Source organism: Bradyrhizobium tropiciagri (genome assembly GCF_018130505.1).
Classification (GTDB): domain Bacteria; phylum Pseudomonadota; class Alphaproteobacteria; order Rhizobiales; family Xanthobacteraceae; genus Bradyrhizobium; species Bradyrhizobium tropiciagri_B.
Genome location: NZ_JAFCKH010000003.1, coordinates 566669 through 623698 on the forward strand (window position 1 = coordinate 566669; position 57030 = coordinate 623698).

51 protein-coding genes and 1 tRNA gene (2 of these 52 only partly in view) are annotated in these 57030 nt (G+C 65.6%); 26 read left to right on the plus strand and 26 right to left on the minus strand.

Annotated features, from left to right (window positions below):
- Both JQ633_RS10295 and JQ633_RS10300 read left to right on the plus strand, forming a co-directional pair.
- Positions 1-907: the 3' portion of an alkaline phosphatase D family protein gene (locus JQ633_RS10295; protein WP_211984868.1), read on the plus strand. 668 nt of this gene lie to the left of the window's left edge; the window shows 907 of its 1575 coding nt (coding positions 669-1575); its start codon lies beyond the left edge, outside the window; its stop codon occupies positions 905-907.
- Between the two features lie 160 nt (positions 908-1067).
- Entirely contained in the window at positions 1068-1886 is an 819-nt protein-coding gene (locus JQ633_RS10300) for an aldo/keto reductase (RefSeq protein ID WP_211984869.1), read from the plus strand.
- A 175-nt stretch (positions 1887-2061) separates the two neighbouring features.
- Here the strand turns inward: JQ633_RS10300 and JQ633_RS10305 are convergent, their stop codons facing one another.
- A complete protein-coding gene (locus JQ633_RS10305; RefSeq protein ID WP_211984973.1) occupies positions 2062-2289 on the minus strand; it encodes a hypothetical protein in 228 nt (75 codons plus the stop codon).
- A gap of 286 nt (positions 2290-2575) precedes the next feature.
- On the opposite strand from JQ633_RS10305, the gene JQ633_RS10310 reads away from it, so the two are divergent.
- Positions 2576-3823 carry an amidohydrolase family protein gene (locus JQ633_RS10310; RefSeq protein ID WP_249159070.1) on the plus strand — a complete coding sequence of 416 codons (1248 nt, stop codon included), beginning with the start codon at positions 2576-2578 and terminating at the stop codon, positions 3821-3823.
- Positions 3824-4083: 260 nt separating this feature from the next.
- Here JQ633_RS10310 and JQ633_RS10315 read toward each other — a convergent pair whose 3' ends face one another.
- Entirely contained in the window at positions 4084-5322 is a 1239-nt protein-coding gene (locus JQ633_RS10315; protein WP_211984871.1) for a PLP-dependent aminotransferase family protein, read from the minus strand.
- A 59-nt stretch (positions 5323-5381) separates the two neighbouring features.
- Positions 5382-5924: a DUF3124 domain-containing protein gene (locus tag JQ633_RS10320; protein WP_211984872.1), complete on the minus strand. Its 543-nt coding sequence runs from the start codon at positions 5922-5924 to the stop codon at positions 5382-5384.
- 74 nt (positions 5925-5998) lie between these two features.
- On the opposite strand from JQ633_RS10320, the gene JQ633_RS10325 reads away from it, so the two are divergent.
- From JQ633_RS10325 to JQ633_RS10340, 4 genes are all read left to right on the plus strand, one after another.
- A complete protein-coding gene (locus JQ633_RS10325; protein WP_211984873.1) occupies positions 5999-7732 on the plus strand; it encodes a cation:proton antiporter in 1734 nt (577 codons plus the stop codon).
- 220 nt (positions 7733-7952) lie between these two features.
- Entirely contained in the window at positions 7953-9029 is a 1077-nt protein-coding gene (gene ribB, locus JQ633_RS10330; RefSeq protein ID WP_211984874.1) for a 3,4-dihydroxy-2-butanone-4-phosphate synthase, read from the plus strand.
- Between the two features lie 170 nt (positions 9030-9199).
- Positions 9200-10414: an acyl-CoA dehydrogenase gene (locus JQ633_RS10335; RefSeq protein ID WP_211984875.1), complete on the plus strand. Its 1215-nt coding sequence runs from the start codon at positions 9200-9202 to the stop codon at positions 10412-10414.
- Positions 10415-10541: 127 nt separating this feature from the next.
- A complete protein-coding gene (locus JQ633_RS10340; RefSeq protein ID WP_211984876.1) occupies positions 10542-11459 on the plus strand; it encodes an MBL fold metallo-hydrolase in 918 nt (305 codons plus the stop codon).
- Between the two features lie 123 nt (positions 11460-11582).
- Here the strand turns inward: JQ633_RS10340 and JQ633_RS10345 are convergent, their stop codons facing one another.
- Positions 11583-12437: a DUF1499 domain-containing protein gene (locus JQ633_RS10345; RefSeq protein ID WP_211984877.1), complete on the minus strand. Its 855-nt coding sequence runs from the start codon at positions 12435-12437 to the stop codon at positions 11583-11585.
- Between the two features lie 237 nt (positions 12438-12674).
- Complete coding sequence (locus JQ633_RS10350; protein ID WP_211984878.1) at positions 12675-14303, minus strand: fatty-acid--CoA ligase; 1629 nt, start codon at positions 14301-14303, stop codon at positions 12675-12677.
- 76 nt (positions 14304-14379) lie between these two features.
- Between JQ633_RS10350 and JQ633_RS10355 the strand changes: the two genes are divergently transcribed.
- Both JQ633_RS10355 and JQ633_RS10360 read left to right on the plus strand, forming a co-directional pair.
- Complete coding sequence (locus JQ633_RS10355) at positions 14380-15558, plus strand: extensin family protein (RefSeq protein ID WP_433995634.1); 1179 nt, start codon at positions 14380-14382, stop codon at positions 15556-15558.
- Positions 15559-15586: 28 nt separating this feature from the next.
- The gene (locus JQ633_RS10360; protein WP_211984879.1) at positions 15587-16648 is read left to right on the plus strand and encodes a DUF4424 family protein; all 1062 of its coding nucleotides are present in this window, start codon (positions 15587-15589) and stop codon (positions 16646-16648) included.
- 66 nt (positions 16649-16714) lie between these two features.
- On the opposite strand, the gene JQ633_RS10365 is transcribed toward JQ633_RS10360, so the two are convergent.
- Positions 16715-17392, minus strand: a complete 678-nt coding sequence (locus JQ633_RS10365) for a L,D-transpeptidase (protein WP_211984880.1) — start codon at positions 17390-17392, stop codon at positions 16715-16717.
- Between JQ633_RS10365 and JQ633_RS10370 the strand changes: the two genes are divergently transcribed.
- From JQ633_RS10370 to JQ633_RS10380, 3 genes are all read left to right on the plus strand, one after another.
- Positions 17331-17657 carry a hypothetical protein gene (locus JQ633_RS10370; protein WP_211984980.1) on the plus strand — a complete coding sequence of 109 codons (327 nt, stop codon included), beginning with the start codon at positions 17331-17333 and terminating at the stop codon, positions 17655-17657. The two genes, JQ633_RS10365 and JQ633_RS10370, sit on opposite strands and share 62 nt — an antisense overlap.
- 74 nt (positions 17658-17731) lie before the next feature.
- Positions 17732-18709, plus strand: a complete 978-nt coding sequence (locus tag JQ633_RS10375) for a magnesium transporter CorA family protein (RefSeq protein WP_211984881.1) — start codon at positions 17732-17734, stop codon at positions 18707-18709.
- Positions 18710-18850: 141 nt separating this feature from the next.
- On the plus strand, positions 18851-19072 hold the full coding sequence (locus tag JQ633_RS10380; protein WP_211984882.1) for a hypothetical protein: 222 nt from the start codon (positions 18851-18853) through the stop codon (positions 19070-19072).
- Between the two features lie 137 nt (positions 19073-19209).
- Here the strand turns inward: JQ633_RS10380 and JQ633_RS10385 are convergent, their stop codons facing one another.
- Entirely contained in the window at positions 19210-19962 is a 753-nt protein-coding gene (locus JQ633_RS10385; protein WP_211984883.1) for an SDR family NAD(P)-dependent oxidoreductase, read from the minus strand.
- 56 nt (positions 19963-20018) lie between these two features.
- Positions 20019-20660, minus strand: a complete 642-nt coding sequence (gene pdxH / locus JQ633_RS10390; RefSeq protein ID WP_211984884.1) for a pyridoxamine 5'-phosphate oxidase — start codon at positions 20658-20660, stop codon at positions 20019-20021.
- 111 nt (positions 20661-20771) lie between these two features.
- On the opposite strand from pdxH, the gene JQ633_RS10395 reads away from it, so the two are divergent.
- On the plus strand, positions 20772-21176 hold the full coding sequence (locus JQ633_RS10395) for an RT0821/Lpp0805 family surface protein (RefSeq protein WP_349631545.1): 405 nt from the start codon (positions 20772-20774) through the stop codon (positions 21174-21176).
- 136 nt (positions 21177-21312) lie between these two features.
- On the plus strand, positions 21313-22275 hold the full coding sequence (locus JQ633_RS10400; RefSeq protein WP_211984886.1) for a DnaJ C-terminal domain-containing protein: 963 nt from the start codon (positions 21313-21315) through the stop codon (positions 22273-22275).
- Between the two features lie 440 nt (positions 22276-22715).
- Here JQ633_RS10400 and JQ633_RS10405 read toward each other — a convergent pair whose 3' ends face one another.
- On the minus strand, positions 22716-23480 hold the full coding sequence (locus JQ633_RS10405) for an anti-sigma factor family protein (RefSeq protein ID WP_211984887.1): 765 nt from the start codon (positions 23478-23480) through the stop codon (positions 22716-22718).
- A 60-nt stretch (positions 23481-23540) separates the two neighbouring features.
- Positions 23541-24029 carry a sigma-70 family RNA polymerase sigma factor gene (locus JQ633_RS10410; RefSeq protein WP_211984888.1) on the minus strand — a complete coding sequence of 163 codons (489 nt, stop codon included), beginning with the start codon at positions 24027-24029 and terminating at the stop codon, positions 23541-23543.
- Between the two features lie 231 nt (positions 24030-24260).
- Between JQ633_RS10410 and JQ633_RS10415 the strand changes: the two genes are divergently transcribed.
- The 3 genes from JQ633_RS10415 (at position 24261) to JQ633_RS10425 (ending at position 27273) form a co-directional block, all read left to right on the plus strand.
- Complete coding sequence (locus JQ633_RS10415) at positions 24261-24860, plus strand: histidine phosphatase family protein (protein ID WP_211984889.1); 600 nt, start codon at positions 24261-24263, stop codon at positions 24858-24860.
- Positions 24861-24941: 81 nt separating this feature from the next.
- A complete protein-coding gene (aroC, locus tag JQ633_RS10420) occupies positions 24942-26030 on the plus strand; it encodes a chorismate synthase (protein ID WP_211984890.1) in 1089 nt (362 codons plus the stop codon).
- A gap of 49 nt (positions 26031-26079) precedes the next feature.
- On the plus strand, positions 26080-27273 hold the full coding sequence (locus JQ633_RS10425) for an adenylate/guanylate cyclase domain-containing protein (protein ID WP_211984891.1): 1194 nt from the start codon (positions 26080-26082) through the stop codon (positions 27271-27273).
- A 12-nt stretch (positions 27274-27285) separates the two neighbouring features.
- Here the strand turns inward: JQ633_RS10425 and clpS are convergent, their stop codons facing one another.
- On the minus strand, positions 27286-27591 hold the full coding sequence (gene clpS / locus JQ633_RS10430) for an ATP-dependent Clp protease adapter ClpS (RefSeq protein ID WP_211984892.1): 306 nt from the start codon (positions 27589-27591) through the stop codon (positions 27286-27288).
- Between the two features lie 215 nt (positions 27592-27806).
- Between clpS and JQ633_RS10435 the strand changes: the two genes are divergently transcribed.
- Complete coding sequence (locus JQ633_RS10435) at positions 27807-28658, plus strand: DUF1194 domain-containing protein (RefSeq protein WP_211984893.1); 852 nt, start codon at positions 27807-27809, stop codon at positions 28656-28658.
- A 6-nt stretch (positions 28659-28664) separates the two neighbouring features.
- Here JQ633_RS10435 and JQ633_RS10440 read toward each other — a convergent pair whose 3' ends face one another.
- The 10 genes from JQ633_RS10440 to JQ633_RS10485 all read right to left on the minus strand — a co-directional run bounded on the left by JQ633_RS10440 (position 28665) and on the right by JQ633_RS10485 (position 38666).
- Positions 28665-29159: a GNAT family N-acetyltransferase gene (locus tag JQ633_RS10440; RefSeq protein ID WP_211984894.1), complete on the minus strand. Its 495-nt coding sequence runs from the start codon at positions 29157-29159 to the stop codon at positions 28665-28667.
- Between the two features lie 3 nt (positions 29160-29162).
- Entirely contained in the window at positions 29163-29507 is a 345-nt protein-coding gene (locus JQ633_RS10445) for a DUF1778 domain-containing protein (RefSeq protein WP_433995635.1), read from the minus strand.
- Between the two features lie 35 nt (positions 29508-29542).
- Positions 29543-30784 (minus strand): class I SAM-dependent RNA methyltransferase, encoded by a 1242-nt coding sequence (locus JQ633_RS10450; protein ID WP_211984895.1) that lies wholly within the window; start codon positions 30782-30784, stop codon positions 29543-29545.
- Positions 30777-31535, minus strand: a complete 759-nt coding sequence (locus JQ633_RS10455) for a TlyA family RNA methyltransferase (RefSeq protein WP_211984896.1) — start codon at positions 31533-31535, stop codon at positions 30777-30779. Before JQ633_RS10455 ends, JQ633_RS10450 begins: the two co-directional genes overlap by 8 nt.
- On the minus strand, positions 31532-32101 hold the full coding sequence (locus JQ633_RS10460; protein WP_211984897.1) for a nucleoside 2-deoxyribosyltransferase: 570 nt from the start codon (positions 32099-32101) through the stop codon (positions 31532-31534). Before JQ633_RS10460 ends, JQ633_RS10455 begins: the two co-directional genes overlap by 4 nt.
- A 36-nt stretch (positions 32102-32137) precedes the next feature.
- Complete coding sequence (dxs, locus tag JQ633_RS10465) at positions 32138-34066, minus strand: 1-deoxy-D-xylulose-5-phosphate synthase (protein WP_211984898.1); 1929 nt, start codon at positions 34064-34066, stop codon at positions 32138-32140.
- Between the two features lie 554 nt (positions 34067-34620).
- Positions 34621-34872 (minus strand): exodeoxyribonuclease VII small subunit, encoded by a 252-nt coding sequence (locus tag JQ633_RS10470; RefSeq protein WP_211984899.1) that lies wholly within the window; start codon positions 34870-34872, stop codon positions 34621-34623.
- Between the two features lie 145 nt (positions 34873-35017).
- Positions 35018-35944, minus strand: coding sequence for a histone deacetylase family protein (locus JQ633_RS10475; protein ID WP_211984900.1), 927 nt, complete (start codon positions 35942-35944; stop codon positions 35018-35020).
- Positions 35945-36172: 228 nt separating this feature from the next.
- On the minus strand, positions 36173-37843 hold the full coding sequence (locus JQ633_RS10480; protein ID WP_211984901.1) for a bifunctional metallophosphatase/5'-nucleotidase: 1671 nt from the start codon (positions 37841-37843) through the stop codon (positions 36173-36175).
- A 61-nt stretch (positions 37844-37904) separates the two neighbouring features.
- Positions 37905-38666: an enoyl-CoA hydratase-related protein gene (locus JQ633_RS10485; RefSeq protein WP_211984902.1), complete on the minus strand. Its 762-nt coding sequence runs from the start codon at positions 38664-38666 to the stop codon at positions 37905-37907.
- Positions 38667-38999: 333 nt separating this feature from the next.
- Here JQ633_RS10485 and paoA point away from each other — a divergent pair, with 333 nt between their 5' ends.
- The 4 genes from paoA (at position 39000) to JQ633_RS10505 (ending at position 43167) form a co-directional block, all read left to right on the plus strand.
- Entirely contained in the window at positions 39000-39650 is a 651-nt protein-coding gene (gene paoA, locus JQ633_RS10490; protein ID WP_211984903.1) for an aldehyde dehydrogenase iron-sulfur subunit PaoA, read from the plus strand.
- A complete protein-coding gene (locus JQ633_RS10495; RefSeq protein ID WP_211984904.1) occupies positions 39647-40597 on the plus strand; it encodes an FAD binding domain-containing protein in 951 nt (316 codons plus the stop codon). The genes paoA and JQ633_RS10495 overlap by 4 nt, the downstream gene beginning before the upstream one ends.
- 14 nt (positions 40598-40611) lie before the next feature.
- Positions 40612-42819, plus strand: coding sequence for an aldehyde oxidoreductase molybdenum-binding subunit PaoC (gene paoC / locus JQ633_RS10500; protein ID WP_211984905.1), 2208 nt, complete (start codon positions 40612-40614; stop codon positions 42817-42819).
- A gap of 105 nt (positions 42820-42924) precedes the next feature.
- Positions 42925-43167, plus strand: coding sequence for a hypothetical protein (locus JQ633_RS10505; RefSeq protein ID WP_211984906.1), 243 nt, complete (start codon positions 42925-42927; stop codon positions 43165-43167).
- Positions 43168-43180: 13 nt separating this feature from the next.
- On the opposite strand, the gene JQ633_RS10510 is transcribed toward JQ633_RS10505, so the two are convergent.
- From JQ633_RS10510 to bamA, 3 genes are all read right to left on the minus strand, one after another.
- Positions 43181-43909: an alpha/beta fold hydrolase gene (locus JQ633_RS10510; RefSeq protein ID WP_211984907.1), complete on the minus strand. Its 729-nt coding sequence runs from the start codon at positions 43907-43909 to the stop codon at positions 43181-43183.
- A gap of 114 nt (positions 43910-44023) precedes the next feature.
- Positions 44024-44587, minus strand: coding sequence for a DinB family protein (locus tag JQ633_RS10515; RefSeq protein WP_211984908.1), 564 nt, complete (start codon positions 44585-44587; stop codon positions 44024-44026).
- Between the two features lie 96 nt (positions 44588-44683).
- Positions 44684-47173 carry an outer membrane protein assembly factor BamA gene (bamA, locus tag JQ633_RS10520; RefSeq protein WP_433995640.1) on the minus strand — a complete coding sequence of 830 codons (2490 nt, stop codon included), beginning with the start codon at positions 47171-47173 and terminating at the stop codon, positions 44684-44686.
- Between the two features lie 827 nt (positions 47174-48000).
- On the opposite strand from bamA, the gene JQ633_RS10525 reads away from it, so the two are divergent.
- The 3 genes from JQ633_RS10525 (at position 48001) to JQ633_RS10535 (ending at position 53926) form a co-directional block, all read left to right on the plus strand.
- Positions 48001-51666, plus strand: a complete 3666-nt coding sequence (locus JQ633_RS10525; protein WP_211984910.1) for an SdrD B-like domain-containing protein — start codon at positions 48001-48003, stop codon at positions 51664-51666.
- A gap of 241 nt (positions 51667-51907) precedes the next feature.
- Positions 51908-52618 carry a response regulator gene (locus JQ633_RS10530; RefSeq protein WP_211984911.1) on the plus strand — a complete coding sequence of 237 codons (711 nt, stop codon included), beginning with the start codon at positions 51908-51910 and terminating at the stop codon, positions 52616-52618.
- Positions 52619-53926, plus strand: coding sequence for an ATP-binding protein (locus JQ633_RS10535; protein WP_349631546.1), 1308 nt, complete (start codon positions 52619-52621; stop codon positions 53924-53926).
- A 370-nt stretch (positions 53927-54296) separates the two neighbouring features.
- Here the strand turns inward: JQ633_RS10535 and JQ633_RS10540 are convergent, their stop codons facing one another.
- Positions 54297-56075: an acyl-CoA dehydrogenase gene (locus tag JQ633_RS10540; protein ID WP_211984912.1), complete on the minus strand. Its 1779-nt coding sequence runs from the start codon at positions 56073-56075 to the stop codon at positions 54297-54299.
- Between the two features lie 230 nt (positions 56076-56305).
- Between JQ633_RS10540 and JQ633_RS10545 the strand changes: the two genes are divergently transcribed.
- Positions 56306-56380: transfer RNA gene (locus JQ633_RS10545), tRNA-Gln, on the plus strand.
- A gap of 405 nt (positions 56381-56785) precedes the next feature.
- Here the strand turns inward: JQ633_RS10545 and JQ633_RS10550 are convergent.
- Positions 56786-57030: the end of a right-handed parallel beta-helix repeat-containing protein gene (locus JQ633_RS10550; protein WP_211984913.1), read on the minus strand. Its footprint extends 592 nt past the window's final position; only the last 245 of its 837 coding nucleotides appear in the window; the start codon falls outside the window, past its right edge; the stop codon is at positions 56786-56788.

Genomic DNA, 57030 nt, shown 5'->3' on the forward strand with positions numbered 1-57030 from the left:
CGGCAACTACCGCTACAACTGGCTCGACCAGTATTTTCGCGCCTTCCATGCGGAGGTGCCGATGTTCGCGCAGTGGGACGATCACGAGGTGGCCGACGACTGGTCGCCGGTCGGCACCGCCGATGCGAGCGGCTACGATGCCGACGGCAGCTCGCGCCTGGTGGCGCGGGCACGCCGCGCCTTCCACGAATTCATGCCGATGCGGCTGATGCCGGAGCGCGACGGCCGCGTCTACCGCAAGATCGCCTATGGGCCGCTGCTCGACGTTTTCATGATCGACATGCGCTCCTACCGCGACTCCAGCTGGAACAAGCAGGGAGATCCGGACGACACGTTCATTCTCGGCCGCAGCCAGCTCGCCTGGCTGAAGCGCGAACTGGTGGCATCGGATGCGACCTGGAAGGTGATCGCGGCGGATCTGCCGATCGGCCTCGTCAGCCTCGATGCGGTGGCGCTCGGCGACGGACCGCCGGCGCGGCGCGAGCACGAGATCGCCGATCTCTTGTCGTTCATCAAGCGCGCCGGCATCCGCAACACGGTGTGGCTCACCGCCGACATGCACTACACCGCGGCGCATCACTACGATCCGAACCGCGCCGTGTTCCAGGATTTCGAGCCGTTCTGGGAATTCGTCTCCGGCCCGCTGCATGCCGGCACCTGGTCGCCGGGCGCGCTCGACAACACCTTCGGTCCCAAGGCGATGTACCAGAAGGGCTGCTCGGCGGAGCAGGGCGACAATCTCGCGCCATGCTTCGGCCTGCAATTCTTCGGCCGCGTCGACATCGACGGCAAGAGTGGCGTCATGACGGTGACGCTGAAGGATGTCGACAACCACGACCTCTGGTCGGTCGATATCGAGCCGCGGCCGGACGCGCGGCCCGGCCGGATCATGGCGCAGCATATCTGAATCCCTTATTTGTCAGGACATCTTGAGGGCGGGTGCCTTGCCTGAGGGGCCGGTTTCCGGGCACACTGTGGTGCTGGCAGTCCTGCCACTCATTCCCGACAAACGATTTGCTGGCGTGACGTCGTCGATTTTCCGGCGCCCCACGCGTCAGGAGCTATCCATGGACAATCTGCAGACACAGGGCATCAGCCTGCCCCGCCTTGGCCTCGGCACCTTCCGCATGCAGGGCGATACCTGCCGCGCGGCGGTCGAGAGCGCGCTCGCCCTCGGCTATCGCCACATCGACACCGCCGAGATGTACGGCAATGAGGAGCCGATTGGCGAGGGCATCGCCGCATCAAAGGTCGCGCGCAACGACCTGCACGTGACCACCAAGGTGTGGCACGAGAATCTGGCGCCGGATGCGATCCGCCGTGCGTTCGACGCCAGCCTGAAGAAGCTGCGGCTCGATCACGTCGATCTCTATCTGGTGCACTGGCCGTCGCGCGACATGAATCTGCCGGCGGTGTTCGAGACGCTGATGCGGCTGAAGCAGGAGGGGCGCACCCGCGCGATCGGGGTCGCCAATTTCACCACCGCTTTGCTGAAGACCGTGGTCGAGGACATCAAGGCGCCGATCGCCTGCAACCAGATCGAATACCACGCGATGCTGGACCAGACGCCGGTGCGCAAATATCTCGCGGCGAAATCGATCCCGCTGGTGGCCTATTGCCCGCTGGCGCAGGGTCGTTTCGCCACCGACGAAACGCTGGCGGCGATCGGCAGGAAGCACGATGCGACGGCGGCGCAGGTCGCGCTGCGATGGCTGCTCGAGCAGGACGGCGTTGCGGCGATCCCGAAGGCTTCACGCGGCGAGAGCCAGAAGGCCAATCTCGATGCGCTGAAGGTCAAGCTCGATGACGACGACCGCAAGGCGATCGCCGCGCTGCGCAAGGACATGCGTTGCGTCAATCCGGGCTTCGCGCCGGCGTGGGATTGATTGGCAGGTCTCGTAGGGTGGGCAAAGCGAAGCGTGCCCACCTTCACGAGCACAGCGTGGATGGTGGGCACGTCGCTACGCTCCTTTGCCCACCCTACGAAGCGTCTACTGCGACACCGCAAAGAAAATGGCTCCGTGAGGAGCCATTCCCTTGTGTCGGTCTCGCTTATTGATCTCAGTAGCGATGCGACCGCTTGATCACCACGGTGCGATCGCCATGGCCATGATGCCAGCCACGGTGCCAGCCGCGATCATGGCGCATCGAACCATACGCGCCGTAGCCGCGATCCCAGTGATGATGGTGGCCGCCACGCTTGATCACGACGGTCTCGGCGCTCGCGATCGACGGAACTGCCACCGCAAGCGCGCCGATCGCCGCAATCATCAATCCAAACTTCTTCATCTCGTCCTCCTCAATTGAGCGAGGAGAAAACAGCGCGGACAGCGAAACGTTCCTGCGGGAACGCAGGAGTTTTCTGAACAGCTGTTCAGCAAGCATGTTCGTCGCGTGTTGCGTTGCGTCACCGGCTGTCCATGCGGGCCGACATCGTCGAGGCCAACGATTTCCCCGTATCGACACGGCTTGCCTAACTACCGCACCCGACGCATCATCCCGCCATAAAAACAATGTTGGGGGCATTGCCATGGGTGGATTCTCGGGCGGATTCTCGCGCCGCGATTTTCTGACGATGACCGGATCAGCGGCCGCTGCCGCGATCGCGGGACCGGCCGGCGCCGCGATGGGGCCGAACGACAAGTTCGATCTCGTCATCAAGGGCGGCGACGTGATCGATCCGAGCCAGTCGCTGCGCGGCAAGCGCGATATCGGCATCCGTTGGGGCTTGATCGAGGCCATCGACGACGAGATCCCGGCCGCGCGCGCGGCGAAGACCATCGACGCGTCGGGCAAGCTCGTGATGCCCGGCCTCGTCGACCTGCACTGCCATGTCTATCCCTACGGCTCGGCGATCGGCATTCCCGCCGACGAACTGGTGCAATTCCAGGGCACCACCACCGTGGTCTCGGCGGGCGATGCCGGCGTCAACAACCTCGCGGCGCTGCGGCGCTACATCGTGGCGCAGTCGCGGGCGCGGATCTACGCCTTCGTCCACATCGCCAATAACGGCCTGTCGGCGTTCCCGGTGGCCGAGCTCTACAACATCGACAACGCCCAGGTCGAAGCCTGCGCGATGGCGCTGGCCGAAAACCCGGACTTCCTGATCGGCGTCAAGGTGCGGATGTCCGAGAACGTGATCTTCAAGCACGGGCTCGAGCCGCTGAAGCGCGGCATCCAGGCCTGCGAGATGTGCGGCTGGCCGGCGCGGATGATGGTGCATATCGGCGGCGTCGAGACCAGGGAGCTGATGAGCGACATCCTCGATCTGCTGCGGCCGGGCGATATCCTCACCCACGCCTATTCCGGCGCGCCGAACGCTGCGGGTGCTTTCACCAACATCGTGCAGGAGGGCCGGCTGCTGCCGGCGGCGCTCGAGGCCAAGCAGCGCGGCGTGCTGTTCGACGTCGGCCATGGCGGCGGCAGCTTCGATTTCACCGTGGCCGAAGTCGCGATCCCCGGCGGCTGCACGCCGGATACCATCTCCTCCGACATCCACGTGTTCTCCGGCAATTCACCAGGCATGCCGTTCCTGCCCAACGTGATGAGCAAGTTCCTGGCGATGGGCTCCTCGCTGGAGCAGGTGGTGGCGATGGCGACCTCGGGCCCGGCGCGGATCATCAACCGGGCGCCCAAGATCGGCACGCTGCAGCGCGGCGCGCCCGGCGACGTCGCGATCATGGACCTCGTCGAAGGCCCGGTCTCCTTCGTCGACACCCGCAACAACAAGCGCGACGGCAATCTGTTGCTGAAGCCGGTGCAGACCGTGGTCAACGGCGTGCCGTTCGGCCGGCCGTATCAATCGCCGTTCGCGGTGAGGTAGGGCGAGGCAGTCTCTCAAACCTTCTCCCCTCGTGGGACAAGGTGGCCACAGGCGGCCTACGGCCGGCCGTTCAAACAGGACGCCGATGCGCTGCATCGGCTATGCGAAGTCCGCGACGGATGAGGGGTATCTGTCCACGAACACAGAACGACGTATGCGGAGAGATACCCCTCACCCGGATTGCGTCTGGCGATGCAATCCGACCTCTCCCACAAGGGGAGAGGTGCACTGCCGCTGCGGCTACAAAGGCAACACTGTGATCAGCCGCGCTTCTCCACATTGCTGCTGCGCGCGGGCACGCCGAACTCCTTGCGGCAGACCTCGGCGAGAACAGCGACGCCCTCGCGGATCTGCTCGTGCGAGGGGCTGGCGAAGCAGAGCCGCAGCCGGCAACCTGAGTGCGCCTTGCTGGTCGACCATTCCGGCCCCGGATTGATCGAGACCCCGGCGGCCAGCGCCGCCTGATACAGCTTCATGGTGTCGACATGGTCGGGCAGCTTGACCCAGAGGAAGATGCCGCCCTTCGGCGCCTCGAACTCGGCGGCGGTGCCGAACTGCTCGTTCAGCGCCTCCATCAGCGTGTCGAGCTTGGCGCGCAGGCCCCTGGTCAGCCGCGGCACGTGGGTGGCAAAATGCGGCGCGCAATATTCCGACAGCACCATCTGCTCCAGCGCGCCGGAGCCGGCGTCGGTCTTCAGCGACAGCATCCGCGACATCATCTCCCAGGGCGCGACGATGAAGCCGACGCGCAGCGCGGGGGCGATCGATTTCGAGAACGAGCCGATATGGATCACGCCGCCATGCTGGCTCATGGCGTAGATCGCGGGCGGCCGCTCGCCGTTCCAGATCAAATCGGCGTAGCAATCGTCCTCGAAGATCGGCACGCCGTAGTCCTTCGAGAGCTTCAGCATCTCGGCGCGCCGGTTCTCGGGCAGGATCGATCCGGTCGGGTTCTGCACCGTCGGGATGGTGTAGATATATTTCGGCGTGATGCCGCGCTTCTTGTGGTCGGCGAGTGCCGCGGCCAGCGCGTCGATCCGGATGCCCTCGCCATCAAGGGGAATGCCGACCGCGTTGACGCCGAGCCGGGTCAGGCGGTTCAGCGAACCCTGATAGGTCTCCTGCTCGATCAGCACGGTGTCGCCCTTGGCGAGCAGGGTATGGTTGACGAGGTCGAGCGCCTGCAGCGAGCCGGAGACGATCATGATCTCGTCCGGCGTGCAGGCGATGCCGGCGTCGCGCTTCAGCTTTTTGGTGAGGAATTCGCGCAGCGGCAGATAGCCCTGCGGGCCGTGGGCGAGGTTGTAGGTCGCCAGATTCCGGCCCTCGCGCTTCAGCACGTTGTTGACCGCTTCCAGCAGCCCGTCGACCGGCACCTGGTCCGGATCGTTGTTGCCGCCGACGAAGCTGTATTTGGCGAGCCCGGTCCACCGCGCGGCCGGCGCGGGCAGGCCGGCCGGGAGCAGGGGTGAAAAATCGAACTGGGCTGAGGTGGACATGGCTGTTTCGCTCCCGTGTTGTTGTCATTGGGAAGGCCATTGGCGGCCCGCCCTGAAAGTCAGTTCTTGCCGAGCAGCCTGATCGGCCGGCCCTGGGTGATGAAGGCATAGTGCCCGGGGCCGACGCTGCCGACCATCAGGGCCTCGGTCACCGGTTCCGCGATTTCGCCGGCGGCGGCCCAGTCGACCACGAAATTGGCGCCGGTGCCGCCCCGGACATCGGACGTGGCGATCGAGACCTCGACGGTCGCGAACGGTTTTAGCGCGACCGGCGATTTGAGGTAGCTCTCCACCATCTTGCCTGCTGTGTCGAAATAGGCGATCCGCTTCAGGACGAGCGGCTTGGTTTCCGAGGTGTTGTGCACGCTCAGCGTCACCGAGAAATCGGCCCTCAGCTTGCCCTGGCTCATCGACACGCTGGAATAGACCGGCACGTAGAATGAGCCGGAGGTGGCGAGATTCTCCGCCGGCACCGCGGTCAGCGAATTTGCGAAATTTTGCTCAATACTTCCGGCGGCTTGCGCTAAAGCCCCGTCCATGCGCACGGTGAGCAGGCAAGCGAGAATCGCCAGAAAAAAGCCGCCTGCGCGGATGTGACACATTGCTTGATTGATCCTCACGCCCGGCCCTCTAGGTTGCGGCAACAGGAAGTCTTGGCGACAGGAAGTCTTGGCGCATGCATGAACTGATTCGCGATATTACCCTCTGTATCCTGTTTGCCTGGGGCATCGGGCTATTGGCCCATTTCTCCCGGCAGCCGCTGATCCTCGCCTACCTTATCGCCGGGTTTTTCATTGGTCCATTCGGCATGGGCTGGGTCAAGTCCCAGGAGTCGATCAGCGTCATCTCCGAACTCGGCCTGATCTTCATGCTGTTCATGATCGGGCTCGAGATCGACCTGAAGAAGATCGTCCGGGCCGGCAAGGTGATCCTGTTCGCGGGCGCCGGCCAGCTGCTCGGCGGCTGCGTGATCGGGGCGCTGTTCTTCGCCGCGATCGGGCTTTCGCTCGGCGGCGGCAAGTTCGATGCGATCTATCTCTGCGTCGCCTGCGCGCTGTCCTCGACCGTCATCATCGTCAAGGTGCTCTACGAGAAGCGCGAGCTCGACACGCTGCCGGGCCGCATCACGCTCGGCATCCTGGTGCTGCAGGACATCTTCGCGATCCTGTTCCTGGCGGTGCAGCCGAGCCTCGACAATCTGCAGATCAGCGTCGTGCTGGTGTCGATCGCCCGCGTCGCGGTGCTGGTCGCAACTGCCCTGGTGCTGAGCCGCTACGTGCTGCCGAAGCTGTTCCATCAGATCGCGCGCCGGCCGGAACTGGTGCTGCTCGGCGCGCTGGCCTGGTGCTTCCTGATCGGCGAGATCGCGGAAAGGCTGCATCTGTCGCGCGAGATGGGCTCGCTGGTCGCCGGGGTCTCGCTGTCGACCTTCCCCTATGCGCTCGACGTCACTGCGAAGGTGACGACGCTGCGGGATTTCTTCATCACCCTGTTCTTCGTCGCGCTCGGCATGACCATCCCGATTCCGGGCCTGTCGGTGATCAAGCTCGCGCTGATCATCGCGGCGTTCACGGTGGTGAGCCGGCTGCTGACCACCTTCACGCCGCTCTATCTGATGAAGCAGGGCCTGCGCGCCAGCCTGCTGCCGGCGATCAACCTCGCGCAGATCTCCGAGTTCTCGCTGGTGGTGATCCAGACCGGAACCGCCGCTAACCACATCGCGACCGAGACCGCGAGCGCGGCCTCGTTCGCCTTCGTGGTGCTGGCGGTGCTCTCGACCTTCGCGATGGGGCGCAGCGACCAGATCGTGCGCGGCCTGATCGGCCCGCTGAAGCGGATCGGCCTGCGCGACCTCGACCACGGCCAGGACGGCGGCAAGGGCGAGGGGCACGAGGAAGGCCATGGCGAGATCAGGCGCATCGTCATCCTCGGCTTCTTCCGCGCGGCGAGCGCGTTGCTCAGCCAGATCGAGCGGCAGAATGAGTCGCTGCTGGAGCAGATCAGCGTGATCGACTTCAACCCGCTGGTGTTCCGCACGCTGTCGGATCGCGGCCTGCACGTGATCTACGGCGACATCAGCAATGTCGACACCCTGGTCCATGCCGGCATCGGCAAGGCCGAGATCATCATCCTGAGCGTGCCGGATTTCCTCTTGGTCGGCGCCGACAACGAGAAGCTGGTGCGCCACGTCCGCGCCCTCAACCCGACCGCGAAGGTCGTCGCCACCGCCGACCTGTTGGCCGACGTCAACGACCTCTACGATGCCGGCGCCGACTACGTCACGGTGACCCGGCTCAGCGACGCCGGCGAGCTCTACACCGTGATCGAAGCCGCGGACGCGGGCCTGCTCGACGACAAGCGCGCCGAGATGGATGCCCGGCTCAGCGACCGCCGCGAGGTGCTGCCGTAGCGGCTTGCACAGCTGCGTAGCCCGGATGCAGCGAAGCGAAATCCGGGACCGTACACGCGGAAATATACCCGGATTACGCTGCGCTCCATCCGGGCTACGCGCCGGTGCCGGCGGCCGCTCTGGCATACCTGGCCGATGCATGGCGGGTTGCATAATGATACTGGCGCGCGGTTCGGAACCCGGCTAATCCACTGGCTGCAATCAGCGAGATATCAGGACAATGGCCGATACGATCCAGGAAGTGCTGCAAGCCTTTGCGAAGGGCGAACTCGTCGTCGTCACCGACGATGACGACCGGGAAGGCGAGGGCGATCTGATCGTCGCGGCGTCGTTCTGCACGGCGGAAAAGATGGCCTTCATCATCCGCCACACCTCCGGCATCGTCTGCGCGCCGATCACCACCGAAGACGCCCGCCGGCTGCGGCTCGACCCGATGGTGGCGCACAACGAGTCCAACCACACCACCGCCTTCACCGTCTCGATCGACTACAAGCCCGACGGCGGCACCGGCATTTCCGCCGAGGAACGCGCCTCCTGCTGCCGCGCGCTCGCCAATCCCAATGCCGGCGCGACGGACTTCGCGCGCCCCGGCCACATCTTCCCGCTGATCGCGCGCGACGGCGGCGTGCTGCTGCGCTCCGGCCATACCGAGGCCGCGGTCGATCTGTGCAAGCTCTCGGGCCTGCCCCCGGTCGGCGTCATCAGCGAGCTGATGAACGACGATGGAACCGTGATGAAGGGCGAGCAGGTGGCGAAATTCGCCGCCGCCCACAAGCTCAAGCACGTCACCATCGCGGACCTGATCTCCTACCGCCAGGCGCGCGAGAAGCTGATCGAGCGCGTTGCGACCTTCACCACCGAAAGCCCGATCGGCCCGCTGCAGGGCTATGCCTACCGCTCGCCGTTCGACGAGATCATGCACGCCGCCTTCGTCTATAACGGCATCGGCGACGGCAAGAACGTGCTGACGCGGCTGCACAAGCCCAATATCGTGAAAGACCTGTTCACCGGCCAGTCGCGCATGGAAGCCGTGCTGCGGCACTTCAAGGATGCCGGCCGCGGCGTGCTGGTCTATCTGCGCGACGGCGCCGCCGGCGTTCCGGTCGAGCCGGTCGGCGAAAACAAATCGGCGGAGGCCGATCGCAACAAGCAGTGGCGCGAGGTCGGCGTCGGCGCGCAGATCCTGCGCGATCTCGGCGTCAGCTCGATCCGAAACCTGACCTCGTCGGTGCATGACTACAAGGGCCTGTCCGGCTTCGGCATCGAGATCGTGTCGAACGAGAAGCTGGACAACTAACCATCGTCATTCCGGGATGGTGCGCAAGCACCAGACCCGGAATCTCGAGATTCCGGGTTCATCGCTGCACGACGCCCCGGAATGACAGCAGGCCCAATGCAATTGCGCTTTGCAGCATAGCGCTCTAATTTATCCGCCGAATTTTGATACACGACGCGAAAGGATGTTTCATGAGCGTGAGCCCCAAGGCAAAGGACAAGCCGGCTGCGGCCAGCTTCCAGTGGGATGATCCGTTCCTGCTCGACGACCAGCTCACCGAGGACGAGCGTCTGATCCGCGACACGGCGCGCGCCTATGCGCAGGACAAGCTCCTGCCGCGGGTGACCAAGGCGTATCTCGAGGAGAAGACCGACCGCGAGATCTTCAACGAGATGGGCGAGCTCGGCCTGATCGGCGTGACGCTGCCGGAGGACTATGGCTGCGCCAATGCGAGCTACGTGGCCTATGGCCTCGTGGCGCGCGAGATCGAGCGCGTCGACAGCGGCTACCGCTCGATGAATTCCGTGCAGTCCTCGCTGGTGATGTATCCGATCTACGCCTATGGCGACGAGAACCAGCGCAAGAAGTACCTGCCCAAGCTTGCGACCGGCGAATGGGTCGGTTGCTTCGGCCTGACCGAGCCGGACGCCGGTTCCGATCCGGGCGGCATGAAGACCCGCGCCGAGAAGGTCGCCGACGGCTACAGGCTGAACGGCGCCAAGATGTGGATCTCGAACGCGCCGATCGCCGACGTGTTCGTGGTCTGGGCCAAGTCGGCCGCGCATGACAACCAGATCCGCGGCTTCATCCTGGAGAAGGGCATGAAGGGCCTGTCGGCGCCGAAGGTCGGCGGCAAGCTCAGCTTGCGTGCCTCGATCACCGGCGAGATCGTGCTCGACAACGTGGTGGTGCCGGAAAGCGCGCTGCTGCCCAACGTCTCCGGCCTGAAGGGTCCGTTCGGCTGCCTCAACCGCGCCCGCTACGGCATCTCCTGGGGCGCGATGGGCGCCGCCGAGGACTGCATGCACCGCGCGCGGCAATATACGCTGGACCGCAAGCAGTTCGGCCGGCCGCTCGCCGCCACCCAACTGGTGCAGAAGAAGCTCGCCGACATGGACACCGAGATCGCGCTCGGCCTGCAGGCCTCGCTGCGCGTCGGCCGCCTGATGGACGAGGGTAAGATGGCGCCGGAGATGATCTCGATCGTCAAGCGCAACAATTGCGGCAAGGCGCTCGACATCGCCCGCATGGCGCGCGACATGCACGGCGGCAACGGTATCCAGATCGAGTACCACGTGATGCGCCACGCCGCGAACCTCGAGACGGTGAACACCTACGAGGGCACCCACGACGTGCACGCGCTGATCCTGGGACGTGCGATCACCGGAATCCAGGCGTTTTCGTAAGCGCCTTGCACCGGCCAGCGTAGGATGGGTGGAGCGAAGCGATACCCATCTTCTCGCCCAGCATGCGCTGCATGATGGGTTTCGCTGCGCTCTAATCATCCTACAGATTGCACTCCGGGCACTTCCCATGGCCGACAACGACGACATCCCGTTCAACCGCGACTTCCCGCTGAAGCCCGGCGTGGTCGAGGAGGTGCGCCCCGGCGTCCGCCGCGTGCTCTGCAACAATCCGAGCCCGTTCACCTTCACCGGCACGGTCAGCTACATCGTGGGGCAGGGCAAGGTCGCGATCATCGATCCCGGTCCTGATGACGAGGCGCATGCCAAGGCGCTGCTCGATGCGGTGAAGGGCGAGACCGTGACGCACATCCTGGTCACCCACACCCATCGCGACCATTCGCCGAACACGCCGCGGATCAAGGCCGCCACCGGTGCGCCGGTTTATGCCGAGGGGCCGCACCGCGCCTCGCGGCCGCGCTTCGAGAGCGAGAAGCACAATCCGGAATCCGGCGCCGACCGCGATTTCCGGCCCGATATCGAGGTCAAGCATGGCGACGTCATCGAAGGCGCCGGCTTCGCGCTGGAGGCGGTCGCCACGCCCGGCCACACCGCCAACCATCTGGCATTCGCGTGGGCCGAGCGCAGCATCAATTTCGTCGGCGACCATGTGATGGGCTGGTCGACCTCGATCGTGGCGCCGCCCGACGGCTCGATGATCGACTACATGGCCTCGCTGGAGCGGCTCGAGCAGCGGCCGGAGCAGCTGTATTTCTCGGGCCACGGCGCGGAGATTCCGGAAGGCCCGCGCTACGTCCGTTTCCTGGCGCGGCACCGCCGGGCGCGCGAGCAGTCGATCCTGCACCGGCTCGGCAAGGGCGAGGCCGACATCCCGACCATGGTGCGCGCGATCTATATCGGCCTCGATCCCAGGCTCGCCAACGCCGCCGGCTATTCGGTGCTGGCGCATCTGGAGGATCTGGTCGGACGCGGCATCGTGCTGACGGACGGCGATCCCGTGATCGGCGGGACGTATCGGCTGGCGTAACTCTATCCACCCGTCATTCCGGGGCTCGCGCAGCGAGAACCCGGAATCTATCGGGCCGCAACGTCCGTGGTGAAATGGATTCCGGGTTCGTGCTTCGCACGCCCCGGAATGACGGGGTGAGAGTTACTTCTTCACCGTCTTCGCCGGCGGTGCCTTTGGGGCGGGCGCCGGTTTCTTCACCGGCTTCTCCTTGTCGTTCTCGGCCGCGGCGTTGATGTCCTCGATCAGCTTCTTCACCCGCGCCGCGTTGCTGCCGAGATCGGTGTCGAAATAGCGCGAGGCCGAGCGGATATCGACGCGCGAGTCGTCGCCGTCGGCCGTCACCCGGATCGCGACGTCCTCGCGGAACCCCATGATCGGCGTGCGCGCCACCGCCTCGATCCGGCCGATGCGGCGCGGCGGCTGCGGCGCGCGCTCGTCGATCACGAGCCACTTGCGCCGGTGCACCAGCCGCAGCGTCAGCTCATAGGCGCGATCGACGGGAACCTCGAGCTCGACGGTTTCGATGTCGGGATAGGCCTTGCGCTGCTGCTCGGCCGAATAGAGGCCGGCATAGACGGCCGGGTTGGTGCCCGCGCCGGTGCGCAGCTGCGCGAGCGCCTCGAATTTCGGCGGGTCGATCGAGTCGGTGGTGACGTCGTAGATCCGCGGCAGCTTGCGGTACTGATAGGCGAGGTAGCCGGGGTAGGCGAGCACGGCGGCGTCGATCAGGAAGGCGAGCAGGATGCGGCCCATGCCGCGGGTGCCGTTCTGCCAGATCGCCGCGAAGGCGCCGAGGCCGATCAGGATCGAGAGCGCGGCGCAGGCCAGCGCGCCGAAGAAGGTCGCCAGCGCCGGCTTCACCTCGAGGAAACCGAAGCGGACGATCAGGATCGAGACCGCCACCGCGATGACGGAGAAGATGGCGAGATTGCGCGACCAGGTCGCAAGACCGGACACGGGTTCCTGCTGGTAGGGCGCGGAAAACCTGCGGGCCATTCGTTCGAAATCTGCCTGACGGTGCCGGGCCATCAATGCCGGGCTTCAATGGTCGTGTGAGACCATGGCCCTGCGGCAAATTCAAGGGAATTTGGGGCCGCCGCCTCTGACCCTGCCAGATATGCGTAGCCCGGATGCAGCGAAGCGAAATCCGGGGCAGGTCCTTCGCCGAGTGACCAAACCCCGGATTGCGCTTCGCTCCATCCGGGCTACGATTTCTTCATTGCGACCGAACCGTCACGCCGCCGCGTTCGGGAAGCGGTAGTCCTTGAACTGGTCGCGCAGCGCCGTCTTCAGGATCTTGCCGGTCGCGGTGTGCGGAATGCCGTCGACGAAGGCGACGTCGTCGGGCATCCACCACTTGGCGATCTTGCCGTCCATGAACTTCAGGATGTCCTCGCGCGTCGCGCTCTGGCCCTGCTTGAGCTGCACGATCAGAAGCGGACGCTCGTCCCATTTCGGGTGATGCACGCCGATCACCGCAGCCTCGGCGACCGCCGGATGGCCGACCGCGAGGTTCTCCAGGTCGATCGACGAGATCCATTCGCCGCCGGACTTGATCACGTCCTTGGAGCGGTCGGTGATCCGCATGTAGCCGTGCTCGTCCATCGTCGAGACGTCGCCGGTGTCGAAGAAGCCGGCATCGTCGAGGATGTCGGCATCGACCCGGAAATAGGCCTTGGCGATCGCCGGGCCGGAGACCTTGAGGCGGCCGAAGGTCTTGCCGTCCCACGGCAGGTCCTTGCCGGAATCATCGGTGATCTTCATCTCGACGCCGAACGGCGGGTAGCCCTGGGTCTGCAGGATGTCGAGCCGCTCCTCGCCGGTGCGGCTGTTGAACGGCGGCTTGAGGGTGGCGAGCGTGCCGAGCGGGCTCATCTCGGTCATGCCCCAGGCGTGACGGACCTGGCTGCCCATATCGAGGAAGTTCTTGATCATCGAGCGCGGCATCGCCGAGCCGCCGCAGATCACCATCTGCAACTCCGGCAGCTTCAGATTGTTGGCTGCCATGTATTGCAGCAGCATCAGCCACACGGTCGGTACGCCGGCGGTGTGGGTGACCTTTTCGGTCGAGAGCAGCTCATAGACCGAGGCACCGTCGAGCTTCGGGCCCGGCATCACCAGCTTGGTGCCCATCGAGGGCGCCGAGAAGGCGATGCCCCAGCTGTTGGCATGGAACAAGGGGACGACCGGGAGCATTGTGTCCGAGGCGGAGGTGCCCAGCGCGTCCTTCGAGTTGGCCATCAGCGCATGCAACACGTTGGAGCGGTGCGAATACAGGACACCCTTGGGATCGCCCGTCGTGCCGGACGTGTAGCACATCGCCGCCGCGGTGTTCTCGTCGAAGGTCTTCCACTCGAACTTGCCGTCGGACGCGGCGATCCAGTCCTCATAGGCGACCACGTTCTTCAGCGTGGTCTGCGGCATATGCGCCTTGTCGGTCAGGATCACGTAGCGCTCGACGCTCGGCAGCTGGTCGGCGATCTTCTCCAGCACCGGAACGAAGGTCAGGTCGGTGATGACGATGCGGTCCTGGGCGTGGTTGACGATCCAGGCGATCTGCTCTGGAAACAGCCGCGGATTGACCGTATGGCAGATCGCGCCGATCCCCATGACGCCGTACCAGACTTCGAGATGGCGCCAGGTGTTCCAGGCAATGGTGGCGATGCGGTCGCCGAGCTTGATGCCGTCGCGTTCGAGGCTCTGCGAGACCTTCAGGGCGCGGCCATGGATCTCGGCGTAAGTGGTGCGATGAATGGGGCCTTCGACCGACCGCGTCACGACTTCCTGCGTGCCGTGATATTTCGCGGCGTGCTCGATAATCTTGTGACACAGCAAAGGCCAGTCTTGCATCAAGCCAAGCATACGCAAATCCCTCCTCAATCCTCGCGCATGATCCGCCGGCATCTTTGGCGGCCGGCAGTAAAATCATGGAACTGACATGAACTGTAGCGCGGAGAAAGCAAGCCGAAAATGGCCTGATGGCGCGTTTCGCCGCGCCCGCGCGGCAATGGTTACCGCCGCCGTGGCCGCGCTTTGGCTTGGCATGCAAGCCGAGCCGGCGGAGGCCCGGCGCTCGGCCGGCTTTCCGTGGGACGATCTGTTCGGCACGCGCCCGCACCGGCCGCGCGCGGCTCCGCGCCGCGCGGCGGTGCCGTTGCCGAAGCCGCGCCCGGCCGACGCGCCCGGCTCGGAGAAGCCCGCGCCGGCCGCCGCCAGGACGCAGCCTCCCGCCGGGCCTGCCGAGGCCGCAAGGCCCGCCGAGACGGCCAAGCCGGCAGAGACAGCCAGGCCTGCAGACAAGCCGGCGGAGGTCGCCAAGCCCGCAGCGCCCCAGCTCTCGGCCTGCCGGCAGGCGCTGACCGAGGAGATCGCGATCGCGCCGAGCATCCCGGACATTCATGGCGCGGGCGGTTGCGGCGGCGAGGATCTGGTGCGGCTGGAGGCGATCGTGCTGCCGGACAAGCGCAAGGTTACGGTGAAGCCCGCGGCGATCCTCCGCTGCAAGATGGCAAGCGCGATCGCCGACTGGATCCGCACCGATGTCGCGCCGCTTGCAGAGGCGCAGGACAGCGCGATCAGCGTGCTCGACAATTTCGACTCGTTCGAGTGCCGCGGCCGCAACCGCGTCGCCGGCGCGCAGCTCTCCGAGCACGGTCGCGCCAACGCGCTCGACGTGCGCGCGTTCGGTCTTGCCAATGGCAAGTCGATCTCGCTGACCGACCGCAGCGTGCCGCGGCCCCTGCGCGAGACCGTGCTGCATTCGGTGTGCGCGCGCTTCTCCACCGTGCTCGGCCCGGGCTCGGACTGGTACCACGAGGACCACATCCATCTCGACCTGATGGAGCGCCGCAACAACTACCGGATCTGCCAGTGGAACGTGTACGACCCGATGCCGCAGACGGCCCCGCTGCTCCCGGCCCAGCGCCCCGAGGAGGCGCCGCCGCGCGAGGTCGCCGCCAAGTCCGAAAGCGGCAAGTCCGAGGGTGGCAAGGGCAAGCCGGACGCGGAAGAGCGCGATGCTGACGTGCCGCATCCCGCGGACAGTGCCAAGGCGGCGCCGCCGGCCGATACTCCCCCGTCCAGGAAGCCAAAACGGTCACGGTCCCAGGCTAGATAGAAGCCCGTCCCGTGCCCCGAGGTCTTTGATGGCTACCTTGTTCCGATCGCCGATTGCCCGCCTACTGCTTGCCGCGACGCTGGGCGCGATGGCGAAGCCCGCGCAGGCCAATGATTCGGCGGCCGCGATGGCCGCCGGCGGCCTTCAGCTCGTCAGGAGCGATCAGGTCCGGATGGTATCGGAGGTGCTGCGCATCGCGCCGAGGCTGGTCGAGGTCGACTATGTCTTCGAGAACACTGGCGCGACGGACGCGACGACGCTGGTGGCCTTTCCGTTGCCGGAGCTCAGCCAGACGGTTTGGTATTACAGCCCACTCAACATCCCGTTCGGCAAAGACTCCAATTTCATCGGATTTCAGGTCTGGGCCGATGGGCGGGAAATCAAGCCGGACATCGAAGTCAGGGCGTTCGGCAAAGGCGGCGAAATCACCGCCGAACTTGAGAGGCTGGGCGTCGACGCTCTCCACCCCGATCTCAGTCGGCCGGAAGTCGTGGACGCGCTGCGGCGGCGGGACCTCCTCATCGGCGACGGCACCGACAGCAAGACCAATAAGGCCCGGTTCGTCGCAGACTGGTCCGTCAGGGTCAGTTTCCATTGGTCGCAGACGTTCCCGGCCGGCAAGCAGGTCGCTGTGCGGCACCGGTATCGCCCGGCCTATGGCGGCTTCTACGCGCATGTCGATCCAAGTGCTCGGCGCCTTCGGGACAACAAGGATCAGACGCTCGGCGGGCAATGGTGCTTCGACCAGAGCTACCGGGCTGCCGAGGGAAGATTGCTGGATCGGCAGTACGCGGCTGCGGCGAAGCGAGGGGACTACGTCTCAGGCGACTACGACGTGTGGTACGACTTCGTCCAATACGTGCTCAAGACCGGCGCCAACTGGAACGGTCCGATCGGCCGCTTCGAACTGCAGATCGACAAGGGCGGCGCCGAACTGGTGTCGAGCTGCCCAATTCCGGGCTTGCAGCTGCAACGTACTCCCTACGGCTTCAATGCCGTCGCCGAGCACTATACGCCGACCAACGATCTCGACATCCTGTTCGTCTCGAGCCGTTTCCTCGGAAAGCCGGATAGCTCGCAGGAGCAATAAGGATCAGCCAACAAAAAAGCGCCGGCAAAGCCGGCGCCCTTGATCGCGGTTGCGATGTGATGCGGATCAGTAGGTCGTGCCGCCGCCGCCCTGCAGCGCCATCTGCGGCTTGTAGGGGCTGTCACCGTGCTTCGGCTCCAGCACCACGACCATGGTGCCGAGCTTGACGCGGTTGTAGAGGTCGATGACGTCCTCGTTGGTCATGCGGATGCAGCCCGAGGAGATCGAGGCGCCGATATATTCCGGCTGGTTGGTGCCGTGGATGCGGAACAGCGTGTCCTTGCCGCCCGAGTAGAGATACATCGCGCGCGAGCCCATCGGATTGTCCGGGCCGGGAGCGACGAACGTCGGAACGCCGAGGCGGGAGATTTCGCCGGGGGTCGGGTGCCAGGCCGGCCATTCGGTCATGCTGCCAACCTTGGCGATGCCGGACCAGGCCATCGCCTCTTCGCCGACCGTGATGCCGTAGCGGATCGCCTTGCCGTCGTTCAGCACGTAATAGAGGTAATGGTTGTCGGAATCGACCAGGATGGAGCCCGGGGCTTCCTTGCGGTGATATTCGACGATGGCGCGGCGGAACGGCTCGGCGACCGGGGTCTTGACGTAGGTGGTCTTGGCCAGCAGTTCCTTGTCACGCGGCTTGAAGTTCGAGGTGTTGGTTGCCTCGTAGGTTGTTGCCTGCATGCAACCCGACAACATCAGGCCCGCGGCCAGGACTCCGAAGATAACTTTCAGCGACGACATGATTTACATTCCAATCGAAAACCTGCGCCCGAAAGCGCCAATATTGCGCCCCAAACGCCACGATTCCATTGATGGCATTATCGCCGAAACTCGACTTTCTTCCCAGCATTTAGATGCTCTTCCCGCGCTGCGGGACGTGATCTGTGGCTTTTTTGCCGCAAGTCCGCTGGCGCCGGGCGGCTTTTTGTGCAAACAGGCAACGGTCGCCCGAGTCGACGCCCACGGCGCTGCCACCCGGCCGCCACAAGGATGGACGCCCGGTTAATATGCCGGTCATCAAGCGCCCGTCAGAATCGCGCTAAGTCCACCGGTCCTGCCGTCCCGTTTCGTGGAGTTCCTATGCTGTCGGTGTTCGTCCCCTCCGAATTCACCCTCAAGAAAGCCGCCGCCACCGATCTGGCGGCGTTGCCGGAGGCCGCGGTCTGGGTCGACCTGGTGAACCCGACCGTCGAGGAGGACCGCGCCGTCGAGAAGCTGGCGGGGATCGCAGTCCCGACCCGCGAAGACATGCAGGAGATCGAGATCTCCAGCCGCCTCTATATCGAGAACGGCGCGCGCTACATGACCGCGACGCTGATGTGCCAATCCGATACCGACATGCCGCGCACCACGGCCGTCACCTTCATCCTGACCGGCCATCGCCTGGTCACGGTGCGCTACGACCTGCCGAAACCGTTCGCGCTGGTCGAGGCCAAGCTGGCGCGCTCCTGCGCGCCCACCATCACCGGCGAACAGGTGCTGATGGAACTGCTGGATGCGGTGATCGACCGCTGCGCCGACATCCTGGAGCGCTGCGGCGCCGAGATCGACGAGGTCTCCCACGACATCTTCGAGCCCGAGAGCGAGCGCCACGGCCAGGCCAAGCGCTATTCGCAGATTTTGATCGCGATCGGCCGCAAGGGCGATTTGACCTCCAAGGTCCGCGAAAGCCTGGTCTCGATCGGCCGCCTCGTCACCTTCCTCTCCGCGGTGGTGGAAGGCGTGAAATGGTCCAAGGACATGCGCGAGCAGCTCAAGACCATGCAGCGTGACGTTTCGTCACTGACCGACCACGCCTCCTATCTTTCCAACAAGATCACCTTCGTGCTCGACGCCATGCTCGGCGTGGTCAATCTGGAACAGAACAACATCATCAAGCTGTTCTCGGTGATGGCCGTGGTCTTGATGCCGCCGACCCTGATCGCCTCGATCTACGGCATGAATTTCAAGGTGATGCCGGAGCTCGAATGGGTGCACGGCTATCCGATGGCGCTGATCATGATGCTGATCGCGGCGATCGTGCCGTACTGGATCTTCAAGTGGAAGAAGTGGCTTTAGACGCTGTTTTTCAGCGCGCGCGTAGCATTTTGGGATTCGGGCAGACTGCCTTATTTCCTCTCCTAAAATTTGAGCGTTGCGCTGAACGTTTGGGCGAAACTTGTCTGCAATAACGTCCGCCTCGAAAGCCGGAGGACAGCAATGGTTGCGAAAATCATAACGCCACGGCGTAACGTCATCGACTTTGCGCGCTATCAACAGGGCCGCGGAGCAGGCAAGGTGCAGGCGATCTCGCCGAGGCTCTGCCGATACTGTGGCGCTGCGTTGCTCGATGGTGAGAATGAAGACGAATGCTCCAGCGCGCTGAACACGCTCGCGCTGCAGCCGCTCGAGAACAAGCCGCGCCGGTTCTACGCGGATTAGAAGCTCTCGCTTCGGAGGCAGAAGCCTCGCTTTCTTTCCCCGTTACGTCTGCACTCGAAGCAATCCCAACTTGACGGCCGCGGCGGCGGCCGGGATCGCCTCGACACCCTTCCAAAAATAACCAGCCTCTCCAACGCTCAGACGTGCTGACCGCCGTTGATGTGAATCTCGGCGCCGTTCACGTAGGAGCTGGTTTCCGTGCACAGCACGTAGATGATCTTGGCGACCTCGTCCGGCGTGCCCAAACGGTGCATCGGAATCTGCTGGTCGACGATCTTCTCGGTGCCGGGCGACAGGATCGAGGTGTCGATCTCGCCGGGTGCGATCGCGTTGACGCGGACGCCGACGCGGCCGAAGTCGGAGGCCATCTCGCGCGTCAGCGCAGCCAGCGCCGCCTTCGACGTCGCATAGGCCGCGCCCGCGAACGGATGCACGCGCGATCCTGCGATCGAGGTGACGTTCACCACCGCGCCCCTGGCGTGCTTCAACTCTTCGATCAGGCCGCGCGCGATCATGATCGGCGCGAAGAAGTTGACGTGGAAGACGTGGGTCCAGGTCTCGATGTCGGTGTCCATGGTGCCCATGCGGCCGCCGCCGGGCGCTTTCGGCGAGATCGCCGCGTTGTTGACCAGCGCGTGCAACTCGTCGTTGTCGAGCCGCCGCCGGATCTCGGAGATCGCGCGCACGGTGTCGTCATGACTGCCGAGGTCGACCTCGATATGATCCTCCGGCCCGGCGCCCCACGGACAGACTTCCGGGAAGGCGTGCCGCGACAGCGTGATGACCCGCCAGCCGGCGGATGAGAAGCGGATTGCGGTGGCATGGCCGATGCCGCGGCTCGCGCCGGTCAGGAGCAGCGTGCGCCGCGGTGCATTGGATGAGGGGGGCATGTCGATCCTTCAGCGTTGAGCGGCGGCTGCGTTCGCGTAACGACGGGGCTTCAGCGTCAGGGATAGAGCCGCACTTTCGACCATGCATGATCCGCACCGTCGCGGCGGAATTCGATGCGGTCGTGCAGGCGGAACGGGCGGTCGTGCCAGAACTCGAAACGCTGCGGCGTGATCCGCCAGCCGCTCCAGCCCGGCGGGCGCGGCACTTCGCCGATCATGTATTTGGCGCCGACCTTGGCAATGGCTTGCTCGAAGGCGAAGCGGCTCTCCAGCGGCTGCGACTGCTTGCTGGCCCAGGCGCCGATCTGCGCCTGCTTCGGCCGCGTGGCGAAATAGGCGTCGGCCTCGGCATCGGTCACCGGCGTCACCGGCCCGCGGATGCGCACCTGGCGGCGTAGCGACTTCCAGTGGAACAGCAGCGCGGCCTTCGGATTGGCGGCGAGCTCGCGCCCCTTGGCGCTGGCGATGTGGCTGTAGAACACGAAGCCGTCGGCATCGAAACCTTTCATCAGCACCATGCGCAGGTCGGGCAACCCGTCGGCATCGACGGTCGCGAGCGCCATCGCGTTCGGATCGTTCGGCTCGGATTTGACCGCTTCGGCAAACCATTCGGCGAACAGGGCAAACGGCTCCTCCGCTGCGGTAAAATCACCCGATGTTAACGGTGTCGGGTGTTTGATGGAGCTCGTGTCGGTCATGTCAGGGGTCCCGATTTGCATTCGCCCGCGTCCCAGAACGCATTGCTAGCCCTATATAGGGCATGGGGACGCGTTGGCCTATCGGCGATCCCGCCCGCGGGCACGGTGGTGGTGCTCATTCTCATCGGCGTCGGTGCGGGCGGCTGCAGTCTCTCGCGCAGCGACGCCTTCGCGAAGCTCGACGACAAGGATGTGACGGGCACGATCAGCCCGACGCTGGCGAGCGCGCCGGCGCCGACCGACAGCGATCTCGCCTTCACCCGCAATGCCGCCTCCGACGTGCTGACCAAGGGCAGCAAGGATTCCAGCCAGCCTTGGGAAAATCCGCAGACCGGCGCGCGCGGCTCGGTGACGCCGCTGGCCCAGGCCTATTCCGGCGAGGACGGCCGGACCTGCCGGGACTTCCTCGCCAGCTATGTCAATGGAACCACCGAGAGCTGGCTGCAGGGCGCCGCCTGCAAGACTGGACAAGGGCGGTGGGAAATCCATAGCCTGAAGCCGTGGCGAAAGTCCTGAGCGCGTCTCGCCCGGATTTTCGGGCGAGGGGATCGGGCGAGTTGCAAAAATGCCACTAAGTCCCCACATGACAACAAAGTGGGCCCTATCGGGTCCCGGACCCAGAATCGATTTTCCCGTGAAGGAGACGTGACGGATGCGCGACCCCTATGAGGTCTTGGGGGTGCCGCGGAGCGCCAGCGCCGCAGCGATCAAGAGCGCCTATCGCAAGCTCGCCAAGAAGCACCACCCCGACAGCAACAAGAACGATCCGAAGGCGGCGGCCCGCTTTTCCGAGATCAACAGCGCCAACGAGATCATCGGCGACGAGGACAAGCGCAAGCAGTTCGATCGCGGCGAGATCGACGGCGACGGCAAGCCGCGCTTCCAGGGTTTCCCCGGCGGCGGCGCAGGCGGCCGTGCCGGTCCCGGCGGCTTCGAATACAGCTTCCGCAGCGCTCCCGGCGGCAGCGGCACGATGGGCGGCGGCAGCTTCGAGGACATCCTCAACAGCATGTTCGGCAATGCCGCGCGTGGCGGCGGCGGCCGCGCCGGCCGCGCCAACCCGTTCGAGTTCGAGGGCGGCGGGGTCGGCGTCGATCTCGACCTGTCGGTCGCGATGACGGTGTCGCTGGAGGAGGCGGTCAACGGCGGCGAGAAGCGCGTCCGCCTGCCGACCGGCCGAGAGCTCAACGTCAAGATTCCCGCCGGCGTCACCGCCGGCCAGCAGATCCGGCTGAAGGGGCAGGGCGAGACTGCGCCCGGCCACCCGCCCGGCGATCTCCTGATCACGGTGTCGATCGCGCCGCATCCGTTCTTCAAGGTCGACGGCAACGATCTCAGGATCGATCTGTCGATCACGCTCTATGAGGCGGTGCTTGGCGGCAAGGTGCGCGTACCGACGCTGGGCAGCGCGGTCGAGCTGTCGATCCCGAAGAACACGTCCAGCGGCCGCACCTTCCGCCTCAAGGGCAAGGGCCTCCCGAAGGCGGGCGCATCGGGCGATCTCTACGTCACCACCCGCATCATCCTTCCCGACGGGAACGATGCCGACCTTGAGGCATTGATGCAGACGTGGCGGGAACGACATCCCTACAATCCGCGCGGCGATCTCGGCTGATCGCAGGCAACGCGCCCAAGATGCGAAACTGCGCTACCCCCGGAGTCTTTGGGGGTAGACAACGGGCATCGCGAACGCGTTGAAAGAAGGCCAACCGCGTCCCGACGTTCCTGCGGCGTGCAGAACGGTCCGGGCAGCGGATCAAGGAGTGCGGCCTCGAGAGGGGGACCAGCGCGGTACCAAACCCCAATCGAGGCCGCGTGCGCCGATCGGCGGATCGAGCGCAGCATCATCTTCGCGTGAACATCCGGTACGATAATGAGACGCGCAAATGTCGCGATTCGAAATTTTCGATGTCGGAATTGGGACGGCGAGTGAGGCTGGATTCATTCGTCGTTTTTGTCCCGTAGAATTACGGGCCCAGGCCGGATGAGTCGGGATTGAGCAGCCCTGCCAGTGGCTTCGATCCACCCTTTTCCCGTTCGGGCGAGCGGCAGATGTCAGCCGCCGCTCTTCTCCATCTGGTCGTAGACCGACTGCGCGACCTGGGTCAGGCGGCCCCGGTCGTTGCCGCCGCTGACCACATAGGCGACCCCCCGATCGGCCCAGAACAGCGCCCCGTCATTGCCCTTGGCCGAGTAGCGCATCTGGGTCGGCTCGGTCTTCGCCTTCGCGGTGTAGACCGTGAAGCGCTCGCCGGACGCACCCTCATACATCAGGAAAGAGGCCGGTCCGCTCGGTCCGGGCAACAGCCGGCCGCCGACCAGCTTCAGCCCGGCCAGCTCCGGCGCCCGGACGTCCCAGCCGCAGCGCCGGGTTAGCCATTGCTGCAGATGGTCGCGCTCGCTGCCGGGCACCTCGACCGGGTGGCGGACTTCGACCACGTAGAGCCGGTGCGCATCGAGCGCGTCCAGCGTGAAGCTCTGGAAGATCGACGGCGTCGCCGCCGCGCCACGTGCGACCCAGCCGGCGCCGCCGCCGGCGACGAAGGCAACGAGCGTCGCCGCCACCGCGCCGTACAGCCAGCGCCGCGGCTGGCGCTGCAGCCGCTCGAGCTCGAGCCGCTTCGGCACCGCCTCGTCCACCACGGAATCGTAGCGCGCGTGCAGCGTCTCGGCCATGTCGCGCCATGACTGCACCCGCGCGGCGTCGTCGGGATGCGCGGCGAGCCATGCCTCGACATCGGCGCAGCGTTCGGCCGGCAACTCGTTGTCGACGTAGGCGTGCAGCTCGTCTTCGGTGACGGGAATGTTCGGCTCGGTCATATCTTCGTCTCTGTCAAATTTCGCTTCGATATCGTTTCAAGCACAGGCCAATCGCTTAACTCATTTCACCCGCCTGAGCGCCGGGCGCTCGCCCTCCAGCACGGCCCGCACATGGGCGCGGGCGCGGGCGAGGCGCGACATCACGGTGCCGATCGGCACGCCCTGGATGTCGGCGACGTCGCGGTAGCTCATGCCCTCCAGCACGACGAGCAGCAGCACCGAGCGCTGCTCCTCGACCAGCGTCGACAGCGCGCGCTCGATGTCGCGTGCCTCGGCCTCGGTGCCGCTGGCGTCGGCATTGTTGTCGAGCAGCGGCACCAGCGGCGGCCGCCGCGCCAGCGAGCGGCGGCGATTCTTGTTCAGATTGGTCAGGATCGTATAGAGCCAGCTCCTGAGGTCGCCGCCGAGAAACAGCCGCTCCGAGCGCAGCGCGCGCACCAGGGTATCCTGCACCAGATCGTCGGCGATGTCGGCGTCACGCGCGAGCGCACGCGCGTAACGGCGCAGCGCCGGTATCATGGCCTCGACACTTTGACGAAACGCGTTCATGTATCCCAGTGCTTGATCGCCGCGGTGATAACCGCCTTCTCCAGCATAACACCCAAATTGCGCGGCTATTCCGCTTGCGCGGATTTGCGCATGTCCCGTGCGTCGATTGGGGCTATACCGGACCCGAGTGCTGGTGTACCCGAACTCCGCAAATTCGGCGCGTGGCAGGACTCCTGATGTCGCAGACTCCAGGCGAGCGCGCCTGACTCAGCAGGGACTGACGAGCCGCGAATGCCTGCACCAACGATCTACTTCATCCGCCACGGCGAGACGTCGTGGAACGCGGCGGGCCGGCTGCAGGGCGTGCAGGACATCGCCCTCAACGAGCTCGGCCGCCGCCAGGCGGCGCATGCCGGGCGCGTGCTCGGCGATCTGCTTGCGCGCGACGGCCACGACAAGTCGGCGCTGCCGTTTGTCGCAAGTCCGTTGATCCGGGCGCGTGCGACCATGGAGCTGGTGCGCGGCGAGCTCGGCCTGCCGCCGGGCGACTACATACTCGACCGCCGGCTGCGCGAGATCGGCTACGGCGTCTGGGAAGGCTCGACCCTGGCCGAGGCGCAGGCCGCCGATCCCGCGCTCTATGCCCGCCGCCAGGCCGACAAGTGGACGGTGTCGCCGTCCGGCGGCGAGAGCTATGTCGAGGTGCAGGCGCGGATGACCGACTGGTACCACTCGGTGACCTCGGACACGGTGGCCGTCGCTCATGGCGGCACGGCGCGAGCACTGATGGTGGCGCTTGGCCACGAGACGCCGGTCTCTGCCGCGGACCTCTACATCGAGCAGGGCGCGGTCTACGTGTTCGGCGAACAGGGCCTGCGGAAGTATAGTTAAGAGGCGCGCAAACCTCTCCTTCGCCACAACCGGCGTGACGAACCTGTTTGACGCTGCCGACCCTGCACGCTACCACACGCCATGTCCTTCAACACCTTCGGCCACATGTTCCGCGTCACGACCTTCGGCGAGAGCCACGGGGTCGCGATCGGCTGCGTTGTCGATGGCTGCCCGCCGCTGATCCCGCTGACCGCAGAAGAAATCCAGCTCGACCTCGACCGCCGCCGGCCCGGCCAGTCGCGCTTCACCACCCAGCGCCAGGAGCCGGATGCGGTGAAGATCCTGTCCGGCGTGATGGCGCATCCGGAGACCGGTGTGCAGGTGACGACCGGCACGCCGATCGCGCTGCTGATCGAGAATACCGACCAGCGCTCGAAGGACTATTCCGAGATCAAGGACAAGTTCCGGCCCGGCCATGCCGACTTCACCTATGAAGCGAAATACGGCCTGCGCGACTATCGCGGCGGCGGACGTTCCTCGGCGCGCGAGACTGCGACCCGTGTCGCCGCTGGCGCGGTGGCGCGCAAGGTCCTGCCCGAGGTGAAGGTGCGCGGCGCGCTGGTGCAGATGGGACCGCACAAGATCGACCGCAGCAAATGGGACTGGGACGAGGTCGCGAAGAACCCGTTCTTCTGCCCCGACAAGGACAAGGCGGCGTTCTTCGAAAGCTATCTCGACGGCATCAGGAAGAGCGGCTCCTCGATCGGCGCGGTGATTGAGATCGTGGCCGAGGGTGTGCCGGCGGGGCTCGGCGCGCCGATCTATGCCAAGCTCGACAGCGATCTGGCATCGGCAATGATGAGCATCAACGCGGTGAAGGGCGTCGAGATCGGCGCCGGCTTCGGCGCCGCGGAGCTGTCCGGCGAGGAGAACGCCGACGAGATGCGGACCGGCAACAACGGCACCCGCTTCCTGTCCAACAATGCCGGCGGCATCCTGGGTGGCATCTCGACCGGCCAGCCGGTGGTGGTGCGCTTCGCAGTCAAGCCGACCTCCTCGATCCTGACCCCGCGCCGCACCGTCGACCGCAAGGGCGCCGATACCGACATCCTGACCAAGGGCCGCCACGACCCCTGCGTCGGCATCCGCGCGGTGCCGGTCGGCGAGGCCATGATGGCCTGCGTGCTGGCCGATCATTTTCTCCGCGACCGCGGGCAGATCGGGCGCTGATCCCTGTATAGTGGCGGGTGCCAGATCTGGTGCGCCCTGGGGGACTGCCATGGATAAGTCTGCACTGCGGGACATGATCGAGTGGATCGTCGGTGGCGCGAGGTCGGCGCCCACGCCGCAGCAGATGATGGCCGAATGCTGCGAATGGGCAGTGCGGGCCGGCCTGCCGCTGTGGCGCGTCGGCGTTTTCGTCCGCACGCTGCATCCCGAGATCTTCGGCCGTCACCTGCTCTGGAAGCCGGGGTCCGAGGTCGAAACCGGCACCGTCGATCACAACATTCAGGAATCGCCGGAGTTTGCCGTCAGTCCGCTTGCGCCTGTCTTCAAGCAGGGGCTCGAGGTGAGGGCGCGGCTTGACGATCCCGCCAGCAAGCGCTTTCCGATCGTCGAGGATCTGCGCACCGAAGGCGTGACCGAGTACATCGCGCTGCCACTCGTCTTCACCGACGGGCTCGTCAACGCCTCGAGCTGGACCACCAAGCAGCCGGGTGGCTTCACCGAGGAGCAGTTGGACGCGATCCGGTCGATCACCATCCCGCTGGCGCGCTACATCGAGATCGTCACCCTGCGCCGCACCGCGATGCTGCTGCTCGACACCTATGTCGGCAACCGTGCCGGCGAGCGGATCTGGGGCGGCCAGATCAGGCGCGGCACCGCCGACACGATGGATGCGGCGATCTGGCTGTCCGACCTGCGCGGCTTCACCGCGTTGTCGGACCGCCTGCCGGCCGAGACGGTGGTGGAGATCCTCAATCTCTATTTCGATTGCCAGGTGGCCGCGATCCGCGACCATGGCGGTGAGGTGCTGAAGTTCATGGGCGACGGCCTGCTCGCGGTGTTTCCGATCGACCAATATGTCGGCGACGAGACCCAGGTCTGCTCGCGGGTGCTGGAAGCCGCGCGCGAATCCCGCGCCGGCGTCGCGGCGCTGCAGTTTCCCAACGGCGAGGCCACCGAGCGCTTCCGCTTCGGCGTCGCGCTGCATCTCGGGCGCGTGCTGTACGGCAATATCGGCGGCGGCAACCGGCTCGACTTCACCTGCATCGGGCCCGCGGTCAATCTGGCGGCACGGCTGGAGAAGATCGCCGGCAAGCTCGGCCGCACGGTGGTCGCCTCCGAACGCTTCGCCGGCATCTGCGACGGCGGCTGGAGCGATCTCGGCGAGTTTCCCATCGCAGGCTTCTCGAAGGCCGAGCGGGTCTACGGCCTGCACGACGAGGCCTCGCGCGCCGCCGCCGGCTAGACAGCGCGCCGGCTACTCCTCCGGCTCGGTGGTGAACAGCAGGGGATAGCCCTTGGCGCGGCCGGCATCGGTCGCGCGCGTCGCCTTGGTCTCGGCGACGTCCTTGGTGAAGACCGCGACCACGCAGACGCCGCGCTGATGCGCCGTCAGCATCACCTTGTAGGCCTGGTCGTCGGTCATGCGGAATTCGCCCTTCAGGATGGTGACGACGAACTCACGCGGCGTGTAGTCGTCGTTGATCAGGATCACCTTGTGCAGGCGCGGCCGCTCGACCTTGGTCTTCGTCCTGGTTTTCGGCTTGACGACGGTATCGGGCATCGCCCGCCACTCCCTACGCGTTGCGCCCCGTAAGATTACTGGCTTTCGCCGCGCGTTGGAACCGGTCGATTTGCACGGGCTCGTTGCGGCGTGAGCAACGCGACGTCGCCCAATGTGTGGGCGGCTAACTCGAATGTGAAGGACAGATGATATCTGCGCTTTTCGCCGCCTGATTTGCGTGTCACCATGACGCTCACACGACGGGAGGGCCGCGAATGCGCTGGTATGTCTCGATCGGAGCGGTGCTTGTCGCCGGCGTGCTGGCCGGCGGCGATGTGGCGAGTGTTGCCGCGCCAAGCGTTGGAACGCAAGCCGGCCACAAGATTGCTGAAAAAGAGGCCAACCCCAGCGTCGACGTCGAGCTGATCATCGCGGTCGACGTTTCCTATTCGATGGACATGGACGAACTCGCGGTCCAGCGCGAGGGCTACGCGCAGGCGATCATCTCCAAGGAGTTCCTGCAGGCGCTGAAGGCCGGGCCGAACGGCAAGATCTCAATCACCTATTTCGAATGGGCCGCCTCCAAGGACCAGAAGATCATCATCCCCTGGCGCGTGATCGACGGTCCGGAAACCGCCGACGCCGTCGCCGCCGAGATCATGAAGACGCCGGTGCGCCGCGCCTCGCGCACTTCGATCTCGGGCGCGATCTATTTCGCGATGCCGATGTTCGACGAGAATCCGCATCGCGGCCTGCGCCGCGTGATCGACATTTCCGGCGACGGCCCGAACAATGACGGCACGCCGATCCGGCCGGCGCGCGATGCGGCGCTGGAGAAGGGCATCATCATCAACGGCCTGCCGATCATGGTGAAGGAACCGTCCTATTCGACGATGGATATCGAGAACCTCGACTATTACTACGAGGACTGCGTGATCGGCGGTCCGGGCTCGTTCGTGGTGACGATCAAGGATCGCGAGAAGTTCAAGGAAGCGATCCGCACCAAGCTGCTGCTCGAAGTCGCCGGACGCCGACCTGAGCACTACGTCGTGCCGGTCGTCGACAAGGAGCCGCGGGTCAATTGCATGATCGGCGAGAAGATCTGGCAGGACCGCTGGGGGCGGTGAGGGCAGTTACAACGACGCGGCAATATCTGCGATAAACCTGAACAGGGTCAGAGGATCATCCTTCGAAGGAATGAACCCGCGGCGTCGCCAGAAGGCCGCAGCCTCATCATCGACTGCATTCACAATCAGTGCACGGCCACGGATCAAGCCGGCAGCCGTGATGCAGCGTTGCAGTGCATGCTTGAGCAGGCCAGTGCCAACTCCCTTGCCAACCCAGCTCACGCCTGTTGCCAACTGTGCCAACAGGAGGCAGGGCACGGGATCAGGCGGTTGGCCAGTGCGGATCGAGCGCGGCAGGCTCGTTGGGACAATTGCCGTCGGTGCAAGGCCGTAGTAGCCGACGACGCAATTGGCCTCGTGAACGACCAGAACAGCGATGAAGCCCTTTTCCTGATTTGAGAGCGCTCGCGTCTTCAGCCACCGGTCGAGCGAAGGCTTGCCGCAGGAGAACGGCTCCAGGTCATGCGCCGATGACAGGGGCTCCGGGCCAGAAATGGCCAAGCCTCAACTCCGTTTCTTGGTGTCATCGGCTTCCCAGGGTGCGGTGCGCTGAAACAGCTTCCGCATTTCCGGCACGGGTGCGGCAGGACCAGCCACGGCTGCCATGAACGCCTTGAAGCCCGCGGCGCTCATCCGAATGGGGGCTGTCTCCATCAAGACATCCTCAGCGGCGCGGACCGCGGCCTCGCGCACGAAATCCGTCCGCGAGCGCCCGCGCAGCGTGGCGGCGCGGTCGATGATGGCGATATCGGCGTCGGGCAGCCGCATCGAAAGTGGATGATCCTTGTGTCGTACGGTCCGCCGCATCGGAAGCTCCTCCAAATCGACAATTTTAGCCGTGTAGCGCATTTTGCAATACAATTGTCGGAGCGGCGGTCGCCTCCTCAACGCCTGAACCGCGCCACCAGTTCGACATGCGGCGTGTGCCGGAACTGGTCGACCGGGGTGACGACATCGATCCGGTAGCCGCCGTCGATCAGGATTTTTGCGTCGCGCGCGAAGGTCGCGGCGTTGCAGGACACCGCGACGATCACCGGTACCTTGCTGGCCGCGAGCTGCGTGGCCTGGGCCTGCGCGCCCTGCCGCGGTGGATCGAACACGACCGCATCGAAGTCGCGCAATTCCTGCGGCATCAGCGGGCGGCGGAACAGATCGCGCGCCTCGGCATTGAGCGGCTTCAGCCCTGATGTCCCCTGCGCGGCCTTCTGCAGGGCCCCGACGGCGCCGGCGTCGCTGTCGAGCGCGGCGACGCGTGCCTTCTCCGCAAGCCTCAGCGCGAACGGGCCGACGCCACAGAACAGGTCGGCGATATGCTTGGCGCGGCCGCAATGGTCGCGCACCAGCGCGGCCAGCGTTTCCTCGCCCGCGACAGTGGCCTGCAGGAACGAGCCCGGCGGCAGCGCCACCTTGGCCTTTCCGATCGGAATCTCAGGCGCGCTTCGCATCAGCACCAGCTCGCCGTGCCGGGTCAGCCGTGCCAGCCGGTGCTTCTCCGCAACGCGCGACAGCGTCGTGATCATCGCCGTCGGCAGCGCGCCGGAGCCGCGCACATCGATGTCGAGGCCGTTGCGTGTCGCGGTGGCCTGGATGTCGAGCGGCTTGCCCACCGATATCAGCGGCTCGGCGATCGCCCAGGCCGCTTTGAGCGCGCCGTCGAGTGCGGGATCGAGGATCGGGCAGCGGTCGACCGGGACGATGTCGTGCGAGCCCGCCGCGGCGAAGCCGACCTTGAGTACGTCGTGCGTGCCCATCCGCGCGTGCAGCGTCATGCGGCGGCGGCCGGCACCATGGGCGTCGAGCAGCGGCGCGACCTCGCAGGTGATCTTGGCCTGCGCCAGCGTCTCGATCACGATGTTGCGCTTCCAGGCCTGATAGGACGCCGTGTTCCAGTGCTGGATCGCGCAGCCGCCGCAGACACCGAAATGCGGACAGAACGGCGTGATGCGCTCGGCGCTAGCGCGCTCGACGCGCAGCAGCCGCCGCCGGTCCGGATGGTTGCCGGGGACGCCTTCGACCTCGACCGTCTCGCCCGCCAGCGCGTAGGGGACGTAGATCGACTGCGCAGCGTCGAGCGCAACGCCGTCGCCGCGATGGCCGACATGGTCGATGGTGAGGATTTCAGCCACGCCGCGCGCCGAGGAAGAATTCGATATTGCCGTCGCCGCCCGAGATCGACGACGGGAACACCTGGATGTCGGTGCAGCCGAGCGAGGCGGCGAAGGCGGCGATGTCGTCGCAGATCTCCTGATGCACCATCGCGTTGCGGATGATGCCGCGCTTGGAATGCTTTCGCGCCGCCTCGAACTGCGGCTTGATCAACGCGAGCAGTTGCATCGGCGCCGCCGCGAGCGACAGCGCCACCGGCAGCACCAGCTTGAGCGAGATGAAGCTGACGTCGATCACGACGACGTCCGGCCGCGCCGGCAAGCGCTTGCCCTCGAAACTCCTGATGTCGGTCTCTTCCATCGAGACGATCTTCGGGTGGCCCTGCAGCGAGGGATGCAGCTGGCCGTGGCCGACATCGATGGCGAACACGAGGCTGGCGCCGTTCGCCAGCAGCACCTCGGTGAAGCCGCCGGTCGAGGCGCCGACATCGAGGCAGACGTGGTCCTCGACCTCGATCGGATAATGCTCCAGCGCGCCGGCGAGCTTGACGCCGCCGCGCGAGACGTAGGGATGGGCAGGTTCTGCGGATAGCGCCGCATCGGGCGCGATGATCTCCGAGGCCTTGGCGACCGGTCTGCCGTCCGCGGTGACGAGGCCGGCATCGATCGCGGCGCGGGCGCGGGCCCGGCTCTCGAACAGGCCGCGCTCGACCAGCAGCACGTCGATGCGCTTGCCGGCCGCCGCATTGTCGTTGTCGCCGGTCTTGGTCACTGGCCTGCCGGCGGCTGCGCGGCATGCGCGGCGGCGAGTTGCACGCAGGCCTCGAAGCAGGCGAGATCGCGCCAGATGTCGCGCGGCACCTCGCGCGGCGTCACCAGCGGTGCGCCGTGCAGGTCGAGCGCATGGATCATCATCAGATTGTCGGGCAACCCGAACTCCTCCACCGTCAGCCCGTCCGCGTCGATCAGCCGCCCGTTCGGCGCCGGCGCGACTGGTTGACGCCGCGCAACGCGGTTGGCGTAGGATGCAGGATCGTTGGCGTAGGCGAAGCAGCGCTTGCGCCGTCCTGCCATGTAGCCGAGTTCGTAGACGGTGCCTGCGTCGGCACTGGGGCCGCGAAACGGCGTCAAATTGGCGATGATGGCGTCGGCGGACTCCATCATCGCTTCGTTGTTCTTGAAGATCATCAGCGAGGCGTCGGCCGCCGCCCGTTCCACCGCGACATCGAGCGGAAACAGCCCGGTCAGGCCATGCCGCGCGCAGATCGCCGCCTTGCGGCGGCCGATCTCCACGGCATCCGGCAGGAACACGTCAGGACCTGCCAGATAGATTTTCATGGACTTGCCGGCGCCTGGAAACGCCGCCCGGAAGGATTACGCGAGCTTGACGGTCTCGGTCTTGAAATCCTTGCCGAGGGTTTCGAACACCTTGGCAACGATGCTCTTGGCGTCGAGACCGGCGCGGGCATACATCTGCGCCGGCGTGTCGTGGTCGAGGAACACGTCGGGCAGCACCATCGAGCGGAACTTGAGCATGCCGCTGTCGAGCGCGCCGTGGTCGGTCAGGAACTGCACCACATGCGAGCCGAAACCGCCGACCGAGCCTTCCTCGATCGTGATCAGGATCTCGTGATCACGCGCCAGCTTCAGGATCATGTCCTCGTCGAGCGGCTTCATGAAGCGCGCATCGGCGATGGTGGCGGAGAGGCCGTGGGCGGCGAGCTCGTCGGCCGCCTTCTCGCACTCGGCGAGGCGGGTGCCGAACGAGAGCAGGGCGACGTTCTTGCCTTCGCGGACGATGCGGCCCTTGCCGATCGGCAGCGCAACGCCGACCTCGGGCATCTCGACGCCGCGGCCTTCGCCGCGCGGATAGCGCAGCGCGCTCGGACGATCGTTGATCGCAACCTGCGTCGCCACCATGTGGACCATTTCCGCCTCGTCAGAGGCGGCCATGATCACCATGTTCGGCAGGCAGCCGAGATAGGCGTTGTCGAACGAGCCGGCATGCGTGGCACCATCGGCGCCGACGAGGCCGGCGCGGTCGATCGCGAAGCGGACCGGCAGGCTCTGGATCGCGACGTCGTGCACCACCTGGTCATAGCCGCGCTGCAGGAAGGTCGAGTAGATCGCGCAGAACGGCTTGTAGCCTTCGGTGGCGAGACCCGCGGCGAAGGTCACCGCGTGCTGCTCGGCGATGCCGACGTCGAAGGTGCGGTCGGGGAACGCCTTGTTGAAGATGTCGACGCCGGTACCGGACGGCATCGCCGCGGTGATGGCGACGATCTTGTCGTCCTTCTGCGCTTCCTTGACGAGGCTCTGGCCGAACACGTTCTGGTAGGCCGGCGCGTTCGGCTTGGCCTTGGCCTGGGTGCCGGTGGCGACGTCGAACTTGACGACCGCGTGATACTTGTCGGCGGAAGCTTCCGCCGGGCCGTAGCCCTTGCCCTTCTGGGTCACGACGTGAACCAGGATCGGCCCGGTCTCCATGTCGCGGACGTTCTTGAGCACCGGCAGCAGATGGTCGAGATTGTGGCCGTCGATCGGGCCGACATAGTAGAAGCCGAGCTCCTCGAACAGCGTGCCGCCGTCCATCATGAAGCCGCGGGAATATTCCTCGACGCGGTTGGCACGGTTGGCGAGGATCTTCGGCAGGCGCTTGTTGATCTGCTTGGCCGCCTCGCGGAGCGAGCGGTAGGTCTTGCCGGAGTAGAGCCGCGACAGATAGGCGCTCATCGCGCCGACCGGCGGGGCGATCGACATGTCGTTGTCGTTGAGGATCACGATCAGGCGCGAGTTCATCGCGCCGGCATTGTTCATCGCTTCATAGGCCATGCCGGCCGACATCGCGCCGTCACCGATCACGGCGATAACGTTGTTGTTGCCGCCGGCAAGGTCGCGCGCCACGGCCATGCCGAGGCCGGCCGAGATCGAGGTCGAGGAATGCGCCGCGCCGAACGGATCGTAGTCGCTCTCGGTGCGCTTGGTGAAGCCCGACAGGCCGCCGCCGGTGCGCAGCGTGCGGATGCGGTCGCGGCGACCGGTCAGGATCTTGTGCGGATAGGCCTGGTGGCCGACGTCCCAGATCAGGCGGTCGCGCGGTGTGTCGAAGGTATAGTGAATGGCGGTGGTCAGCTCGACCACGCCGAGGCCGGCGCCGAAATGCCCGCCGGTCACCGACACGGCGTCAATCGTCTCCTGGCGCAGTTCATCGGCAACCTGCCGCACCTGTTCGACCTTGAGCTTGCGCAGGTCTTCCGGCGTGCGGATGGTGTCAAGAAGCGGCGTCTTACTAAATGTGGTCACAGCGATATTCCAATTTTTGCCAGGTCGGAGCCCAAGTTGAAGGCTTGGCCCGACGCGAGAAGGGTTGCGCGTTCACGCGCAGCGAATGCCAGACACTGGTGCCGCCCCGGCAGGCCGGCGCCTGGATGTAAACCTAGATGCACTCCGGATTGGACCCCGTGATATCAATCACGTTGGTCGCTCTTCACCCGTCCCGGTTCAGTTTGTCGAACCATTTGAGGTGCTTGCCGCCGGAAGAATCCCGGCCGCCTGCCCCCCTCAAATGCCCATAGAACTGGAAGCATTACACCAAAGTCGTCGCCAAAGCCAACCCGCTCGGCGCGAGGGGTTCCCATGCTCCGCTCCGAAAAATCCAGATATTTCAATGTCTGCGGCGGAAGACGAGTTCCATTTCGCCCATTTGATGGGCAGCCGGCCGGCCCGGATCGGCTGATTCGATCCAGCGCGGCACATGCGGCCACAGCCCAACGTCGCCCCGTGCGCCTACGGGGCCGGCAGAAACAGGCAGACATATTTGACGGGGTCGGCCGCGCTCCGCGCGCCAAACCACAGCGCTACTGCACGTCGAGCGGCGCGGTGCCGGTCGGCTGCCCCGACGCGTCGGTGGTAATCTTGTCGACGCGGGCCTCGGCCTGGCGCAGCAGCTCCTCGCAGCGCCGCTTCAGCGCCTCGCCGCGTTCGTAGATCGCGACCGATTCCTCAAGCGGGACCTTGCCGTCCTCGAGCCGCTTGACGATCGATTCGAGTTCCTCGATCGCGCGTTCGAAGGAGAGTTGCTTTACGTCCACCTGGGTATTCTCGGCCATACTTTGCGTTCCCGATTGCGCCAATCAGATCGCGATCTGATCGATTATCCTTGAGCATGATCCGTCGCAGGTTCGGGCGTCTTTCGGTCATGCTCGCCCACCGGAGAATCAAATCGAAGTTTTGCGGGCGTATTGTGGCGGGGATTTACCCGCCCATCAATGCGGTGACGTGGGAAGCCACCGACTCTTTCAGGCCCTGCAGGTCGTAGCCGCCCTCGAGCACCGAGACCACGCGGCCGCCGGCGCTCTTGTCGGCGAGGTCCATCAGCCTGCGCGTCACCCAGCCGAAATCCTCGCCCTTCAGATTGATCGACGCCAGCGGATCGCGATGGTGCGCGTCGAACCCGGCCGAGATGATGACGAGTTCCGGCGAGAACTTTTCGAGTTGCGGCAGGATCAGGTTCTCGAACGCCGAGCGGAACTTGGCGCCGCCGTCGCCGGGCGCCAGCGGCGCGTTGACCACGGTGTCGTGCTCGCCGCGCTCGCTCATCGCGCCGGTGCCGGGAAACAGCGGCATCTGATGCGTCGAGCAGTACATTACGGTCGGGTCGGCCCAGAAGATGTCCTGCGTGCCGTTGCCGTGATGGACGTCGAAGTCGATCACCGCGGCGCGCGCGATGCCGTATTTGCGCTGCGCATGGCGCGCGGCGATCGCGACATTGTCGAAGAAGCAGAAGCCCATCGGCGTCGACTTCTCGGCGTGATGGCCCGGCGGGCGCACCGCGACGAAGGCGTTCTGGTGCTTGCCTTCCATCACCGCATCGGTCGCGGCCACCGCACCGCCGACGCCGCGCATCACCGCCTCCCAGGTCCCCGGCGACATCGAGGTGTCGCCGTCGATATAGATCAGGCCCGAGGTCGGCGCGATGTGGCGCAGCTCGCCGACATAATGCTCGCCGTGGCACAGCAGCACCTGATCGAGGTCGCCCTCCGGCGCGAGATCGCGCACCAGCGCCTTGAAGCGGTCCTCGCCGAGCACCTCGTCGACCGCACGCAGCCGGTCGGGGCGTTCGGGATGTCCGGGAGGGGTCAAGTGGTCGAGGCAGGCGGAGTGGGTCAGGAGCAGTGTCATGCGAATTCCCGGCGCAACCGGTGCGCGTGCGAGGGAGCGGCTAATGTAGGCCGTTACCGGCCGTTGGAAAAGGCCCCGGTTACGCTTCGGCCCGCTCTACGAGGAGCCGAGCTTCTTCAGCGTCATTGCGAGCGAAGCAATCCATTGTGACCGAGTGCACGGAAAGATGGATTGCTTCGCTTCGCTCGCAATGACGGGAGTGGGCATGTTTCCACTGCACCACACCACTCAATTCACCCGCTCGATCCGCCGGCCCGCCGTGGGGCCGACCGGGCTGTTGGCCTTGAAGTAGGCATAGAGCGCATCGACGTCGTAGATGCCGAACTGCTGCGCCTTGCCGTCCTTGAACACGGCGAAGCCGTCGCCGCCTTCGGCGAGGTAGTTGTTCACGGTGACGCGATAGCTCGTCGCGGAATCGATCGGCTTGCCGTCGAGCGACATCCTTGCCGCGATGATGCGCTCGCCGTCGGGCTTGCTCGCATCCCAGGCATAGGCAAAGCCCCTGGAGACCTGCAGCGGACGCGGCCGCTTCGGGTCGGCCCATTGCTGCTCCAGCGCGTCCTTGAGCTCCTTGCCGGTCAGCGTCATCGTCACCAGCTGGTTGCGGAATGGCTGGCTCGCGAAGATGTCGGCGTAAGTCACCGCGCCGTCGTCGCGCTTGACGATGTCGGTGCGCACGCCGCCGGGATTGGTGAAGGCGATCACGGCGCCGCCGTTCGGCTCCGAGCTGGTCGCCGCCAGCTGCGCGTCGGCGACGATGTCGCCGAGCACGCTTTCGCCCGACTCGTTCGGCGTGCGCGACAGCGTCTCGGTGACCGAGCCGGCAGGGCGATTGGCGATCGGCGCGGCCAGCCGGTCATAGGCCTCGAGCAGCGCGGTCTGCTCGGGATCGCGATGATAGGTGCCGATCCGCACGATGGTGTTGTCGGCCTTGGCGCTGATCACGTCGCGGGTCTTCGGATCGAGCTTGAGATCGATCGCGGTGACCAGCGTGCCGTACTTGTCGCCCGATGTGACGAGACGTCCGTCGATCTCGCAGATATAGGCTTGGTGGGTATGGCCGGAGATCACGACGTCAACCGCCTTGTCGAACTTCTTGACGATGTCGACGATCGGCCCGGAGATCCCCGGGCACTCGTTGTAGTCGCCGGTCGGAAAGCCGCCTTCGTGGATCAGCACCACGATCGCCTCGACGCCCTTCGCCTTCAGCTCCGGGATCAGTGCGTTGACGGTCTCGGCCTCGTCGCGGAATTCGAGGCTGGCGACGCCGAGCGGTGACACGAGGTTCGGCGTGTTCTTCAGCGTCAGCCCGATGAAGGCGACGGGAATGCCGTCGAACTCCTTGATTTCGTAAGGCGGAAACAGCGTCTTGCCGGTCGCCTTGTCGATCGTGCTGGCGGCGAGGTAGCGGAATTTCGCGCCGGTGAAGGGATGCGGCCCCTGGCACTTGTCGATCGGGTTGCAGCCGCCGTTCTGCATCCGCAGCAGCTCATCCTTGCCCTCGTCGAACTCGTGATTGCCGACCGAGGAGATCGCAAGCCCCATCATCGACATCGATTCGATGGTCGGCTCGTCGTGGAACATCGCCGACAGGAACGGGCTGGCGCCGATCAGGTCGCCGGCCGCAACGAAGATGTTGTTCCTGTGTCCCTGGCGCAGCTCCTTGACCGCGGTTGCCACCCGCTCGGCGCCGCCGGCGGGCACCATGATCTTCTTCGTCGCGTCGGCAGGATCGGTGATGCGGATGCCGCCCGGCGGCGGCCGCAGATAGCCGTGGAAATCGTTGATGGCGAGAATGCGCAACTCCACCGGCGCGGCGGTCTGCGCGAGGCAGGGAGCGGCCGCGAGGAGCGCGAGCGAACCGATGGCGAAGGCGAGGGAGAGGCGGTGATGTCTCATGACCTGTCCATGGAGCACGCGATCATGACGCCGCGCCACTACATTTTTGCGACGCGCGCGTTCAATCCTTCGTGCGCGCCATGAACGCCTTGAAGGCGGCGATCGCTTCCTTCGAGCGCATGCGCTCGGTGAACAGATGGTTCTCCTGCTCGATCCGGCGGGTGACGTCCTCCGGCGGCAGGCGGATCAGCCGCCGCGAGATCGCCACCGCCTCGGCCGGCAACGCGCAGATCTCGCGCGCCACCTTGTGCGCCTCGACCTCGGCGTGGCCCGGCGCCACCACGGTGTTGACGAAGCCGGCGACGCGGGCATCGTCGGCGGTCATGGTGCGGCCCATCACCAGCATCGCGAAGGCCAGCTGATGGCCCATGCTGCGCGGCATCAGCAGGCTGGATGCGCCTTCCGGCACCAGGCCGAAATTCGAGAACGGGGTCGAGAACGACGCGGTCTTGCTGGCGAGCACATAGTCGCAGTGAAACAGCATGGTAGTGCCGATGCCCATCGCGACCCCGTCGACGGCGGCGATGATCGGCTTCACATTGTGGGCGAGCGAATACAGGAACTTGACCAGGTTGGAGGCGGCGGGCGGATCGGCCTCCGCGGTGCCCTCGCTCAGGAGATCCTCGATGTCGTTGCCGGCGGTGAACACGCCGGAGCCGCCGGTGATGATCAGGCAGCGGATGTTCGGATTGTTCTGCGCCTTGTCGATCGCATCGCTCATGGAGCGATACATGTCCTGCGTGATGGCGTTCTTCTTTTCCGGGCGACGCAGCTTGATCACGCGCGTGGCGGCTTCGTCGGTCACGATCACATGCGCGGTCATCGAGCAGCCCCTTCATTGGCCGGCGGCGTCACTGCCGCCCGGCGCAATCTCGCCATTATCCTACATGATCCGCCGCAAGCCCCAAGGGCTTCCGGACGCTTTTCCCCTCAGGCGAGCATGAGGACAGCGCAAGCCAGTTAACCGGAATTCACCTTGTTGGTGCCGATACCCGCCTGCGACGGCCTGCACACGTTCCACTCGCGACTTGTTTAAGTCCCCGCACAGAAACATTCCACCGCCTGCAGCATTCATCCGGTGCAGCCGGCAAACGCGCGCGGAAGTCATGCCCGGTTCCGCCCTTCGGCCAACGCGGCTGCGCATCAGGAGAGCGGCATGCGAATTTCCGGTCGTTTGGAACTATCCCGGCGCCATTTGTTGATTGTCGGAGCTGCCTCGCTCGCCGCCTCGTCGGTCGCGGCGCCGGTACCTGCCGCGACAGCTCAGATTGCATCAGCCCCGCCCGGAGCGCCCGTGATGACAAAAGTGTCCTTTGATGTGAACGGCGAACCCCATCAGCTCGAGCTCGATACCAGGACCACGCTGCTCGACGCGCTGCGCGAGCATCTGCATCTGACCGGCACCAAGAAGGGCTGCGACCACGGTCAGTGCGGCGCCTGCACCGTCATCGTCGACGGACGGCGGATCAATTCCTGCCTGACGCTCGCGGTGATGCATGAGGGCGACGAGATCACGACGATCGAGGGGCTCGGCGCGCCGGACCAGCTGCATCCGATGCAGGCGGCGTTCGTCAAGCATGACGGCTACCAATGCGGCTACTGCACGCCGGGGCAGATTTGCTCGGCGGTCGCGGTGATCGACGAGGTCAGGGCCGGCATTCCGAGCCACGTGACGGACAATCTCACCGCGCCGGTGCGATTGACCAATGCCGAGCTGCGCGAACGCATGAGCGGCAACATCTGCCGTTGCGGCGCCTATTCCAACATTGCGGAAGCGATCGGCGAGGTCGCCGGGAGGAACGCATGAGATCCTTCAGTTACACGCGGGCGCAGTCGCCCGCCGAGGCGGCGAGCGCGGCTGCGCGCACCGAGAATGCAAAGTTCATAGCCGGCGGCACCAATCTGCTCGACCTGATGAAGCTCGAGATCGAGACGCCCGCGCACCTGATCGACGTCAACGGTCTTGCGCTCGACCGCATCGAGGAGACGCCGGACGGCGGTCTGCGCGTCGGTGCGCTGGTGCGCAACACCGATCTGGCGGCCGATGGCCGGGTGCGGCGCGACTATGCGGTGCTGTCGCGTGCGCTGCTCGCCGGTGCCTCCGGCCAGTTGCGCAACAAGGCGACCACCGCCGGCAATTTGTTGCAGCGGACGCGCTGTCCTTATTTTTACGACACCAATCTGCCCTGCAACAAACGCAAGCCCGGTAGCGGCTGTGCGGCGATCGGCGGCGCCAGCCGCCAGCACGCGGTGGTCGGCGCGAGCGAGGCCTGCATCGCGACGCATCCGAGCGACATGGCGGTGGCGATGCGCGCGCTCGATGCGACGGTGGAGACAATTCGGCCCGACGGCGCCGTACGCAGCATTCCGATCGCCGAGCTGCATCGTCTGCCCGGCGACAGTCCCGAGATCGAGACCACGCTGCAGCCCGGCGAGCTGATCACCGCGGTGGTGCTGCCGAAACCCGTCGGCGGCATGCAGGCCTATCGAAAGGTGCGCGACCGCGCCTCCTATGCCTTCGCGCTGGTCTCGGTGGCCGCGATCGTGCAGCCGGACGGCACCGGCCGCGTCGCGCTCGGCGGCGTCGCGCACAAGCCGTGGCGGGTCGAGGCGGCGGAGGCGGAGATGCCCCGCGGCGCCAGGGCGGTCACTGCAAAATTGTTCGCCGATGCAAGGCCGACCAATGACAATGCATTCAAGCTGCCACTCGCCGAGCGAACGTTGGCGGCGGTGCTGCGCGAGGCCAGGGGATAAGAAGAGGGTAGATCATGCGCTTCGAACATCCCGCGACCTTCAACCCGATCGACCAGCTCAAGGTCGTCGGTCATCCGACCAGCCGGATCGAGGGGCCGCTGAAGACGACCGGCACCGCGCCCTATGCCTATGAGCGGCACGATGTCGTTGCGAACCAGGCCTACGGCTATGTCGTCGGTGCCGCGATCGGTAAGGGGCGGATCAAGGCGATCGATCTCGCCGCGGCGAAGGACGCGCCCGGCGTGCTCGCCATCGTCACGGCCGAGAACGCCGGCAAGCTCGACAAGGGCGAACGCAATGCGGCGCCACTGCTCGGCGGCCCCGAGATCGCGCATTATCACCAGGCGGTCGCCGTCGTGGTCGCCGAGACCTTCGAGCAGGCACGCGCCGCCGCGCAGCTGGTCCGCGTCGACTACGCGAAGGCCGACGGCAAGTTCGACCTTGCAGCCGGCGTTGACGAGGCCGTCGCGCCGAAGCCGTCGTTCGGCGGCCCGGCGGACACCGCCGTCGGCGAGTTTGCCTCGGCGTTCGCGGCGGCAGATGTGCAACTGGACGCGCGCTACACCACGCCCGATCAGGGGCACGCGATGATGGAGCCGCATGCCTCGATCGCCGCCTGGGACGGCGACAAGCTCACGGTCTGGACCTCCAACCAGATGATCGCCTGGGGCACGGGTGATCTGGCGAAGACGCTCGGAATCCCGAAGGACAAGGTCCGTCTGATCTCGCCCTATATCGGCGGCGGCTTCGGCGGAAAGCTGTTCCTGCGCGCTGACGTGCTGCTCGCTGCACTCGGCGCGCGCGCCGCGAAGCGTCCGGTCAAGCTCGCGCTGCAGCGCCCGCTGATGTTCAACAACACCACGCACCGGCCGGCGACGATCCAGCGCATCCGGATCGGCGCGGACCGCGACGGCACCATCACCGCGATCGGCCATGAGAGCTGGTCCGGCAATCTCAAGGACGGCGAGGCCGAGACGGCGGTCAGCCAGACCCGGCTGCTCTATGCCGGCGCCAACCGGATGACGGCGATGCGGCTCGCCGCGCTCGATCTGCCCGAGGGCAACGCGATGCGCGCGCCGGGCGAGGCCTCCGGCATGATGGCGCTCGAGATCGCGATCGACGAACTCGCCGAGAAGCTCGGCACGGATCCGGTCGCGCTGCGTATCAAGAACGACACCCAGGTCGATCCGGAAAAGCCGGAGCGGCGCTTCTCGCAGCGCCAGCTCGTGCAGTGCTTCAACGAGGGCGCCGCGCGCTTCGGCTGGAGCCAGCGCAATCCGAGGCCCGGTCAGGTCCGCGACGGGCGCTGGCTGGTCGGCATGGGCACGGCCGCCGCCTTCCGCAACAATCTGCTGACCAAATCGGGCGCGCGCGTGCGGCTCGACCGGCAGGGCGTGGTGACGGTCGAGACCGACATGACCGACATCGGCACCGGCTCCTACACCATCATCGCGCAGACCGCCGCCGAGATGATGGGCGTGCCGCTGGAGAAGGTGGTGGTGCGGCTCGGCGATTCCGACTTCCCGGTGTCGTGCGGCTCGGGCGGGCAGTGGGGCGGCAACAACTCCACCGCCGGCGTCTATGCCGCCTGCGTCAAGCTGCGCGAGGCGATCGCGCAGAAGCTCGGCTTCAATTCCGCCGAGGCCGAGTTCGCTGACGGCCTCGTTCGTGCCGGTAACCGCAGCGTGCCGCTGGCTCAGGCCGCGGGGCAGGACGGCATCGTCGCGGAGGATGCCATCGAGTACGGCGACATTGCCAAGACCTATCAGCAGTCGACCTTCGGCGCGCATTTCGTCGAGGTCGGGGTCGATGCCGACACCGCGGAGATCCGCGTGCGGCGGATGTTGGCGGTGTGCGCGGCGGGCCGCATCCTCAATCCGAAGGCGGCGCGCAGCCAGGTTATCGGCGCCATGACCATGGGCGTCGGCGCGGCGCTGATGGAGGATCTGGTGGTCGACAAGCGCCACGGCCTGTTCATCAACCACGACCTCGCCGGCTATGAAGTGCCCGTCCATGCCGACATCCCGCATCAGGACATGGTCTTTCTCGACGAGACCGACCCGATGTCCTCGCCGATGAAGGCCAAGGGCGTCGCCGAGCTCGGCATCTGCGGCGTCGCTGCCGCCGTCGCTAATGCGGTGCACAACGCGACGGGCGTGCGCGTGCGCGACTATCCGATCACGCTCGACAAGCTGCTTGGGCAGCTCCCCGAGATCGGGTGAGGCCGCGCCCGAGGCGACTATCTGCCATTTTCTGCGCATAGCAGGACCGGGACGCCCTGACTGCTGGCCCTTGCCTGCATGACTTGTGCCAATCCGTGAGACCTCGTGATCGTCTCCGGCCTTGATTTGGGCACCTATCGGGAGGAAAATCTTCTACGGCGCAAACATGCCAGGGCGGCCACCGCAGGGGGGTGCCGGCAATTGACCCATCGGGTTCACGAGACCTTGCAGGACGGGGATATGCGGGACGGCGATTTTCGCAATCTCGTCCGCGTCATTTCGGCCTGCACGTTGGGACTGTGGGCGTTTGCCGCCGGCCTCTTGATCGGGACCTTCCTGTTTTCGTGATCGCGCCGCCCGGCTAGCGGCGTCCGATGAAGGCGCTGATACGCTCGCCGATCACGTGCCCGTTTTGATACAGCGCGCCGAGGTGATCGCCGGGGATCGACATCGCGTGCAGGCCGTTGTCCTCGGCAAAGCGCAGCATCGGATCGTGCGGTCCATCCTCGCGTCCGTTCCACAGCATCACCGGCACCTGTGAGGAGAGGATGGCGTTCTCGGCGCCGTCGAGCTGGGCCATCGCGTTGAAGCAGGCGCGCACGCCGTCTTCGAGATCGGGCGTTACCCAGGCGACGAGTTCCGGCACCGTGCGCCGCGCGAACGTGATGAAGGCGCCGTAGGTCAACGGGCCGCTGTTGCCGCGCGGCAGTCCGGTCTGAAAATCCCAGCCACCGATCGCAAGCGACGCCAGCCGCTTCGGGAAATACCGGGCGACGCCGACGGCGAGCCAGCCGCCCATCGAGTGCCCGACGAGATGCGCGCGTTCGCAGCCGAGGTCGTCGAGCACGGCGACGATGTCGCCGGCGCGCTGCGCCTGGGAGTAGAGGTCGGGGTCCGCGGGCTTGTCGCTCAGGCCATGCCCGAGCGAATCGATGCAGACCACGCGGAAGCGATTGGCGAGTGCCGCAACAACGCCACAATCTCGCCAGCTCGCGGCGTCGAGCAGCAAGCCGTGCTGCAGCACGATCAGCGGCCCCGTTCCTTCGACGGTATAGTGGATGCGTTGGCCGCGATGGTAGGCAAAAGGCATTCTGGCAGGTTCCCCACGTTCCAACGGGAGGTGAGGGCGGAAAGCGCCGGATTCAAGACCCGCGGTCGCATGAGGAACCCGTCATGCATGCCGGTCGTCGCGCGGCGGGCGCGGTCAGCCGCCCCACACCGTGGCTTCGCTCCAGCCGAGCTCGGCGAATTCGCCGGCCCGCAGCGGCGCTTCGCCGGCGGCGAAGAACTCGTCGAGCTGCGGCGGCTTGACGGCGGTTTCCGCGAGCATCGCGTGGGCCTGGCCGCGGTGATGGATCTGGTGCTGGAACAGGTGCATCAGCAGGCGGTCGCGCCGCTCGGTCTGCACCGTGGTGTCGCGGTTGATCCTCACGATATCGTCGAGCCGCTCGGGCGTCAGCGCATCGCAGATGTCGATCAGGCGCTGGTCCATCGCGCGCTGCGCCGGTTTGAGCTCGGCGAGCGCCGGGTAGGGCACGTCGTTGGCAAACGCTTGCGGGCCCAGCCATCCGCCTTCCAGCGCGTCGATGTAGAACAGGTCGATGATGTAGATGTGGTTCAGCGTCGCCTGCAGGCTCGGGAAGAACCCGGTCCGCGCCGCGGCGAATTCTCCCGCGCCGAGGCCGGCGCAGGCCGTGAGCAGGCGGTGATTGGCCCAGGCATTGTTGTAGGCAAAGCCGCGAAAGGTCTGAACGAGGCCGGCGGGCATGTCTGTCCTCATCGGGTGGATGCGTGATGCCGATGCGAATCTAGCACGCATGGCGTGCACGGGCGTGCGCCTTGCCGCCGCACTCGTCCGCGGCCCCTAGAACGACGTGCCGCCGCCGAACCTGAACTGCTGCACGATGTCGTATTTGCCCTTGGTCAGCGGCACCGCGTAGTCGAAGCGCAGCGGTCCGAACGGCGAGGCCCAGATCAGGCCGACGCCGACCGAGGTGCGTACGACGCTGCTGTCGTCATATTGCAGCCCGCAATTCGGGCATTGCGGCGTGTTGACTTCGCCGGTCGCGCTCCAGGAGGTCGGGCCCTGATAGTCCCACAACGAGCCGGCATCGGCATAGACCGAGCCCTTCAGGCCGACTTCCGGCGGCAGGAACCAGAACGGCATCTGCAGCTCGAACGAGGCGCCCCAATATTTGGTGCCGCCCAGGGCATCGCCGAGCGCGCCGAAATTGAGATAGGTGATGTCGCGCGGCCCGATGCCGTTGGTGGCGAAGCCGCGTACGAGGTTGGGACCCATCTGGAAGCCGTCCAGCATGCGCAGGTCCTGGTCGCCGACCTTGTTCAGGATGCCGCCCTGCAAATGGATCAGCCCGACCAGGTCGGACACCAGCGGCGTGTAGTATTTGGCGTCGACCGTGCTCTTCAGATAGCTCACATTGCCGCCGACGCCGGCAAAGTCCTGCTTGAAGTCGATCAGCAGGCCGTCGGTCGGGTTCTTGTTGTTGTCGAGCGTGTTGTAGGTCAGCGTGTAGCCGACCGCGGAGGTCCACGACGTGCCGTCGGCCAGCTCCTTGCGCACCGGCAGCGTGGATTCGCCGTCGGCATAGCAGCCATAGCCGTAGAAGCCGGAAGAGACCGCATTGGTCGGGTCGACGCCGCCGAGCACGTTCTTGATGTAATTCGGCGTCGGATTGAACGCCAGCGACGCGTTGTTCGGATTGTTGTTGCAGTTATTGTAGAGGCTCGACAGCGTAATGTTCTGCTCATAGAGCGAATAGCGCAGCTGCAGCGTCAGGTCCTCGCGCAGCGCAAGGCCGAGGCGCGGCGAGAAGCCCAGCGTGGTGACGCCGTAGCTCGCATAATCGCTTGCCAGTTGCTGGCGGTAGTAGACGTCGAGCCCGAGCGCGAGCCGCTGCCCGAACAGATAGGGCTCAACAAAGGACAGCGAGGCGCCGCGTGCGTACTGGCCGTAGGTGACGGACGCCTTGCCGTAGAGGCCACGGCCGAGGAGGTTGCGCTCGGAGATGCTGACCTCGGCCAGCGCGCCGTCGGTGGTGGAATATCCGCCGGACACCGAGAAATCGCCGGTTGATTTCTCCTCCAGCTCGACATTGAGGATGACGCGGTCGCTGGAGGAGCCGGGCTCCGTCGTCAACTTGACCGACTTGAAGTAGTCGAGGTTCTTCAGCCGCCGCTCGGCGCGGTCGACCAGCGCCCGATTGTAGGCATCGCCTTCCGAGATGTCGAACTCGCGCAGGATCACGTAATCCCGCGTCCGGGTGTTGCCGCGGATGTTGATGCGCTCGATATAGGTGCGCGGGCCCTCATCGACGTTGAAGACGATCGCGACGGTGTGGGCATCGAAATTGCGATCGCCGGCCGGCCGGACCATGGCGAAGGCGTATCCGCGGCGCGAGGCCTCGATCTGCATGTCCTCGACCGACTTCTCGACCTGCTCGACATTGTACAGCGAGCCGATGCTGACCCTGGAATAGCTGCGCAGCGTGGCGACGTCGAAATTGGCGATGGTCGACTTGATATCGACCGATGCGACGCGGTACTGCTGGCCTTCCTCGATCCTGAAGCTGACGAGAAAACCCTTCTTGCCGGGGTCGTATTCGGTGAGCGCGGCGATCACGACCGCATCGGCATAGCCGTGCTTCAAATAGAAGCGGCGGATCAGGTCGCGGTCGGCCTCGACGCGGTCGGGATCGTAGACGTCGTTGTTGCCGAGGAAGCTCAGGAAGTTGCTCTCATGGGTCTTGATGACGTCGCGCAACCTCGCCGCGGAAAAGGCGTTGTTGCCGGTGAATTCGACCGTCTTGACCACGGTCTTGGCGCCTTCCTCGATGTTGAAGATGAGGTCGACGCGGTTGTCGGGCTGCTCGATGATCTCGGGAGTGACGTGCACCTCGTAGCGGCCGGAGCGGCGATAGATCTCGGCAATGCGCAGCGTGTCCGACTGCACCGTCGCGCGCGAGAAGGTGCCGCGCGGCTTGGACTGGATCTCGGCGGAGAGCTGCTCGTCCTTGATCTTCTTGTTGCCTTCGAAGGCGAGGCGTCCGATCACGGCGTTCTCGATCAGGTGCACGACGATCTGGCCGCCGTTGCGGTCGATCCTGACGTCCTGGAACAGCCCGGTCTCGATCAGCGCCTTCAGCCCGTCGTCGATTGCCGCCTGGTCCAGCCGTCCGTCGGGGCCGGCCTTGAAGTAGGAGCGCACGGTCTCCGCCTCGACGCGGCGATTGCCGTCGACGACGATGCGCTGCACGGTCGCTTGCACGGTCTGTGCGGCGGCCCGCTGCGGCGGCAGCGCCGCGAGCGGTGGCGCCACAAGCAATATCCCGGCCATCGCCGCCGCGAACGTCGCGCCCCGCATCCACTGAATCCTTCCACGTCAACGTCCCTCCGTTGTGAAACGGGAGCGCGATGGCGGCGGTGTGGCTTGTCGATTGCGGGTTCGTTTCAAGTGGTTTGGATTTGTCATCGCGGCCGTGGCACGCCGGCAACGCGCGGATCGGCGGCGTGTCGCATTTCATCGGCGCGAACGCGTTTCAGCGATTAGGCACGTCAGCGCTTGCGGGCCAGGCAAGCAAACTTTGGTAACAAGCGCGCGGCCGATGTCGCGGTCTTTTCGCCAGTCAAGTTCGGAGACGGGCTGACGTGCCGATTGGCGTGCGGCCTCGACGACAACGAGCCGGCAACGTTGGTCTACATAACGCAACGTGCAGCCTGCCGAATGGCCACGATCGGTACGAATTGTGACAGCAATTTTAGATTTCAGCGGTCTGTCCAAGGGAGAGCACCTCTTCAAAAGCCCAGATCATACAAGGCTTTGCCGATACGAACTTCCCGGAGGCCCGACGCGATGCATGCCTAGGTTGATCATTGTCTTGTCATTCGCTGTGACGTATTTTGCAACCTTGTTGCAGGGCGATCGCATCCCCTGGCGAATTGTGACTGAGGACTGTAGTGCCGGAATCCGTTGCTCTCGTTTCGCCGACCAACGATCCGATGTGCCGGTTTCTCCCGCTCAGCGCCGCGAGGGACCGTGCGGCCACCGACGCGACGGGCCTCATCGGTGCAAGGCCGTCATCGACCCCCACACACATGTATTTCGAAATGAACCGCCCGGCCATCCGGTGGCTGCGGCAGTGACAGCATTCTAACGAGGACATCATGGGTTCGATCAGCGGATCGGTCTACATTGACAACAATGCCAACGGCATCAAGGACGCAGGCGATGCCGGGTTTAACGGCGTCGGGGTCGAACTCACCGATGCCCTCGGCAATATCGTCGATTTTCTTCACTCGACCGACGCCAACGGGCACTATTCGTTCAGCGGTCTCGCCGACGGCACATATACGCTGACGGTCCTCCTACCGCCCGATTACATCTTTTCCCCGTTGAACGTGAGCGGAGATCCGCTGCTGGACAATGATGCGGGCACCACCGGCATCATCAGCAATCTTGTCATTTCGCCCGCCAGTCAAAACTTGGACGGCGAGAACTCCGCGATGTACCAGCCCGCGTCGATCGGCGACTTCGTCTTCGACGATGCGAACGTGAACGGCCGACAGGATGCCGGCGAAGCCGGCATCGCCGGCGTCACCGTCAATTTGTTGAACACGGCGGGCACGGTGCTGGCCACGACGACGACCGACGGCACCGGGCACTATCTCTTCAGCAATCTGACGCCCGGCGACTACAAGGTCGGATTCGTCACGCCGACGGGATACAAGCTCACCCGCAGCGATATGGTCGTTGCGACCGACCTGACCGACAGCGACGCGAACCCTGCGACCGGCGTTACCGGAACGTACACGCTGACCTCGGGCGCGAACAATTCGACCGTCGATGCCGGCATGTACATCACGCCGGTTATCGCAAACCTCAATGGCGACGCGGCCACCTTCACCGAGCATGCAGGACCGGTTCATCTCGATGCCGGGACGGCGATGTCGATCGTCGATGCGGATGGCACGAAGTTCGACTGGCTGTTTACCACCGATACGTCTTTCTTTGAGGGTAGCCTGCGGGTCTCGATCACATCCGGCAAAGTAGCCGCCGAGGACGTGCTCGCCATCGACACGTCCGGCCGCATCAGCCTGTCGGACGGCATGAATAGCGACAGCATGATCAGCGTCGACGGGCTCGAGATCGCAACGATCGTGAACGACGGCGCCGGGATCAACGGCAACGATATCTTCCTCCGGTTCAATCTCCATATTGACCAGATCACCAGTGCTGATGTCGAGGCACTGATCAACGCCATCACCTACAGCAACCGCAGCGGCAATCCGTCCACCGCCGATCGCTCGGTTACGTTTACGCTGTTCGCGGACAACACCAACACCACGGCGACGACGCTGGTTCACGTCGCCGCCGTCAATGACGCGCCGGTCGCGGCCGTGCCGGCCACGCACTATCAAGCGACCGAACAGACCACCCTCGATCTCAAGAACACCGGCCTGCATGTCAGCGACGTCGATTCGTCGATTGCGACAGTGACGCTCTCGGTCGACAGCGGCATCCTGCATGCGACGGCCGGATCCACCGCCGTCGGCATTGCCGGCGACGGAACCTCGACGCTGACGCTGACCGGGACCTTTGCCGACATCAACGCGCTGCTGAACACGGATGCCACGAGCACCGTCAGCTACATCAACGCCGGCGATGCGCCGCCGGCTTCTGTATCGCTCTCGCTCGCGGTCTCCGACGGCAGTCTGTCTGGCTCTGCGGTGGCGACGATCGATATCACGCCGACCAACGATGCTCCGGCAGATGTGGTTCCGCCAGCGCAGACCGTTCTCGAGAACCTCAGTCTCGTGTTCTCGGCCGTGCAGGGCAATGCGATCTCGGTATCCGACATCGACGCCGGCAGCGGCATCGAGACGGTGACCTTGCTGGTCCAGCACGGCATCCTGACACTCGGCTCGACGGCAGGCCTGCAGTCGTTCACCGACAATGCATCGACAGTCGTTCTGTCCGGCACGATCGCCCAGCTCAACGCCGCGCTGGAAGGCACGACCTACACGCCGGCCGCCGGCTACTCCGGCCCAGACCAACTGTCGGTCACGATCGACGACAACGGCAGCACCGGCTCGCCGTCCAACCCGCTGACGCATTCCGACACGGTTGCGCTCACCGTGATTCAAGTGCCCGAAGTGCAGGTGTTCGCCAATCATGCGACGCTGCTGGCCGGACAGAGCGCCGGCATGACCTTCCTCTTCTCCGAGCCGGTGGCCAATTTCGCGCTTGCCGATGTCGCGGTCAGCGGCGGCACGTTGAGCGACCTCGTGCATGTCGGCACCGACGACTTCGACCGCGATATCTACGGCGCGATATTTACGCCTGACGCATCGAATGTCCTGGCGGGGTCGGTGCAGGTCAGGGACGGGAGCTACACCGATGCGTCCGGCACGTCGGGTACGGCAAGCAACATCGTCAACTTCACGGGCGACACCAGGGCGCCGGCCGCGCCGGCATTGGCGCTGCATCAGGACACCGGGGTCTCCGGCACCGACGGCATCACCAGCAATCCGCTGATCGACACGATCAAGTCCGATCCGGCCGGCACGCTGCTTTACAAAGCCGATGGCGCGCCGAGCTTCTCGGCGACTGTGCCGGCGTTCAGCGGCGACGGCCAGCATACGCTGTCGGTCGTGGAGGTCGACGCTGCCGGCAATGTCGGTCCGCCGTCGAGCCTGACCTTCACGCTCGACACCACCGCGCCGACGGTTTCCATGACCGCCGACCACAGTGCGCTGCTGCCGGGGCAGACCGCGCTCGTGACCTTCGACTTCTCCGAGGCGATTGCGGGCTTCGCGCTGTCAGACATCCAGATGGACGGCGGCGCGTTGAGCGGTCTGCACCACGTCGGTCTCAACGGCGCAGGCCATGACATCTACACCGCGGTCTTTACGCCACAGGTCGCGGCGAGCCTGGCGGACACCATGCTGGTGTCGGCCTCGAGCTATACCGACATTGCCGGCAATCTCGGCGCCGGCAGCACGCCCATCGTCATCACCGGCCACACCAGTCTGCCGGCTGCACCCGGCATGGTGCTGGACTGGGACAGCGGTCCCTCGGCCGCTGACCATATCACCAGGGATCCGGTGATCGACTACACCAGGTCCAGTCCCGCGCAGACGCTGTACTACGCGGCCGATGGCGCAGGCTTCTCGACCGCCGTGCCTGGCTTCGCCACCGACGGTTCGCAGGATGGCACACATACGGTCTCGGCCGTGGAGGTCGATGCCGCCGGCAATGTCGGCCCGGTGTCGAGCCTGACCTTCACCCTCGATACGACGGCGCCGCATCTCGCCGGCGTCACGGCCTCGCCCGCGGGCGGCAGTGCGATCACCGGATCGACGGTCCAACTGACGCTTGGCTTCAACGAGGCGGTCACCGTCGTCGGCGGCACGCCGACGCTGACATTGAACGACGGCGGCAACGCCATTTACGATGCGGCCGCCACGGCACTGCTCGGCGATCCCTCGAAGCTCGTGTTCGACCACATCGTGTCGGCGGCCAATCAGACCTCGGCGCTGGGCGTCACTGGTTTCTCCACCAATGGTGCCGATATCTACGACCTTGCCGGCAATCATCCCGATCTCTCGAATGTCTCGGCAGTCTTCAGCGCGCTGCAGATCAACGAAACGTCGACGCCTGCGTATGCGGCTGGTGGCATCACCCGGCCGGAGCTGCATTTCGATCCCACCGGCCACATCATCCTCGACGCCGCCGCATCGGCGTTCGCGGGGCAATACGGCATTCAGATGCTGTATCTCGGTCTGCCGCCGGGGACGCCTTATCCGCCGGTCCCCGATCTGCACGTCTGAGTCCCATGGGCATGCGCGGGTGATGACACCGCATTATTCGGCAGGCGACGCGCCACACGGTCGTCCCTGCCAGTGCGCAATGCTTCGGAGCGAAACGCTCGGGCGCAAATCCGGCGTACGGGTATCATTTTAGTGCTGCGGCAACGTCCTGCGGGCTACGCCGCAAGAAACGCAATATCGGTTTACGGCCAGCAACATTTGGCTCGCCGAGTTGCCATGATCGGCATGCTAGTGCCGTCCGATGAACACTCCAAGCATCCTCATAGTCGAAGACGATCAGGAAACCCGCCACCTCGTCGCGCGCTATCTGAGCGAGAACGGGCTCGCGGTCGGAGCGGTGCCGAACGGCCGGGAGATGGATCGTCACCTGGCGCAGCACCGCGTCGACCTCGTCGTGCTCGATCTGATGCTGCCGGGCGAGGACGGCCTCACACTCTGCCGCCGCATCCGCGCCGACCGGTCGACGCCGATCATCTTCCTCACTGCGAAGAGCGACGAGGTCGACCGCATCCTCGGGCTCGAGATGGGCGCGGACGATTATCTCGCCAAACCGTTCAACCCGCGGGAGCTGCTGGCCCGGATCAACGCCGTGCTGCGGCGGCAGGCCGCGAGCCTGTCCGCAGCCGCGGGCAGCACGTCGCGGCGGATGACATTCGAGGGCTGGACCATCGACTTCCGGATGCGCGAATTGCGCGACCCCGAAGGCGCGCAGATTCCGGTGACCAGCGCCGAGTTCGATCTGCTGCAGGCGTTCTGCGAGCGGCATGGCCGCATCCTCAGCCGCGACAGTCTTCTCAGTCTCACCGGACGTCCCGGCGGCTCGTTCGGGCGCAGCGTCGACGTATTGGTCAGCCGGCTGCGCGGCAAGCTCGACAGGATGACGGGGGCTTCCATGATCAGGACGGTGCGCACCGGCGGCTACATCTTCACGCCTCAAGTGGAAGAAGCGTAGGTGGTCGTCAGGGTCCTCGGGCTGTTCAGCTTCAGGCGCATCAGCGGTCAGATCGCGGCGCTGATCCTGGTCACGCTCGTCCTGATCCATGTGCTGATGGCGGGATATTTCCTGCTCCGGCGCCAGGAACCGCGGCTGCTGCGCGACGAGCCGATCCAGCAATTCGTGCTCATCGCCGAGATGATCGCCCGGACGCCGGCCGCCGAACGCGCGCTGCTGGTCCAGAATATCGATCGCGCGCTCCCGAACCTGCAGCTTCGTTTGACGGCGGACGCGGCATCCGCACAGCTAACGCAGGCCGGGTCGTCACGCCACGTCATTCGCGCACTGCCCGAAGGTCGGATTGAGCTGATCGAGCGATCGCCGCCCGCGAAGCACGGCGTGCTGTTTCACCTGGCGGACGGCGGCGTCCTCGAGGCCTCGATCGGCAGGCTGCACATGCCGGCCTTCATCACCGGCTTCTGGGCGAGCACGCTGCTTTTCCTGGTCATGAGCGTCACGCTGCTCGGGGTGTGGGCCGGCCGTGCCCTCAGCGCGCCGCTGTCGGCATTCGCGCGGGCCGCGGAGAGCTTCAACGTCGACCGGGTCTCGCCGCCGTTTCCGGAGGGCGGCCCCGAGGAGATCAGGTCGGCGGCGCGGGCGCTGAACGCGATGCGCGAGCGGATCGCGGCGCTGATGAAGGACCGGATGCGGATGCTGGCTGCGATCAGTCACGATCTGCGCACGCCGATCACCCGGCTACGGCTGCGGTCGGAATTCATCGCGGACGATGCCCATCGCACGCAGACGCTGCGCGACCTCGACCAGATGCAGTCGATGCTGGAATCCGTCCTGACGCTGCTGCGCACCGGCAATACCGTCAAGCCGACGCTGGTCGACGTCGCCGCGCTGGTCGAACTTGTCTGCGAGCAGTTTTCCGACTGCGGTCACGCCGTCAGCTATCACGGTCCCAAGCGGTTCAAGCTGACGGTACGGCCGGACGAGATCCGCCGCGCCATCACCAATCTGGTCGAGAACGCCGTCCGCTTCGCCAGCGAGGTGAGGGTGACGCTGACCGCGTGTGACGAGAGCGCGACCATCGAGGTCGCCGACAACGGCCCCGGAATTCCCGAGCACAGCAAGTCCGCCATGCTCGAGCCTTTCGTGCGCGGCGACGAGGCCCGTACCATGGACGACAACTCAGGCTTCGGCCTCGGCCTGTCGATCGCGCAGGCCGTCGTGCAGGCGCATGGCGGGGCGGTCGCGCTGCTCGACAACGAGCCGCAGGGCCTGCGCGTCAGCATCCGCCTGCCCTGTGTGGCCGCTTGAGGGTGGCGAGGCAATTCTGCTGCCGTAGGATGGGTGGAGCGCAGCGATACCCATCAACTACAATCCGCGCGGGGACATGATGGGTATCGCTGCGCTCCACCCGTCCTACGGGTTGTCGTGGCGCTGCGTCCCACCCACCGCCGTCATCGCCCGGCTCGACCGGGCGATCCAGTAGGCCGGCGACCTCTCGGCTCTATCACCGCGGTCTCTGGAATACTGGATCACCCGGTCAAGCCGGGTGATGACACTGCGTGTTGGGCAGGCGATGTGCAGCATACTCACTGCCGTCCCTGCCTAGTGCGCAATTGCACACTGGCAGGGACGACGGCGGTGTGTGGTGTGACGCATGAGCCGAACCGAGTGAGCAGGCTTACCCCGCCAGCACCGCGTCGGCGCCGGTGATCGCCTCGGCGCTCTCGGTCACCGTCTTCTCCAGCGACGGCGCCTGCACCGCGATGTTCTCGGCGAAGAAGCGGGCGAGGGCGACATAGCGCTGCGGCTCGGCTTCGCCGTTGGCCTTGGCGGCCAGCGCCTCGCCGGCGAGCATGCAGCCGCCGAGGGTGGCGCCGAACAGGCGAAGATATGGCGTGGCGCCGGCCAGTGCCTCGTTCGGCGCGGCGGCGAGGCGTTCGAGCAGCCATTTGCTGGCGCGCTCCAGCGCGGCATGCGCGTCGCGCAGCTTCGCGCCGGTGGTGCCGAATGCCGGGTCGTTGGAGGTCTCGACCTGCTTGATGGTCGCATTGAGCTCGTCGAGCAGCGCCCACACCGAGGCGCCGCCATTGGCGCCGAGCTTGCGGGTGACGAGGTCGATCGACTGGATGCCGTTGGTGCCCTCATAGATCGAGGTGATGCGGGCGTCGCGGTAGTGCTGCGCGGCGCCGGTCTCCTCGATGAAGCCCATGCCGCCATGCACCTGGACGCCGAGATAGGCGACCTCGTTGCCGATGTCAGTGGAGAACGCTTTCGCAATCGGCGTCAGCAGCGCGCCGCGCGCGGCGGCATCGCTGCGCACCTTGGCGTCCTTGGCGCGCACCGAGACGTCGAGCGCGACCGCGGTGGCGTAGCAGATCGAGCGCGCCGCCGCCGTCATCGAGCGCATCTGCATCAGCATGCGCTTGACGTCGGGATGCACGATGATCGGATCCATGCCGTCGCCCTTGCGGCCGACCGCCTTGCCTTGCTTGCGCTCCTGCGCATAGGCCAGCGCCTGCTGATAGGCGCGATCGGCGATGCCGACGCCTTCGAGGCCGACGCCGAGCCGCGCCTGGTTCATCATCGTGAACATGCAGCGCATGCCCTGGTTTTCCTCGCCGATCAGATAGCCGATCGCGCCGCCTTTATCCCCCATCGTCATGGTGCAGGTCGGCGAGGCGTGCATGCCGAGCTTGTGCTCGACGCCGCTGGCATGGATGTCGTTGCGGGCGCCGAGCGAGCCGTCGGCATTGACCATGAACTTCGGCACCAGGAACAGCGAGATCCCCTTGGTGCCGGCCGGCGCATCGGGCAATCGCGCCAGCACGAAATGCACGATGTTGTCGGTCATGTCGTGCTCGCCATAGGTGATGAAGATCTTGGTGCCCTTGAGGCGGTAGGTGCCGTCGGCCTGCTTCTCCGCGCGGGTGCGCAGCGCGCCGACGTCGGAGCCGGCATTGGGCTCGGTGAGCTGCATCGTGCCGGTCCATTCGCCGGTGACCAGCTTCTCCAGATAGATCTTCTTCAGTTCGTCATTGCCGTGGGCGTCGAGCGCCTCGATCGCCGACAGCGTCAACAGCGGGCAAAGGCCGAAGGCGACGTTGGAGGCGCTCCAGATCTCGGTGCAGGCGGCGTTGATCGCGAGCGGCAGGCCCTGGCCGCCGAACGCTTCCGGCCCCGACACCGCGTTCCATCCCGCGGCGGTCCAGCGCTGATAGGCATCGGGCCAGCCGGGCGCGGTCGTCACCTTGCCGTCGTCGAGCTTGATGCCGTGCTCGTCGCCGACCTTGTTGAGCGGCGCCAGCACGTCGGAGGCGAACTTGCCGGCTTCTTCCAGCACCGCGGCGGTGATGTCGCCGTCGAAATCGCCGTAGTGGCCGGCCTCGACGGCGGCCGCGAGGCCCGCGCCGTGATTGAGGGACAGCAGGATGTCGTTGATCGGTGCACGGTAGGTCATGGCGTTACTCCCGACGAGGCGTTTGAAAATTGTCTTCCCATGAAACCTGCCGCCTCTCAACTCTTCGAGCCCGGCCCGCGGCGCAGGCGGGCGGTTTCAGCCAAGGCGGCGTCGCACTATAATGGCGGGTGCGGTGACGGCATCAGGGGACCTTCGGCTGATTTCGACCGCCGCCCTGTTGAAATGGCCAGTTGCACTCTATAGACCGACGTGGCCTTCGATCGGCACGTTGGGGCGTAGCCAAGCGGTAAGGCAGCGGATTTTGATTCCGCCATTCGGAGGTTCGATCCCTCCCGCCCCAGCCATGTCTAACGCGCTGATTTTGCATAGTTTTTTTGACGGTCTGTATTCTGAATGCTTCCGCCCCGGCATTCTGAACACCTGTTGCCGTTGGTCCGCCATCAGGTCGGCATGCCGTGCCGACTCGCTGACGACGTCCGCTTCCGGCGGGGCGTTCTCGACGAACCACGGATGGTGAATGGGTCCAGTCGTCCTTGGGGATCAGCGGGGACGGGCTCTCCGCCGCGCTCGAGGTGCAGGCGGTGGCCGTCGCACTTTACCTCATGGACCCATTCGGGGCCGGGTGGGCACGGCCCTTCCAACCATGGGCAGGCGGAAATCGACTATGCGAACCGTCAAGCGGGCAGGGCGCGTCCCGCCTTGGTGGACCTCCAGCCAGCCGTTATCGATCGCGTCACGTCTTCCGGCAACTACTGCTGAGCGAAGTCGCTGGACGCGTTGCCGAGCGGTGTCGGGGCGGTGCCCATCGCGCTGTTGCCGGAAAAGCGATTATTGCCAAACGTACCGGTCCCGCCCGATAAAGCGGTCGAGTTGAAGACGATATTGTTGTTCGACAGGCGAACCGCCGCATTGCCTGTCACGCCGATGTTGTTGTGATCGATGGTCGATCTGTCGACAACGACCTGCGCAAGGCTATCGGCCTGAACTCCGGAAA

Coding starts and splice junctions, on each gene's coding strand:
- JQ633_RS10300 (WP_211984869.1), top strand. CDS start 1,068: ATGGACAATCTGCAGACACAGGGCATCAGCCTGCCCCGCCTTGGCCTC.
- JQ633_RS10305 (WP_211984973.1), bottom strand. CDS start 2,289: ATGAAGAAGTTTGGATTGATGATTGCGGCGATCGGCGCGCTTGCGGTG.
- JQ633_RS10310 (WP_249159070.1), top strand. CDS start 2,576: ATGACCGGATCAGCGGCCGCTGCCGCGATCGCGGGACCGGCCGGCGCC.
- JQ633_RS10315 (WP_211984871.1), bottom strand. CDS start 5,322: ATGTCCACCTCAGCCCAGTTCGATTTTTCACCCCTGCTCCCGGCCGGC.
- JQ633_RS10320 (WP_211984872.1), bottom strand. CDS start 5,924: ATGTGTCACATCCGCGCAGGCGGCTTTTTTCTGGCGATTCTCGCTTGC.
- JQ633_RS10325 (WP_211984873.1), top strand. CDS start 5,999: ATGCATGAACTGATTCGCGATATTACCCTCTGTATCCTGTTTGCCTGG.
- ribB (WP_211984874.1), top strand. CDS start 7,953: ATGGCCGATACGATCCAGGAAGTGCTGCAAGCCTTTGCGAAGGGCGAA.
- JQ633_RS10335 (WP_211984875.1), top strand. CDS start 9,200: ATGAGCGTGAGCCCCAAGGCAAAGGACAAGCCGGCTGCGGCCAGCTTC.
- JQ633_RS10340 (WP_211984876.1), top strand. CDS start 10,542: ATGGCCGACAACGACGACATCCCGTTCAACCGCGACTTCCCGCTGAAG.
- JQ633_RS10345 (WP_211984877.1), bottom strand. CDS start 12,437: ATGGCCCGCAGGTTTTCCGCGCCCTACCAGCAGGAACCCGTGTCCGGT.
- JQ633_RS10350 (WP_211984878.1), bottom strand. CDS start 14,303: ATGCTTGGCTTGATGCAAGACTGGCCTTTGCTGTGTCACAAGATTATC.
- JQ633_RS10355 (WP_433995634.1), top strand. CDS start 14,380: ATGAACTGTAGCGCGGAGAAAGCAAGCCGAAAATGGCCTGATGGCGCG.
- JQ633_RS10360 (WP_211984879.1), top strand. CDS start 15,587: ATGGCTACCTTGTTCCGATCGCCGATTGCCCGCCTACTGCTTGCCGCG.
- JQ633_RS10370 (WP_211984980.1), top strand. CDS start 17,331: ATGCAACCCGACAACATCAGGCCCGCGGCCAGGACTCCGAAGATAACT.
- JQ633_RS10365 (WP_211984880.1), bottom strand. CDS start 17,392: ATGTCGTCGCTGAAAGTTATCTTCGGAGTCCTGGCCGCGGGCCTGATG.
- JQ633_RS10375 (WP_211984881.1), top strand. CDS start 17,732: ATGCTGTCGGTGTTCGTCCCCTCCGAATTCACCCTCAAGAAAGCCGCC.
- JQ633_RS10380 (WP_211984882.1), top strand. CDS start 18,851: ATGGTTGCGAAAATCATAACGCCACGGCGTAACGTCATCGACTTTGCG.
- JQ633_RS10385 (WP_211984883.1), bottom strand. CDS start 19,962: ATGCCCCCCTCATCCAATGCACCGCGGCGCACGCTGCTCCTGACCGGC.
- pdxH (WP_211984884.1), bottom strand. CDS start 20,660: ATGACCGACACGAGCTCCATCAAACACCCGACACCGTTAACATCGGGT.
- JQ633_RS10400 (WP_211984886.1), top strand. CDS start 21,313: ATGCGCGACCCCTATGAGGTCTTGGGGGTGCCGCGGAGCGCCAGCGCC.
- JQ633_RS10405 (WP_211984887.1), bottom strand. CDS start 23,480: ATGACCGAGCCGAACATTCCCGTCACCGAAGACGAGCTGCACGCCTAC.
- JQ633_RS10410 (WP_211984888.1), bottom strand. CDS start 24,029: ATGAACGCGTTTCGTCAAAGTGTCGAGGCCATGATACCGGCGCTGCGC.
- JQ633_RS10415 (WP_211984889.1), top strand. CDS start 24,261: ATGCCTGCACCAACGATCTACTTCATCCGCCACGGCGAGACGTCGTGG.
- aroC (WP_211984890.1), top strand. CDS start 24,942: ATGTCCTTCAACACCTTCGGCCACATGTTCCGCGTCACGACCTTCGGC.
- JQ633_RS10425 (WP_211984891.1), top strand. CDS start 26,080: ATGGATAAGTCTGCACTGCGGGACATGATCGAGTGGATCGTCGGTGGC.
- clpS (WP_211984892.1), bottom strand. CDS start 27,591: ATGCCCGATACCGTCGTCAAGCCGAAAACCAGGACGAAGACCAAGGTC.
- JQ633_RS10435 (WP_211984893.1), top strand. CDS start 27,807: ATGCGCTGGTATGTCTCGATCGGAGCGGTGCTTGTCGCCGGCGTGCTG.
- JQ633_RS10445 (WP_433995635.1), bottom strand. CDS start 29,507: ATGCGCTACACGGCTAAAATTGTCGATTTGGAGGAGCTTCCGATGCGG.
- JQ633_RS10460 (WP_211984897.1), bottom strand. CDS start 32,101: ATGAAAATCTATCTGGCAGGTCCTGACGTGTTCCTGCCGGATGCCGTG.
- JQ633_RS10470 (WP_211984899.1), bottom strand. CDS start 34,872: ATGGCCGAGAATACCCAGGTGGACGTAAAGCAACTCTCCTTCGAACGC.
- JQ633_RS10475 (WP_211984900.1), bottom strand. CDS start 35,944: ATGACACTGCTCCTGACCCACTCCGCCTGCCTCGACCACTTGACCCCT.
- JQ633_RS10480 (WP_211984901.1), bottom strand. CDS start 37,843: ATGAGACATCACCGCCTCTCCCTCGCCTTCGCCATCGGTTCGCTCGCG.
- JQ633_RS10485 (WP_211984902.1), bottom strand. CDS start 38,666: ATGACCGCGCATGTGATCGTGACCGACGAAGCCGCCACGCGCGTGATC.
- paoA (WP_211984903.1), top strand. CDS start 39,000: ATGCGAATTTCCGGTCGTTTGGAACTATCCCGGCGCCATTTGTTGATT.
- JQ633_RS10495 (WP_211984904.1), top strand. CDS start 39,647: ATGAGATCCTTCAGTTACACGCGGGCGCAGTCGCCCGCCGAGGCGGCG.
- paoC (WP_211984905.1), top strand. CDS start 40,612: ATGCGCTTCGAACATCCCGCGACCTTCAACCCGATCGACCAGCTCAAG.
- JQ633_RS10510 (WP_211984907.1), bottom strand. CDS start 43,909: ATGCCTTTTGCCTACCATCGCGGCCAACGCATCCACTATACCGTCGAA.
- JQ633_RS10515 (WP_211984908.1), bottom strand. CDS start 44,587: ATGCCCGCCGGCCTCGTTCAGACCTTTCGCGGCTTTGCCTACAACAAT.
- bamA (WP_433995640.1), bottom strand. CDS start 47,173: ATGGCCGGGATATTGCTTGTGGCGCCACCGCTCGCGGCGCTGCCGCCG.
- JQ633_RS10525 (WP_211984910.1), top strand. CDS start 48,001: ATGGGTTCGATCAGCGGATCGGTCTACATTGACAACAATGCCAACGGC.
- JQ633_RS10530 (WP_211984911.1), top strand. CDS start 51,908: ATGAACACTCCAAGCATCCTCATAGTCGAAGACGATCAGGAAACCCGC.
- JQ633_RS10540 (WP_211984912.1), bottom strand. CDS start 56,075: ATGACCTACCGTGCACCGATCAACGACATCCTGCTGTCCCTCAATCAC.